General features: G+C 34.5%; 64 protein-coding genes (1 of these 64 cut by a window edge). 34 read left to right on the top strand and 30 right to left on the bottom strand.

Annotated features, from left to right (window positions below):
* The 3 genes in view from fliG to dxs are tightly spaced (at most 9 nt apart) and all read left to right on the top strand, a layout consistent with a single transcriptional unit that may run on beyond the window.
* Nucleotides 1-782: the 3' portion of a flagellar motor switch protein FliG gene (gene fliG / locus OQK60_RS09390; protein WP_297686380.1), read on the top strand. 247 nt of this gene lie to the left of the window's left edge; the window shows 782 of its 1029 coding nt (coding positions 248-1029); its start codon lies beyond the left edge, outside the window; the stop codon is at nucleotides 780-782.
* A 1-nt stretch (nucleotide 783) separates the two neighbouring features.
* Nucleotides 784-1575 carry a flagellar assembly protein FliH gene (gene fliH / locus OQK60_RS09385; RefSeq protein WP_297686378.1) on the top strand — a complete coding sequence of 264 codons (792 nt, stop codon included), beginning with the start codon at nucleotides 784-786 and terminating at the stop codon, nucleotides 1573-1575.
* A 9-nt stretch (nucleotides 1576-1584) separates the two neighbouring features.
* Nucleotides 1585-3420, top strand: a complete 1836-nt coding sequence (gene dxs / locus OQK60_RS09380) for a 1-deoxy-D-xylulose-5-phosphate synthase (RefSeq protein WP_297686376.1) — start codon at nucleotides 1585-1587, stop codon at nucleotides 3418-3420.
* Between the two features lie 20 nt (nucleotides 3421-3440).
* On the opposite strand, the gene OQK60_RS09375 is transcribed toward dxs, so the two are convergent.
* Together OQK60_RS09375 and pgeF are read right to left on the bottom strand one after the other, a co-directional pair.
* Nucleotides 3441-3857, bottom strand: a complete 417-nt coding sequence (locus OQK60_RS09375; protein WP_297686374.1) for a hypothetical protein — start codon at nucleotides 3855-3857, stop codon at nucleotides 3441-3443.
* 50 nt (nucleotides 3858-3907) lie between these two features.
* Complete coding sequence (pgeF, locus tag OQK60_RS09370; RefSeq protein ID WP_297686372.1) at nucleotides 3908-4633, bottom strand: peptidoglycan editing factor PgeF; 726 nt, start codon at nucleotides 4631-4633, stop codon at nucleotides 3908-3910.
* A gap of 33 nt (nucleotides 4634-4666) precedes the next feature.
* On the opposite strand from pgeF, the gene ovoA reads away from it, so the two are divergent.
* Genes ovoA through OQK60_RS09350 form a run of 4 tightly spaced genes read left to right on the top strand, consistent with a single transcriptional unit; the run spans nucleotide 4667 to nucleotide 8635 of the window.
* Entirely contained in the window at nucleotides 4667-6766 is a 2100-nt protein-coding gene (ovoA, locus tag OQK60_RS09365; protein ID WP_297686370.1) for a 5-histidylcysteine sulfoxide synthase, read from the top strand.
* A complete protein-coding gene (locus OQK60_RS09360; RefSeq protein WP_297686368.1) occupies nucleotides 6751-7959 on the top strand; it encodes a pyridoxal phosphate-dependent aminotransferase in 1209 nt (402 codons plus the stop codon). Before ovoA ends, OQK60_RS09360 begins: the two co-directional genes overlap by 16 nt.
* A 30-nt stretch (nucleotides 7960-7989) precedes the next feature.
* Nucleotides 7990-8226, top strand: a complete 237-nt coding sequence (locus OQK60_RS09355) for a hypothetical protein (RefSeq protein ID WP_297686366.1) — start codon at nucleotides 7990-7992, stop codon at nucleotides 8224-8226.
* Complete coding sequence (locus OQK60_RS09350; protein ID WP_297686364.1) at nucleotides 8216-8635, top strand: pyridoxamine 5'-phosphate oxidase family protein; 420 nt, start codon at nucleotides 8216-8218, stop codon at nucleotides 8633-8635. The genes OQK60_RS09355 and OQK60_RS09350 overlap by 11 nt, the downstream gene beginning before the upstream one ends.
* Here the strand turns inward: OQK60_RS09350 and OQK60_RS09345 are convergent.
* Nucleotides 8616-8789, bottom strand: a complete 174-nt coding sequence (locus OQK60_RS09345) for a uracil-DNA glycosylase (protein ID WP_297686362.1) — start codon at nucleotides 8787-8789, stop codon at nucleotides 8616-8618. The genes OQK60_RS09350 and OQK60_RS09345 overlap by 20 nt on opposite strands.
* Nucleotides 8790-8873: 84 nt before the next feature.
* On the opposite strand from OQK60_RS09345, the gene OQK60_RS09340 reads away from it, so the two are divergent.
* Together OQK60_RS09340 and OQK60_RS09335 are read left to right on the top strand one after the other, a co-directional pair.
* Nucleotides 8874-9563, top strand: coding sequence for a dUTP diphosphatase (locus OQK60_RS09340; RefSeq protein WP_297686360.1), 690 nt, complete (start codon nucleotides 8874-8876; stop codon nucleotides 9561-9563).
* A 10-nt stretch (nucleotides 9564-9573) separates the two neighbouring features.
* The gene (locus tag OQK60_RS09335) at nucleotides 9574-10143 is read left to right on the top strand and encodes an ATP-binding cassette domain-containing protein (RefSeq protein WP_297686358.1); all 570 of its coding nucleotides are present in this window, start codon (nucleotides 9574-9576) and stop codon (nucleotides 10141-10143) included.
* Between the two features lie 4 nt (nucleotides 10144-10147).
* Here the strand turns inward: OQK60_RS09335 and crcB are convergent, their stop codons facing one another.
* The 13 genes from crcB to OQK60_RS09270 all read right to left on the bottom strand — a co-directional run bounded on the left by crcB (nucleotide 10148) and on the right by OQK60_RS09270 (nucleotide 18791).
* Entirely contained in the window at nucleotides 10148-10534 is a 387-nt protein-coding gene (crcB, locus tag OQK60_RS09330; RefSeq protein WP_297686355.1) for a fluoride efflux transporter CrcB, read from the bottom strand.
* Nucleotides 10503-11201, bottom strand: coding sequence for a lysophospholipid acyltransferase family protein (locus tag OQK60_RS09325; RefSeq protein WP_297686353.1), 699 nt, complete (start codon nucleotides 11199-11201; stop codon nucleotides 10503-10505). Before OQK60_RS09325 ends, crcB begins: the two co-directional genes overlap by 32 nt.
* Nucleotides 11179-12285: a hypothetical protein gene (locus OQK60_RS09320; protein ID WP_297686351.1), complete on the bottom strand. Its 1107-nt coding sequence runs from the start codon at nucleotides 12283-12285 to the stop codon at nucleotides 11179-11181. The genes OQK60_RS09325 and OQK60_RS09320 overlap by 23 nt, the downstream gene beginning before the upstream one ends.
* Complete coding sequence (gene purQ / locus OQK60_RS09315; RefSeq protein WP_297686349.1) at nucleotides 12285-12959, bottom strand: phosphoribosylformylglycinamidine synthase I; 675 nt, start codon at nucleotides 12957-12959, stop codon at nucleotides 12285-12287. Before purQ ends, OQK60_RS09320 begins: the two co-directional genes overlap by 1 nt.
* A complete protein-coding gene (purS, locus tag OQK60_RS09310; RefSeq protein ID WP_297686347.1) occupies nucleotides 12959-13198 on the bottom strand; it encodes a phosphoribosylformylglycinamidine synthase subunit PurS in 240 nt (79 codons plus the stop codon). The genes purQ and purS overlap by 1 nt, the downstream gene beginning before the upstream one ends.
* Before the next feature lie 3 nt (nucleotides 13199-13201).
* On the bottom strand, nucleotides 13202-13915 hold the full coding sequence (purC, locus tag OQK60_RS09305; protein WP_297686344.1) for a phosphoribosylaminoimidazolesuccinocarboxamide synthase: 714 nt from the start codon (nucleotides 13913-13915) through the stop codon (nucleotides 13202-13204).
* Nucleotides 13916-13922: 7 nt separating this feature from the next.
* Nucleotides 13923-15179: a S41 family peptidase gene (locus tag OQK60_RS09300; protein WP_297686400.1), complete on the bottom strand. Its 1257-nt coding sequence runs from the start codon at nucleotides 15177-15179 to the stop codon at nucleotides 13923-13925.
* 177 nt (nucleotides 15180-15356) lie between these two features.
* Nucleotides 15357-15959, bottom strand: a complete 603-nt coding sequence (locus OQK60_RS09295; RefSeq protein WP_297686342.1) for a mobile mystery protein B — start codon at nucleotides 15957-15959, stop codon at nucleotides 15357-15359.
* On the bottom strand, nucleotides 15959-16339 hold the full coding sequence (locus OQK60_RS09290; RefSeq protein WP_297686340.1) for a hypothetical protein: 381 nt from the start codon (nucleotides 16337-16339) through the stop codon (nucleotides 15959-15961). Before OQK60_RS09290 ends, OQK60_RS09295 begins: the two co-directional genes overlap by 1 nt.
* Nucleotides 16340-16457: 118 nt before the next feature.
* Nucleotides 16458-17231, bottom strand: a complete 774-nt coding sequence (locus OQK60_RS09285) for a transposase (protein ID WP_297686338.1) — start codon at nucleotides 17229-17231, stop codon at nucleotides 16458-16460.
* Nucleotides 17232-17351: 120 nt separating this feature from the next.
* Complete coding sequence (locus OQK60_RS09280; RefSeq protein WP_297686336.1) at nucleotides 17352-17477, bottom strand: hypothetical protein; 126 nt, start codon at nucleotides 17475-17477, stop codon at nucleotides 17352-17354.
* 1 nt (nucleotide 17478) lies between these two features.
* Nucleotides 17479-18411 carry a hypothetical protein gene (locus tag OQK60_RS09275; protein ID WP_297686334.1) on the bottom strand — a complete coding sequence of 311 codons (933 nt, stop codon included), beginning with the start codon at nucleotides 18409-18411 and terminating at the stop codon, nucleotides 17479-17481.
* The gene (locus tag OQK60_RS09270; RefSeq protein ID WP_297686332.1) at nucleotides 18411-18791 is read right to left on the bottom strand and encodes a hypothetical protein; all 381 of its coding nucleotides are present in this window, start codon (nucleotides 18789-18791) and stop codon (nucleotides 18411-18413) included. The genes OQK60_RS09275 and OQK60_RS09270 overlap by 1 nt, the downstream gene beginning before the upstream one ends.
* 193 nt (nucleotides 18792-18984) lie before the next feature.
* Between OQK60_RS09270 and OQK60_RS09265 the strand changes: the two genes are divergently transcribed.
* The 8 genes from OQK60_RS09265 to OQK60_RS09230 all read left to right on the top strand — a co-directional run bounded on the left by OQK60_RS09265 (nucleotide 18985) and on the right by OQK60_RS09230 (nucleotide 28139).
* On the top strand, nucleotides 18985-19425 hold the full coding sequence (locus OQK60_RS09265) for a hemerythrin domain-containing protein (protein WP_297686330.1): 441 nt from the start codon (nucleotides 18985-18987) through the stop codon (nucleotides 19423-19425).
* 14 nt (nucleotides 19426-19439) lie between these two features.
* The gene (locus OQK60_RS09260; protein WP_297686328.1) at nucleotides 19440-20744 is read left to right on the top strand and encodes a hypothetical protein; all 1305 of its coding nucleotides are present in this window, start codon (nucleotides 19440-19442) and stop codon (nucleotides 20742-20744) included.
* Complete coding sequence (locus tag OQK60_RS09255; protein WP_297686327.1) at nucleotides 20741-21256, top strand: shikimate kinase; 516 nt, start codon at nucleotides 20741-20743, stop codon at nucleotides 21254-21256. Before OQK60_RS09260 ends, OQK60_RS09255 begins: the two co-directional genes overlap by 4 nt.
* Nucleotides 21249-21668, top strand: a complete 420-nt coding sequence (locus OQK60_RS09250) for a DUF255 domain-containing protein (RefSeq protein ID WP_297686324.1) — start codon at nucleotides 21249-21251, stop codon at nucleotides 21666-21668. Before OQK60_RS09255 ends, OQK60_RS09250 begins: the two co-directional genes overlap by 8 nt.
* The gene (gene hisD, locus OQK60_RS09245; RefSeq protein ID WP_297686322.1) at nucleotides 21668-22960 is read left to right on the top strand and encodes a histidinol dehydrogenase; all 1293 of its coding nucleotides are present in this window, start codon (nucleotides 21668-21670) and stop codon (nucleotides 22958-22960) included. Before OQK60_RS09250 ends, hisD begins: the two co-directional genes overlap by 1 nt.
* A gap of 208 nt (nucleotides 22961-23168) precedes the next feature.
* Nucleotides 23169-23807 carry a 4Fe-4S dicluster domain-containing protein gene (locus tag OQK60_RS09240; protein WP_297686320.1) on the top strand — a complete coding sequence of 213 codons (639 nt, stop codon included), beginning with the start codon at nucleotides 23169-23171 and terminating at the stop codon, nucleotides 23805-23807.
* Nucleotides 23807-24709 (top strand): NrfD/PsrC family molybdoenzyme membrane anchor subunit, encoded by a 903-nt coding sequence (nrfD, locus tag OQK60_RS09235; protein ID WP_297686319.1) that lies wholly within the window; start codon nucleotides 23807-23809, stop codon nucleotides 24707-24709. Before OQK60_RS09240 ends, nrfD begins: the two co-directional genes overlap by 1 nt.
* Before the next feature lie 13 nt (nucleotides 24710-24722).
* Nucleotides 24723-28139, top strand: coding sequence for a molybdopterin-dependent oxidoreductase (locus OQK60_RS09230; protein WP_297686317.1), 3417 nt, complete (start codon nucleotides 24723-24725; stop codon nucleotides 28137-28139).
* Between the two features lie 130 nt (nucleotides 28140-28269).
* Here OQK60_RS09230 and OQK60_RS09225 read toward each other — a convergent pair whose 3' ends face one another.
* Nucleotides 28270-28740: a protein disulfide oxidoreductase gene (locus OQK60_RS09225; protein ID WP_297686315.1), complete on the bottom strand. Its 471-nt coding sequence runs from the start codon at nucleotides 28738-28740 to the stop codon at nucleotides 28270-28272.
* Between the two features lie 77 nt (nucleotides 28741-28817).
* Here OQK60_RS09225 and OQK60_RS09220 point away from each other — a divergent pair, with 77 nt between their 5' ends.
* On the top strand, nucleotides 28818-29297 hold the full coding sequence (locus OQK60_RS09220; protein WP_297686313.1) for a nitrous oxide reductase accessory protein NosL: 480 nt from the start codon (nucleotides 28818-28820) through the stop codon (nucleotides 29295-29297).
* A gap of 35 nt (nucleotides 29298-29332) precedes the next feature.
* Here OQK60_RS09220 and OQK60_RS09215 read toward each other — a convergent pair whose 3' ends face one another.
* The 7 genes from OQK60_RS09215 to OQK60_RS09185 form a co-directional block, all read right to left on the bottom strand.
* Entirely contained in the window at nucleotides 29333-30979 is a 1647-nt protein-coding gene (locus tag OQK60_RS09215; protein ID WP_297686311.1) for an inorganic phosphate transporter, read from the bottom strand.
* A gap of 43 nt (nucleotides 30980-31022) precedes the next feature.
* The gene (locus OQK60_RS09210) at nucleotides 31023-31565 is read right to left on the bottom strand and encodes a peptidylprolyl isomerase (protein WP_297686309.1); all 543 of its coding nucleotides are present in this window, start codon (nucleotides 31563-31565) and stop codon (nucleotides 31023-31025) included.
* Between the two features lie 164 nt (nucleotides 31566-31729).
* Nucleotides 31730-32014: an HU family DNA-binding protein gene (locus tag OQK60_RS09205; protein WP_297686307.1), complete on the bottom strand. Its 285-nt coding sequence runs from the start codon at nucleotides 32012-32014 to the stop codon at nucleotides 31730-31732.
* 98 nt (nucleotides 32015-32112) lie between these two features.
* Complete coding sequence (locus OQK60_RS09200) at nucleotides 32113-32400, bottom strand: hypothetical protein (protein ID WP_297686305.1); 288 nt, start codon at nucleotides 32398-32400, stop codon at nucleotides 32113-32115.
* Entirely contained in the window at nucleotides 32351-32590 is a 240-nt protein-coding gene (locus OQK60_RS09195; RefSeq protein ID WP_297686303.1) for an XRE family transcriptional regulator, read from the bottom strand. Before OQK60_RS09195 ends, OQK60_RS09200 begins: the two co-directional genes overlap by 50 nt.
* Before the next feature lie 230 nt (nucleotides 32591-32820).
* Nucleotides 32821-34497 carry a flagellar assembly protein A gene (locus tag OQK60_RS09190; RefSeq protein ID WP_297686301.1) on the bottom strand — a complete coding sequence of 559 codons (1677 nt, stop codon included), beginning with the start codon at nucleotides 34495-34497 and terminating at the stop codon, nucleotides 32821-32823.
* Nucleotides 34481-35146 carry a hypothetical protein gene (locus tag OQK60_RS09185; protein ID WP_297686299.1) on the bottom strand — a complete coding sequence of 222 codons (666 nt, stop codon included), beginning with the start codon at nucleotides 35144-35146 and terminating at the stop codon, nucleotides 34481-34483. Before OQK60_RS09185 ends, OQK60_RS09190 begins: the two co-directional genes overlap by 17 nt.
* A 118-nt stretch (nucleotides 35147-35264) precedes the next feature.
* Here OQK60_RS09185 and fbaA point away from each other — a divergent pair, with 118 nt between their 5' ends.
* Nucleotides 35265-36338, top strand: a complete 1074-nt coding sequence (gene fbaA / locus OQK60_RS09180) for a class II fructose-bisphosphate aldolase (RefSeq protein WP_297686298.1) — start codon at nucleotides 35265-35267, stop codon at nucleotides 36336-36338.
* Between the two features lies 1 nt (nucleotide 36339).
* Here the strand turns inward: fbaA and OQK60_RS09175 are convergent, their stop codons facing one another.
* Nucleotides 36340-36684: a hypothetical protein gene (locus OQK60_RS09175; protein ID WP_297686296.1), complete on the bottom strand. Its 345-nt coding sequence runs from the start codon at nucleotides 36682-36684 to the stop codon at nucleotides 36340-36342.
* 54 nt (nucleotides 36685-36738) lie between these two features.
* On the opposite strand from OQK60_RS09175, the gene cmoA reads away from it, so the two are divergent.
* Nucleotides 36739-37446 carry a carboxy-S-adenosyl-L-methionine synthase CmoA gene (cmoA, locus tag OQK60_RS09170; RefSeq protein WP_297686294.1) on the top strand — a complete coding sequence of 236 codons (708 nt, stop codon included), beginning with the start codon at nucleotides 36739-36741 and terminating at the stop codon, nucleotides 37444-37446.
* Between the two features lie 126 nt (nucleotides 37447-37572).
* Here the strand turns inward: cmoA and OQK60_RS09165 are convergent, their stop codons facing one another.
* A complete protein-coding gene (locus tag OQK60_RS09165; protein ID WP_297686293.1) occupies nucleotides 37573-37791 on the bottom strand; it encodes a hypothetical protein in 219 nt (72 codons plus the stop codon).
* Between the two features lie 36 nt (nucleotides 37792-37827).
* On the bottom strand, nucleotides 37828-38469 hold the full coding sequence (gene nth, locus OQK60_RS09160; protein ID WP_297686290.1) for an endonuclease III: 642 nt from the start codon (nucleotides 38467-38469) through the stop codon (nucleotides 37828-37830).
* An 86-nt stretch (nucleotides 38470-38555) separates the two neighbouring features.
* On the opposite strand from nth, the gene OQK60_RS09155 reads away from it, so the two are divergent.
* Together OQK60_RS09155 and OQK60_RS09150 are read left to right on the top strand one after the other, a co-directional pair.
* Nucleotides 38556-39377, top strand: coding sequence for a peptidyl-prolyl cis-trans isomerase (locus OQK60_RS09155; protein ID WP_297686288.1), 822 nt, complete (start codon nucleotides 38556-38558; stop codon nucleotides 39375-39377).
* A gap of 5 nt (nucleotides 39378-39382) precedes the next feature.
* Nucleotides 39383-40243, top strand: a complete 861-nt coding sequence (locus OQK60_RS09150; protein WP_297686286.1) for a 1-aminocyclopropane-1-carboxylate deaminase — start codon at nucleotides 39383-39385, stop codon at nucleotides 40241-40243.
* Nucleotides 40244-40255: 12 nt separating this feature from the next.
* Here the strand turns inward: OQK60_RS09150 and OQK60_RS09145 are convergent, their stop codons facing one another.
* Nucleotides 40256-40933, bottom strand: coding sequence for a nitroreductase (locus tag OQK60_RS09145; protein WP_297686284.1), 678 nt, complete (start codon nucleotides 40931-40933; stop codon nucleotides 40256-40258).
* Between the two features lie 206 nt (nucleotides 40934-41139).
* Between OQK60_RS09145 and OQK60_RS09140 the strand changes: the two genes are divergently transcribed.
* The 9 genes from OQK60_RS09140 (at nucleotide 41140) to ruvX (ending at nucleotide 49336) form a co-directional block, all read left to right on the top strand.
* Nucleotides 41140-43719: an AAA family ATPase gene (locus OQK60_RS09140; protein WP_297686282.1), complete on the top strand. Its 2580-nt coding sequence runs from the start codon at nucleotides 41140-41142 to the stop codon at nucleotides 43717-43719.
* A gap of 25 nt (nucleotides 43720-43744) precedes the next feature.
* Nucleotides 43745-44098: a hypothetical protein gene (locus tag OQK60_RS09135; RefSeq protein WP_297686280.1), complete on the top strand. Its 354-nt coding sequence runs from the start codon at nucleotides 43745-43747 to the stop codon at nucleotides 44096-44098.
* 72 nt (nucleotides 44099-44170) lie between these two features.
* Nucleotides 44171-44305, top strand: coding sequence for a 50S ribosomal protein L34 (rpmH, locus tag OQK60_RS09130; RefSeq protein ID WP_297686279.1), 135 nt, complete (start codon nucleotides 44171-44173; stop codon nucleotides 44303-44305).
* Nucleotides 44293-44637, top strand: coding sequence for a ribonuclease P protein component (gene rnpA / locus OQK60_RS09125; RefSeq protein WP_366854954.1), 345 nt, complete (start codon nucleotides 44293-44295; stop codon nucleotides 44635-44637). The genes rpmH and rnpA overlap by 13 nt, the downstream gene beginning before the upstream one ends.
* Nucleotides 44638-44964 carry a membrane protein insertion efficiency factor YidD gene (gene yidD / locus OQK60_RS09120; RefSeq protein ID WP_297686277.1) on the top strand — a complete coding sequence of 109 codons (327 nt, stop codon included), beginning with the start codon at nucleotides 44638-44640 and terminating at the stop codon, nucleotides 44962-44964.
* Nucleotides 44965-44966: 2 nt separating this feature from the next.
* A complete protein-coding gene (gene yidC / locus OQK60_RS09115; RefSeq protein ID WP_297686275.1) occupies nucleotides 44967-46661 on the top strand; it encodes a membrane protein insertase YidC in 1695 nt (564 codons plus the stop codon).
* A complete protein-coding gene (locus OQK60_RS09110) occupies nucleotides 46654-47592 on the top strand; it encodes a Jag N-terminal domain-containing protein (RefSeq protein WP_297686272.1) in 939 nt (312 codons plus the stop codon). The genes yidC and OQK60_RS09110 overlap by 8 nt, the downstream gene beginning before the upstream one ends.
* A gap of 3 nt (nucleotides 47593-47595) precedes the next feature.
* Nucleotides 47596-48933, top strand: coding sequence for a tRNA uridine-5-carboxymethylaminomethyl(34) synthesis GTPase MnmE (gene mnmE, locus OQK60_RS09105; RefSeq protein ID WP_297686270.1), 1338 nt, complete (start codon nucleotides 47596-47598; stop codon nucleotides 48931-48933).
* Nucleotide 48934: 1 nt separating this feature from the next.
* Nucleotides 48935-49336, top strand: coding sequence for a Holliday junction resolvase RuvX (gene ruvX / locus OQK60_RS09100; RefSeq protein WP_297686396.1), 402 nt, complete (start codon nucleotides 48935-48937; stop codon nucleotides 49334-49336).
* Here the strand turns inward: ruvX and OQK60_RS09095 are convergent.
* Entirely contained in the window at nucleotides 49333-49833 is a 501-nt protein-coding gene (locus OQK60_RS09095) for a MarR family transcriptional regulator (RefSeq protein WP_297686268.1), read from the bottom strand. The genes ruvX and OQK60_RS09095 overlap by 4 nt on opposite strands.
* A gap of 92 nt (nucleotides 49834-49925) precedes the next feature.
* Here OQK60_RS09095 and OQK60_RS09090 point away from each other — a divergent pair, with 92 nt between their 5' ends.
* From OQK60_RS09090 to OQK60_RS09080, 3 genes are read left to right on the top strand one after another with little or no spacing between them, the layout of a single operon-like run.
* A complete protein-coding gene (locus OQK60_RS09090; RefSeq protein ID WP_297686266.1) occupies nucleotides 49926-51155 on the top strand; it encodes a TolC family protein in 1230 nt (409 codons plus the stop codon).
* Nucleotides 51156-52256, top strand: a complete 1101-nt coding sequence (locus OQK60_RS09085; RefSeq protein WP_297686264.1) for an efflux RND transporter periplasmic adaptor subunit — start codon at nucleotides 51156-51158, stop codon at nucleotides 52254-52256.
* Between the two features lies 1 nt (nucleotide 52257).
* Entirely contained in the window at nucleotides 52258-55356 is a 3099-nt protein-coding gene (locus tag OQK60_RS09080) for a multidrug efflux RND transporter permease subunit (protein ID WP_297686262.1), read from the top strand.
* A 38-nt stretch (nucleotides 55357-55394) separates the two neighbouring features.
* On the opposite strand, the gene OQK60_RS09075 is transcribed toward OQK60_RS09080, so the two are convergent.
* Nucleotides 55395-56015, bottom strand: coding sequence for a hypothetical protein (locus tag OQK60_RS09075; protein WP_297686260.1), 621 nt, complete (start codon nucleotides 56013-56015; stop codon nucleotides 55395-55397).
* Nucleotides 56016-56134 lie beyond the last annotated feature (119 nt).

The raw sequence follows: 56134 nt of genomic DNA, 5'->3' as shown, positions 1-56134 counted from the left end.
GTATGGAGTACGCAAGAGAGCTTCTTTATAGAACGCTTGGTCCAGAAGAGGCAAAAATAGTTTTGGATAAACTTTCAAAAAGTATGCAAGAGACTCAAAATTTTGCGTATCTTTCAAAAATCAAGCCTCAACAGCTTTCAGACTTTATTGTTACAGAACATCCTCAAACAATTGCTCTTATATTGGCACATATGGATGCTACAGAAGCAGCCGATACTATACAGTATTTTCCAGATGACTTGAGAAGCGAAGTGTCTATGAGAATGGCAAAACTTGGAGATATTTCACCATCGGTTATCAAAAGAGTTTCAGCAGTGCTTGAGTCTAAACTTGAATCCCTCGCTTCTTACAAAGTTGAAGTTGGTGGTCCAAGGGCGGTTGCTGATATCTTTAACCGTCTTGGAGCAAAGGCTTCAAAAGATACATTGGCTAAAATTGAAGAGAGAGATGAAGAGATGTCTACTCTAATTAAAGAGATGATGTTTACTTTTGAAGACATAGTAAATTTAGATAAAAATGCAATTACTGAAGTTTTAAAAGCAGTAGAAAAACCTGATCTAATGCTTGCAATGAAAAGTGCACCTGAAGAGCTAAAAGAAAAATTCTATTCAGCAATGAGTGAGAGAGCAAGAGAAGCATTTGAAGAAGAGATGCAGTTCATGGGAGCTGTTAAAATGAAAGATGTTGAAGGTGCTCAAAGAAGAATTGTCGAAGTTGTTAACGGTCTTGCTGAGGCTGGAACTATTGTCTTAGGTTCTTCAACTGAAGAGATGGTAGAGTAGAATGTCTAATATAATATATAGATCTGACAAAGAAGAGAGAAATGTAAATAAATATGTTTTCAAATCTCTCACTAATGACTCCGAAGATTCTAATAATAAGATTTTCGAGTCTGTTTTAGTTGATAATACAAAGGATGAACAATCTTCAGATGAAGAGCTAAATATTGATGCAAGCGAAATGAGTCAAAGTTCAAAAGATGCTTTAATTGAGTCATTGTTGAAAAAAACTGATGAAATGACATCAAATTTTATAAAACTTCAGATGAAGTTAGAGACAATGAGTGAAGAGCATACTAAAGAATTAGCCGAAGTCAAAGAGGTCTCTTTTGCAGAGGGCGTTGAAGCTGGCAAAGCAAAAGCTCTAAAAGAGCATGAAGCAAATTTAGCAGATGGTTTAAATCAATTTTCTACTTCCGTAACGACCTTGGAAAATAGTGCCAAAGAGTTTAGTAGTGCTTTAGAAGGTATAAAAAAAGAGTTAATAACGGCAGCTTTAGATATTGCAAAAGAGGTTGTTAATGTTGAACTTAATGAAAATTCTACCGAAATAGCAACCCTGCTATCAAGTGAGTTAATCAAAGAGTTACAAAATGCCTCAAAAGTAACTTTGAAAGTAAATCCAAAAGATCACGGTGTAGTATCTGAAAAAGTTGGATCTTTAGAACATGTAGAAGTTATTTCAGATAGCGCTGTCAGTAAGGGCGGAGTTATAGCTATTAGTGATGCAGGCAATATTGATGCAGAAATTTCAAAAAGATTTGAGAGAGTTAAAAGAGCCGCTTTAAGTGAGTAAGATAAATTAATGAATTTAAAACAAAAAAATATAAAAGAAATGAACTTGATAGAGTTGAATGCTCTTTGTCAAGATATAAGAGCAGAAATTTTAAGAGTTGTAAGTAAAAATGGTGGACATTTAAGCTCAACACTTGGAGCAACTGAGTTAATAGTCGCAATGCATAAAGTGTTTGATTCAAAAAAAGACCCATTTATTTTTGATGTTTCTCACCAGTCTTATGCTCATAAACTATTAACCGGCAGATGGGAAGAGTTTGATACTCTGCGACAGTTCAATGGTATTTGTGGGTATACAAAGCCAAGTGAGAGCGAAGATGATTATTTTGTTGCAGGACACAGTTCTACATCTATATCACTGGGTGTCGGCGCTGCCAAAGCCATAGCCCTAAAAGGTGAACAAGACTCTAGAGTTCCGATTATTATGATTGGTGATGGTTCGATGACAGCCGGTATGGTTTATGAAGCACTCAATGAGCTAGGGGATAGAAAATACCCAATGGTCATAATACTTAATGACAATGAGATGAGCATAGCCAAGCCAATAGGAGCAGTTAGCAGAATGTTAAGCTCTGCAATGGCCTCTCCATTTTATCAAAAGTTTAAAAAGCAAACAGAAAACTTTGTTGATAATTTTGGTGAGGGAGCTCACTATATGGCTAAAAAAGTCGAAGAGTCTCTTAAGCTTATTACACCGGGTATTATGTTTGAAGAGATGGGAATTGACTATATCGGTCCTATTGACGGGCATGATTTAAATTCATTGGTTGAGATATTGCAAAGAGCCAAGGGTTTAAAAAAACCTGTAATAGTTCATTGCCAAACTGTAAAAGGTAAGGGCTATGATATTGCAGAGGGTCAAGAAGAGAAGTGGCATGGAGTTGGTCCGTTTGATATAGATAGCGGAAATTCATCTAAAAAAAGCTCTGGCAAAAGTGCCACTCAAATATATACAGAAGCACTTCTTCATCTAGCAAAGCAAAATGAAAAAATTGTTGGTGCAACAGCTGCAATGCCTAGCGGAACTGGACTAAATGAATTGATGGAAACTTATCCAAATAGATTTTGGGATGTGGCAATTGCCGAGCAGCATGCTGTAACTTCAATGTCGGCTCTGGCTAAAGAGGGATTTAAACCGTTTTGTACAATTTACTCTACATTTTTGCAACGCGGTTATGATCAAGTTATACATGATACATGTCTAATGGACTTGCCGGTTGTCTTTGCACTTGATAGAGCGGGAATTGTTGGTGAAGACGGAGAGACTCATCAAGGAGTTTTTGATATCAGTTTTCTGCGAGCGATACCAAACATGACTCTTTTTGCTCCAAGAGATGAGAAATCATTTCATCAGGCGATGGCATTTGCTGCTGAGTATCAACATCCGTGTTCTTTGCGTTATCCGAGAGGTTCGTTTACTGAGACAACATTGCCTGAGTCACTTCCTTTTGAGCTCTCTAAGTCACAACTGCTTCGCTCAAACGCATCTGATATACTTTTTATAGGTTACGGAAATGGTGTTGGACGAGCTTATGAAACAGCTCAACTTATGAAAGAAGAAGTTAGTATCTTAGACCTTAGGTTTGTAAAACCGTTAGATGAAGAGATGTTAAAAGATTTATCAACTAAACATAAAAAATGGTTTATATTTTCTGATAGCTCTAAAATGGGTGGAGTCGGTTCTGCAATTTTAGAATTTTTAGCTACTAACAAGATTCTACATGTAGAAGTTGAGAGTTTTGAGTATGAAGACAAGTTTATAACTCACGGAAATACAAAGCTTGTTGAAGAGTCTTTGGGGTTACTTCCCGAGCAGTTGGCTAAGAGAGTTGAAGAGTTAATATAGAAGCCTTTAGGCCTCTATAGTTATAGCTCGCCTAATAAGTCTAATTGCTCTTTAGACAGTATTTCTTGAGTATCATATATGCATTGCAAGTGAGCAGTCGTAGCTTCTATTTTGTACTTTGCTATTTTATTTACGAGAGTTGATAACTCTTTTGGTGTGCTTCCAGATAAAATCTTAAGAGCAACTTCTTGTTCTAGTGGTGCAAGTTTTTTCTTAACTGCAAAAACAACATTTAAAGTGTTTTTACGAACTTCTACAAGTTTTGTTTTTTGTTCTTGAGTCAAGTTTAGTCTAGTATCTTCCCAATTAGCTTTAATTATTCCTGTATAGTGGGGCATCTTACCTGTGATTAGAAACGGTGTTCCCTGGCCGGCAGCGTGTAGAGAACTCATTGTCAGTAAGCTAATCACCATTAGTGCAAATAAATTTTTTAACATTTTTTTCCTTTTAGTTTTAATAAACTAACTTAACATAAAATATTAAACACCTACTTGATTGCAAGTATTCCTGCAAATCTTCCACTCTTTGCATCTGCTCTGTATGAATAGTATTTATCACTATTGCAACATGTGCATTCATTACAAAACTCAATATTTTCTTTTTTAACTCCACATGTCAAAAGTTGAGTCTCTATGATTATAGAGATATCAAGATAAAAACTATTATCTTTTTTTTGCATAGCATATTCTAAAGCTAACTCTTTTGCTTGTTCATAAATCTCAGGCCCGACTTCATAACAGCAACTTCCAATGCTCGCGCCTACACTGACATGTATATTTTGTGCTTTACTATGAAAATCATTTATAAAAGAACCAATTACATTTTTAACTATATTTTTAAATGCACCTTGGCGTCCTGCATGAGCAACTGCTATAACTTTTTGCTTATCATCATAAAAGAGTATCGGTGAGCAGTCTGCAACCATAACCATAAGAGGAGTGTTAGCTTTGTTAGTAATAAGAGCATCGCAAGTAGCAGGATTGTAAAAATTGTCGTTTTTATCAACTACATGTACAATATCAGAGTGAATCTGCTTCATATGAATAAGAGAATTTTTGTCATAAGCCAATTCTTTTGCCAAAAGCTCATGGTTTGACGCTACATGCTTTTTGTCATCATTTACATGAAAAGCTAAGTTGCCACTAACTCTTGTTGTAAAGACAGATGTTATATTTGCAAAATTGTTTAATAGATTACTATGATAAAATTTCATATAATGATTATAACAAAATAAAAAGGTAATTTTTTGAGTAAATTTAGTTTATATCCTGTAACGCTTGACGGAAGTGACATACAAACAAAACGAGAAGAGATTAGAGAGTACTTTCATAATACATATGAACTTTTTGAATCAGTTTTTGATGTTTTAAAGAGTGATGATGTTTTTTATAAACAGTCAGAAATTACTAGACATCCAATGATATTTTATTTTGGACACACGGCTACTTTTTTTATAAATAAACTAATAAATATGAAAATTATCAAAGATAGAATAAATCCAGAGTATGAGTCGATATTTGCTGTTGGCGTAGATGAGATGGCATGGGATGATTTGAATGATACACATTATAAATGGCCAAAAGTGCAGGATGTACGAGAGTATAGAAAAAAAGTACAAGACTTAGTCGATGATTTAATAACAACTCTGCCTATGACTCTGCCAATTACTGATGATTCTGACATGTGGATTATACTTATGGGCATAGAGCATGAGAGAATTCATATAGAAACATCATTGGTTTTACATCGTCAAATGCCACTAGAGTATGTAAAGGAAGTGGATTTATTTTGTCCCTGTCAACACTGGGGAGATGCACCTAAAAATGAGATGCTTAGTATTGAAGCAGAGCATATAGAACTTGGCAAAACAAAAGAGCATAATCTTTATGGCTGGGACAATGAGTACGGAAAATATGAAGAGAGTGTGAATGAGTTCAAAGTCTCTAAGTTTTTAGTCAGCAATGGTGAGTTTATGGAGTTTGTAAAAGATGGGGGCTATGAGAAGCAAGAGTATTGGGATGAAGAGGGGCTTAAATTTTTAGAGATAAGCGGTGCCAAACATCCAAGCTTTTGGGTTTTACAAGATGGCATATATAAATACAGAACTTTGAGTAAACTAATAGAAATGCCGCAAGATTGGCCCGTTGATGTAAATGCACTTGAGGCTGAAGCTTTTTGTAGGTTTAAGGGTCAAAAAGACGGCAAAACCTATATGCTCCCTAGCGAAGCTGAATACAGAGCTATCTATAACTACTCAGGGCTCGAAGATGTGCCGGCATTTCATGAGAGCAGGGCAAACCTTAACTTTTATCATTTTGCTAGTTCATGTCCTGTAAATGAGTTTAGCTTCAACGGTATCTATGATGTAGTCGGTAATGTTTGGCAGTGGAGCAGAACGCCTATCTTTGGTTTTAAAGGTTTTGAAGTTCATCCTGCCTATGATGACTTCTCCACACCGACTTTTGATGATAAGCATGCGCTTATTTTGGGCTCATCATGGGCAAGCAGCGGAAACTTGATTATGAAACATTCACGGTATGCTTTTAGAAAACATTTTTTCCAAAATGCAGGCTTTCGTTATGTGATTTCAGATTCACATGTAGAAAAAAACCTAGACATATATGAGAGCGATGAACTTGTTTCTCAGTACTGTGAGTTTCAGTATGGGGATGAAAACTTTGGAGTTGAAAATTTTGCAATAGCTTGTGCAAAAATAGCGGCTAAATTCACGCAAAACACAAAAAAAGCACTTGACTTAGGCTGTGCAACGGGACGAGCTACATTTGAGTTGGCAAAAACTTTTGATGAGGTTGAAGGAATTGATTTTTCAGTTAGATTTGTTCAAGTTGGCTCGAAGTTAAAAAACGAGGGATATGTAGCTTTTCATACCTATGAGGAGGGTGAACTCTTCACAAATAAAAAAGTGACTATAGAAAAACTTGGATATGAAAACCAAAAAGATAAAGTCTCTTTTTGGCAGGGAGATGCCTGTAATTTGAAGCCGAATTTTAACTCTTATGACTTGGTTATAGCAACCAATCTTATCGATAGACTATATAATCCTAGACTATTTTTAGATACTGTTGATGAGAGGCTGAATGAGGATGGAGTGCTTATTTTAACTTCACCGTATACATGGCAGGAAAGTTCTACTAAAAAAGAGTTATGGCTAGGCGGATACATAGATGAAAACGGCAAAGAAGTTAAAACATTGGATACTTTGAAAAATATTCTAAGCAATAAGTTTGAGTTGTTACATGTACAAGATTTGGAGTTTGTTATTAAAGAGACAAAGAGAAAATACCAACATACTATATCTGAGGTTAGCGTGTGGAAGAAAAAATGATTTACGATTTTTCAGAATCGGCATGCAGAAAAGATACCAATGCAGAAAAGTACACACTAAGAGAGGAGTTGTTTGGTACTAATGATGTGCTTCCGGTGTGGGTAGCAGATATGGATATAGATACTCCCGATTTTGTCCTAGATGCTGTAAAAGAGAGGTTGAATCACCCTATAGTTGGTTATGAAGAGGTGCCCAAAAGTGCATTTTTGGCTCAAATAGAGTGGATGAAAAAAGAGCATAATGTAGAGTTTGCACTTGAAGATATGCTTTACTCTCACTCTGTTGTTGCAAGTATGAATACCGTCATAGATGCGTTTAGTGAAGTAGGAGACAAGGTTATAGTGCAAACACCGGTTTACCCGCCATTTTTTCATAGTGTCTTAGAGCATGACAGAGAACTTTTAAAGAATCCTCTAAAACAAAATGCGGATAAAAAATATGTTTTTGACATAGAAGATTTAAAATCAAAAATCGATGAAAAAACAAAACTGCTTCTTTTGTGCTCTCCTCATAATCCTGTTGGAAGAGTTTGGAGCAAAGAAGAGTTAGAAGAGATTTTACAAATCTGCTTAGAGCACAATATAGTAGTGTTTAGTGATGAGATTCATTCTGATTTGGTTTATAAACCAAATGTACATGTTCCTTTTGCATCTTTGAGCCAAGAGGCTAGAAATATTACTATAACAGCCATAGGAGTCGGTAAAACATTCAATATGGCGGGATTTGCTATGAGTAGTGTAGCAATACCAAATAAAAAGTTAAGAGAGAAGTTTTTAAAGACTTATAATCGCATTCATTTTGCACAGGGAAATGTTCTTTCACATGTAGCTTTTGAAGCGGCATATAAAAATGCAAAAGTGTGGGTAGATGAGCTTAAGACTCATCTCTTAAAGAACTTTCATATGCTAGAAGAGGTTTGTGCAAAATATCCCGAAATTATTAAAGTTACTCCTATTGAAGCTACATATTTGGCCTGGCTGGACTGCAGAGGTATGGGACTTGGCGATAAAAAGCTACGAGAATTTTTTGTACAAGAAGCAAAGCTTGGTTTAAATGCCGGACTTAGTTTTGGTAGAGAGGGAAGCGGTTTTATGAGGTTGAATTTTGCAGTTTCAACTGCTAAAATGTTGGAAGTAATTAAGAGATTAAACAAAGCACTTTTGCTAAAATATCAAGATAAATTAAAAGATTAAAAAAAGCATTAACAAATACAGGAAAGAGCAGTGATTGATATAAATTGGGATGAATTTAAAATCTTTAAACAATACAGTAATAAAAAAGATGACAACTTTGAAGTACTTTTAGATTTTTTGAAAAGTTACTACAATATGACAAATCCTACAGAGATGTATGAGACAATGGCCAATGATGACATAGCAAAAATGATGCTTGAAAAAAGAGATTTCAAAGATGCAATCAGTTTAGAAAACCACCTGTTTAAAAACTTTTATGAAGAGTGATTTAGACAAAATAGAAACTTTTTTAAACAAGCACCATGTGCTTAGTTTAGCTACATCAACAGCTGATGAACTTAGTTCATGTAGTCTTTTTTATGCTTTTGATAAATCAAAAATATCTTTTGTTGTCGCAAGCAGCGATGATACTACACATATACAACATATTCTAAAAAATTCATCTGTTGCAGGTACTGTAATTTTAGAGACAAAAACGGTCGGTAAGATTCAGGGTGTTCAGTTTAGAGGAGAAGTTTCAGTTTTAGATGAAAAGAACTTGGAGAGCTTGTACTTTAAAAAATTTCCGCAAGCTTTGTTGATGAGTCCAAAATTGTGGCTTATAAAAGTTGATTATTTTAAGATGACAGACAACACTTTGGGCTTTGGAAAAAAGATTATTTGGCAGCGCTCTTAGGTTTAAACATCGTGCAGTCACTACCGCTGCTTTGAAAAACTAATAATGATGGTATTTGTGGCGATTTAAATCCATATGCTTTACATCCATGCGGTCTAGTTTTTTCCCATGTCACGAAATAATACTCACATATTCTACAATTAATTCTTTTCATAATACTCGTATGTTTTTTTTGTTTTAAGTAGGGTATTTTATCATATTTGGTACAATAGACAAACTAATTTTAAAAGAGAATGTCATGGATAAAATATTATTAATGCTACAGCTTCAAAATGCTCTTAATGACGCTACTAACGGTGAGGAGTGGACAAAGGGTGTTACAAAAAACGGTAAAACTATTAACTGGAAACGATGTATATATATGGAATGTGCAGAGATGATTGACAGTTTTACTTGGAAACATTGGAAAAATATAGAACAAGATGCAGATTGGGAAAATCTTCAGATAGAAGTTATTGATGTTTGGCATTTTGTTATGAGTTTGGCTATAGAAAATTATTCACAAACATTAAGAGGCGGTATAGAAGATTTAGCTATTGATATCTCTCAAATGCAAAGTTTTAACAAAATAAATAAAAAGAGCGAAATATTTGCAAACCAAGATGCTGTAATTGTAAAAGTTGAAGAGATTATGCTTGACACCCTCTCTAAAGAAACATTAAATATTGAGAAACTGATAAGTGATTTCTTTGAATTGGTTCTTATGAGTGGATTGGATTTAGAGAGTTTGTATAAATTATATGTTGGAAAAAATATTTTAAATCAGTTTCGCCAGGACAATGGATACAAAGACGGCTCATACATTAAAGTTTGGGATGGCACTGAAGATAATGTAGTTATGAAAAGAATTTGGGAAGAAAATGCTGATATAAAACCTGATAATCTTTATAAAGAACTCTCTAAACTATACTTAGCGTTAAATAAATAAGAGTCAGCACTTGAGTAATATTTTAGAAGTAAAAAACCTATCTTTTGGATATAAAAAAGATTTTTTACTTTTTGATGACTTCTCAATCACTCTAAAAAAAGGTGAGATAAAAGCTATAGTAGGAGCAAGCGGAGCCGGCAAAAGTACACTTTTTGAACTTATACTTAGCAACTTGAAACCATTTTTGGGCTCAATAAAAATTGCTTCTTGTTCTGAAGTATTTCAAGACCCGTACAGCTCTTTTCATCCAAGTTATAGCTTGCTAAATCAAATATCTGATGTAGCACCACTTGATGAGATGAATTTGTATTTAAAGAGTTTGGATTTAGATTACGAGCTACTTAAAAAACTTCCGCATGAACTCTCAGGCGGACAACTTCAACGAGCATCAATACTTAGAGCAATGCTGATGAAGCCAGAGCTGTTACTGTTAGATGAGCCTACATCTGCCCTTGACAATGTAATTCAATTAGAGGTTATGAGTATGTTGATGAAGCATCTTGACAGTATGGGGATGTTGCTTATAACACACGATTTAGACTTAGCAAAATGGTGTGCCGATGAGATTATAATAATCTGATTACTTACTTTAAAAAGAACTTAGTGGCATAAAAACCGCTGCCAGCCATAATAATCGTGCCAAAAGCATTTAACGAGATATTTGCAAAAGCCAAAAGTATACTCCCGCTTTCTAAAAGCAAAAAACTCTCAATCGCAAAAGCAGAGTAGGTTGTTAATGCACCCAATATCCCTGTAGACAAAAAAAATTTCATTTGAAGTGAAAAGAGTGTCGTATACATGAAGTAGGCTATTAAAATACCCATTAAAAAACTGCCTATTAGATTTACACCCAATGTTCCATAGGGCAAATCATGCGGAAATTTATGTGAAATTAAACCATTAAGATAAGCTCTTAGGACTGCACCGATAAAACCGCCGCTACCTATGGCGAGGATTGTTTGCCAACTCATCATCATATACCTTTTGCATTTTAATTCGTAAGTCATTGAGCCACTCATCGTTACTTTTGTCAGCTACAAAAGAATCTAAGTATATTGCTTTGATTCTACCGGGTTTATAGTAGAAATTTTTAACATTATAGTATTTAGCGGTTTGCATCAATACAACCGGTTGAACACGGAGTTTATATTTATCTGCAACCATTTTAGCTCCGGCTTTAAAAGGCAGCATCTTACCTTTTGTAGAACGAGTACCTTCTGGAAACATAGTTATAACTCTTTTTTTATCAATAACTTTTTTAGCGTCTTTTAAAAGTTTTACAAGTGAAGTTTTATTTTCTCTCTCAACAGCTATGTCTTGGGGCAGTTTAAGAGCAAGTCCAAAAAACGGTATGTCAAATAGTTCTTTTTTAGCAACCCAGGCAAGGTCTTTGCTTGTTATAGTTTCCATAACAGCTATATCTAAATCGCTTTGATGGTTTAGTAAAAACATTTGAGTTTGCGGATCTTCTTCTCCCTCGATGTCAACACTAAGAAATATACTAAGTCTGATAATCCAAGCAGACATTTTTCTGCTGTATGGTCTTGGCATAAGCTTGAATGTTAAAATCATAAGTACAAGAGAAGCAAATATGATTATTGTAGCAAATAGCCAACTAATTTGAGCAAATATCTTCATTTTTAACCCAGCCTACCTTTTTATTTTGTAGTTGTATTTTTGTCCAACCCTTTGTGCTTCCTTCTTTTTGTAAATGGTATTTAGTTGGAGTTGTTTCAAAAATTGTTCCGTTTGCTACGGGAAGTAAGTGTATATTTGAATTTTGTTTAATGCATATCTCTTTTGATGGAGCCCAAATATAAATAATATACCCAATCGGGATAAGAATAAAAATTAGATATATGTATTTTCTTCGCAATAAAATTATAAAAAATGAGATAGTAGCAATAGCACCTGCAATTTGCATTTTAAGCTGTTCTCTAGATTGATTTTTTGGTTCCAAATCACTCTGTGTTGTTACGCTGTCGTCGTCTACATGTATTGGAATGTTGACAAGTAAAAATCTATTTTTTTTTAGATTAAAGTAAGAAAAAGAAAAGTTTTCTATTTTTTTATCTATTACCGCATAGTAAGTTATTTTGGAGTCAAAATATGATTCTGAAACAGATTCCATGCCTTGCTTATGTACATTTTTTAGCTCAAAAGATGCAATATCACAGTTTTGTGCCTCAGCTACAAATACAACGATATTATGCGTAGAGTCATAGCTTGTAGTCTTATAATCAACAATATTAAAAGAGTCTGCCACTATGTTTGAAAAATCTTTTTTTGGGTTCAGCGCAACTACATTTAGTTTTTTGCCCTCTAGAGTAGTTGTTCTGTATTGGTTGTTATTGTAGTCTAAAAGTCTGGCTGTAAAATCCGGTAGTCTAGCACTGTCTGAAGTAGTTAAAAAATAAAAAGTTTCATAATAATATTTAGGGTCAATATCGCGTGAAGGAAAGTCACTAAGAAGTTTTAAGCCATAAGAGTTATTTAAGTCATATACTATATCTGTAAAATATTTTGCAGTTGTGAGAGCTTTGATGGTTACTTTAAATATTTCACCCTTTAAAACTCTTGATGGTGTCTCTTCATAGTTTAAATAGATAACTTTTGGCAGCTTGAGTAATTCTTCTTTGCTAAGTTCGTTTTCTACTGAAGCAGTCTCATTCGCAATAAGAGCCGCTGAAAATAATAACCAAACAAAGAGTAATCCTCTCATTATGCTGTTAAAAAACCTTGTAGCATTTTAATACCGTCATCACTTCCTAAAATACTTTCCATTGCTCGCTCAGGGTGTGGCATCAGACCAAAAATATTTTTTTCTTTATTACAGATTCCGGCAATAGAATCGACACTGCCGTTAGGATTTTTATCTTCACCCTTTTCATCTGTATATTTTAGAAGAACTTGATTGTTTGCATATAAATCTTTTAGTCCGTCTTGGTCAATAAAGTAATTACCATCGTGATGAGCAATAGGGATATTTACAACATCGTTGTTGTTTAGTTTTTCTAAAAAGATATTATCGTTGTTCACAACTTTTAGATGATGATGTTTTGAGATAAAGTGAAGGCCATCATTACGCATTAATGCGCCAGGAAGTAGCCCAGCCTCAGTTAAAACTTGAAAACCGTTACATATACCTAAAACTTTTCCACCCTTGTTAGCATACTCAGTTACGGCTTTCATAACAGGAGAAAATTTAGCAATAGCACCACTTCTAAGATAATCTCCATAAGAGAAACCTCCAGCAACTACTAACAAGTTAGTGTCACTCGGAATTGATTCTGATTTATGCCATACAATTTCAGTTTGTGCCCCTAGTTTTTCAAAAGCATGTTGAGTATCATACTCACAGTTAGTACCGGGAAACTGTAAAATAGTGATTTTCATTATACTAGCTCAATCTCATAATCTTCAATCACTGTATTTGCAAGAAGATCTTCACACATTTTTGTTACTTCAGCCATTGCTTTTGTTTTATCCGTCTCGTCTAATTTTAAAATTATTTGTTTGCCAACACGAACATCGCTTACACCTTTGAAGTGTAAAGAATCTAATGCATGGTGAACTGCTTTCCCTTGAGAATCTAATACACCTGCTTTTAGAGATACATTTACTATTGCTTTCATTAATTATTTTCCTAAAATTCTATTTAAAACTTCTTCATATGCTACTTTTAAGCCACCTAAACCTTGACGAAATCTGTCTTTGTCCATCTTCTCGCCACTTTCCATATCCCAAAAACGGCAGTTGTCAGGACTAATCTCATCAACTAAGATGATATTTCCATTTGAGTCTTTTCCAAACTCGAGTTTAAAATCAACTAGGTTAAGACCTTTGTCTGCAAAGTAAGGCTTTAAGACATCATTTACCTGTCTAGCCATTCTGCGAAGTTTATCTAACTCATCTTGATAATCAACAAGTCCTAAGATAAGGGCATGCTGGTCATTTAGTTTAGGGTCACCTAAGTCATCGTCTTTGTAGTCAAATTCAACTAAAGTAAAAGGAAGAACTTTTCCATCTTCAATACCAAGGTTACGAGAAAGAGAGCCAGTTGCAATATTACGAACTATAACTTCTATCAAAATCACATCAACTTTTTTGTGAAGCATATGGTTATCATCTAGCATCTTTACAAAGTGAGTCTGGATTCCATTTGCTTCTAAAAGCTTAAAAAGCTCAGTTGAGATTTTATTATTTAGTGCGCCTTTGCCAGCTTCACTAGATTTTTTCTCACCATTAAACGCAGTTAAATCATCTTTAAATTCTGATATAACTAAGTTTTCATCATCTGTTAAGAATAGTTTTTTAGCTTTACCTTCGTAAAGTAGTTCTCTTTTTTCCATATTTTTATTATCCTTTTGTAATAATTAGTGCCTTGATAACATCAACGCCAATTTTAAGTTGAATATCTTTGTTCATCATCTCTTGAGTTATAATAAACTTAGAGTCTTTTTTAGTCTCTTTTTCTTCCTCTTCTGGTACTCCGTCAACTTTTTCTAACTCTTCTTCTAAGTGTTTTTTTAGATCAGCCTCTTTTATAGCAAACTCATTTGTTTTAGTCGGAACAACACCAGGCAGTACTTCTATGTCCGGCTTAACACCTACTGCTTGAATAGTTCTTCCACTTGGAAGATAGTATCTAGCGATTGTAAGTTTGATAGCTTCATCTTCTTGTATAGGGAGCACTACTTGAACACTACCTTTACCAAATGTATTTTGACCAACGATAATACCGCGTTTATGGTCTTGAAGTGCACCGCTTACAATTTCGCTCGCACTTGCACTGCCTCCGTTTACTAACACAACTAAAGGCACTTTAGTTACTGTAGAGCTGCTTTTTGCAGAGTATATTTCATCATCAGCTTTTTTTCTGCCCTTTTGAGAAACTATATCTCCCTCATCAACAAACAAATCAACAAGTCCAACAGCCTGGTCAAGTAATCCTCCAGGGTTGTTTCTCAAATCAAGAACAATCCCTTTAGTAGTTTTTTTGCGTTTTTTGATGGCTTTACTTACATCATCAAGAACTTTTTTGTCAAAACTTGTAACTCTGATGTACTGGATATCATTACCAATTGATTTAGCATATACCGATTCTATAGTGATTATGCCTCTGACTATTTTTATTTTAAGTGGCTTTGCTTCACCTTCTCTAACTATAGTAATATCAATAGGGTCTCCAACTTTACCACGCATAATCGACACAGCTTCGTCAATAGTCATGTTGAGAGTGGATTTTTCATTTATTTTAAGAATGATATCACCTGCTTGCAGGCCAGCTTTATCCGCAGGAGTTCCTTCAATAGGAGAAATTACAGTAAGAGCACCGTCTTTGATGCCGACAGTGATTCCTAAACCGCCAAACTCGCCGTCTGTCTGTACTTTTAAACTTTTAAAATCTTTTTTCTTGAGGTAGTTAGAGTGAGCGTCAAGATTGCCCATCATGCCCTCTAGTGCTTTGTCCATCAACTCTTCGATACTCACTTCATCCACATTGTACTGCTCAACTATACTGATAACTTTTGTAAATTTTGCAAGTGCTTCTAGTCTTGAAGCTTCTTCTTTATCAGACTCTTTCGCATTTGCTGATGCACTCGTTGAAAACATCAAAATCAATGTAATTGCGGTAGATATAAAACCAAGAGTAATAAACTTTTTATTTGTCATTAATTATCCTATATTTATTCGTTTGTATTTAAAAAAGATATTATAGTAAAAAGCTGTTTAAATAACAATGAGAGGAAATAATTGACATGTTGGCTAAATTATATCTATTTCGTTTCGTTAATAGGTAATAGTATGCATCTGTATTAAATCTGCATAGTCGCCATTATCAGCTTTTTTCAGAGCTTTAATATAATCATCTCTTTTAGAGTTCTCTTTTGCCAGTAAATCCTCTTGCCATCGAACAGGCATTAAGCCATTTTGTCTGAGATAAATATTTGCCAGCATTCTAGACCATCTTCCATTGCCATTTTGAAAAGGATGGATTTGTACTGCTCTATGATGGATTCTAGTAGCTGTTTCATATGTGTCAAATGTTTTATTTTTATTCCAATACGCTATATCATCAGATAGTTTTTTTAACTCAACAGGGATTAGATAGGCTTTTATGCCAATAGAGAGTTCAATATGTCTTAATTTACCTGCCCATTCCCATACATCACTAAACATTTCATGATGAAGAGTTGTCAGCCATTCGTAACTGAAGGGCGCATCTTTTTTAGTTGGTTTAGCAGACAAGTATTTCAAAGTTGCATTTGCAATGTTTTGGGCTTCTTTTATGTATATTTCTTCTAATGAGTAGGATTTTAAAGAGGATAGTTTTAATCCTGAAGTATCATCTAGTGGTGTTGCATCATCTATAGGTTTCGTGCTGTCAATCATCATGCAATCCAAAGTCTATCTTTATATGAACCGGTTAGAAACTCTTTTTCAAATTTGTGAATCATCTTTTCTAAACTATTTTTTTCTAATCCTTGCATCTCAAGAGCCGAAGTACTTTGAACTAACGAAGCCATAAAAATTGCTTTTTCTTTTGCTCTGTTTTGTCGTAGTTTTTTTAGAGGTACTGTCTCATTACCGGCAAAATCAACACCCAATAAATTTGTTATATATTCTATGGTGCTTAGTTTTACATCTTCTCCGGCAAAGAATCTGTTTACAGTTCTGATACCGAGGTTACTCAATTTTGCAATATTTTCAATAGTAATGTTTAACTTTTCTTTTCTTTGTATGATTTTATTTATGAGTTCTGATCTTAGCATAATAAATCCTTTACTGTATTATGCCATAAATGGCAGGTAATAGTCAAACTAAGTATGTCATAAGTGGCATAACAATTTCTACATGTAATCTCTAAAAGTGAAGATTCAACCCCTGAGATTAAGATTGAATATCCATTTTTATTACTTTTGATATTAATGATTTTGATACATTTAAGTATATGGCAATATTTGACTGAGTGTATCCATCAAGATAAGCGTTTAATATGCCTAAGTTTCTTTCTAGCTTTGTTTCAGTGCAGTAAAAGTGCTCTTCAAGTAGTTTACAACAGCTAATTTTTAGAGTATTCTCTACTTTCTCGATTTTTTCTTTTTGCCTTTCTTTGAGGTACTTTATTTCATCTTCCATAATTGATTTATCTAAAAATTGACTCAATGTTTTTATGTCAAACTCTTTTAATAGTATGGATTCATTAAATGAGGGGTAGATTTTTTTTGAGTTGAATATATAAGAAGCAAAAGTATATGGATAATCTCCTATATTCACACAAAGTCCTGCTTCAATGGGATTGTTTTCTATGTATCTTAAAAGTGTATATAAATAATCTTCAGAAGTAATATATTTAGACTTGTATCGATCTTGCCATAAATGTCCACTTCTTTGATATCTTTTATTAAAATATTGAGCATAATTTGCATTTATAATGCGCATAAAAGTTGAAAGATTTTCTTTTTGTGTCTCTATAAGAAGGTGGTAGTGATTATCCATGAGAACAAAATCGTGTAAAATGACTTTATGTATTGTAGCTGTTTTATTTATTATTTTTAGAAATGTATCTTTGTCACCATTATTATTAAAAATATTACAACGATTCACTCCTCTATTGATTGTGTGATGATATCCGGCAAAGTCTACTCGTGGTTTTGTTGGCATTATCAATCTCTTTGCAACTTGGGTATTTAAAGTGTAATTTTATTATTGGAGTTAAGTTTAGTGTATTTTGTAGAAGATGTATAAAAATATGACAAAATGAAATGTTAAAAAAGTGGAGATTCAACCCCTGGGGTCTATTTCTACCTTACTTCCATTTTGATTAACTTCATCTTGAAAGTAGTAACTTTCATATACCTTGTCTGAAATAATCCCCATTACTACTAATGTATCTGCATTTGCTTCCATTTTACTTTTCTCCTTTTATGTATTTTTTGTATAATTTTTCATTTAACCAAATTTTATGGTTACGCGTCCTATATAATCCACCCATTTGCATTACATTTCTTTCAAAATATAAACCATCACCACACATAGATTCTTGATCATAATAAGTACTCATTGCAGGAATAATGTTGTAATGTAGTTTCATAACCCTTTGATTTTGAGCTATTACTTCATTTGCGCTGTTGTCCGTTATTTTTGTTACATCTGAATAGAGAAAGTTTCTTGAAAAAAAGTTTAGTTTCACTTCATTAAAAGTTACTGTGTAGTTAAGTTTTGGCATTGTTTGTTTGGTAAAGACTTTCTCTTTTACAGAGCAACTATCTATAAGTGAGTTTTGTTGTTTTTCTATCTCATCAACTATTTTTCTAGCTTCATTAAATTTATCTCTTAGCTCTAGCCATAAAGCTTCATTCTCTTTAAGTAGCTCTTTAGTAAATTGCTTGTTTATTTGGTTATATTTTTTTGTTTCGAGCAGCAGTTTTGTATTTATCTCATTATACTTTTGAACTGGTACATCTCTGACATAAACATATACCTTTTCATCATCTCCATTTAGTGCCATTGTTTTTAGATGCACTCCATCAAGATAGTTTTTTATCATCAGCTTTCTATCTTCTTCGTTAAATCCTGGATAAACATTATCTTCCCAATAGATACTTTCTGGATACTCTACTTTTTTACTTATATAGGTCGATGGTGTAGTTAGGCAATAATATCCTCCTAAAATATTTGTAATGATGATGTCATAAGTAGGAAGCAGTATAAAAAAAGCCAGTACAAGTTTTGAGATAGATTTTTTATGCGGAAAATATTTTATAGCTAGCTTATATAGATAAATCGCTAATCCTATATAGATTATAACTACAGCTATAAATATGTATGATAATAAAAACATCACGCCACCTCTTTCATATCTACATGTAGATAATTATTTGCTATAACTTCATCTCCAAATACATCAAGTGTGATTGTCTGGTATTGGTTAGTTGAGTTTAGGGTTATGGTGTCTTGGCTTAAAAATCCATAATCAGAACCATCAGTTGAGATATCATTTATGTTAAGGTTTAGTGTTACGGACTCTGTGTCTTTTAACTCTCTTGAAGCTCCAATGATAAATGTCAGTTGATTATTATCATCCAAGTCACCCTCTACTGTATTGACACTTGTTATATTGACATGTAGAACTGTTTCATCATCGTTATCATCTATAGTTCCCTCACCTGCATTTACTAAAAAACACACCCCAGGGGTTGAATCTCCACTTTTTTCTTCCATAATGTCACCCCTTCTCATATCTACAAATCAATCCACTCTAATAAAATATACTTATATTTAACAAATAGTTTACTTTCTTATTCTTTAAACTGTTGTTAATAATTAGAATGAGAGAAAAATAATTGACATGTAATAATCCAAGATTTATATTATTCATATATAATTGCAACAATTATTAATAAGGGTATAAATTATGAGTACAATAAAAGAATATTTAAGTGAAGACCACAGTCGTTGTGATGAACTGTTTGCAAACATGGAAGATGCAGTAGCAAATGACATCAATACTGCAAAAGAAGCCTATGAGTTGTTTGCCGGTGAGACTGAAAGACATTTTCAAATGGAAGAACGCGTAATGTTTTTAGAATTTGAGACAAAAACAGGGATGACTCAGGGTCCAACTGCCATGATGAGACAAGAGCATACTCAGATGAGAGCTCTTATTAAAGAGATGGGCGAGGCAATTGACGCTAAAGATAAAGACAAATTTTTTGGAAACAGTGAAACACTTATGATTTTAATGCAGCAGCACAACATGAAAGAGGAGCAGATGCTTTACACTATGGCTCAACAACACCTAAGTGCAGAGTCTGACCGTATAGTAGATATGATGAAATCAATGATAGTTGAGTAGAGCAGGGCTTCAACTTGGATTTAAATGGTTTATCGGCTGATCAGGCACCGCCAATATCAGCACCAATCAGGTTTTTTTTAACAGCACCTATTTTTGGAGTAATTGCAGGACTGTTGATTCTTTTATGTGACCCGCAGATGTTGATTAGCAGGTACTCAATAGAATCTATTGTAATCACGCATGCCATAACTATAGGTTTTTTGGGTTTTGTAATGCTCGGGGCATTGACTCAAATGTTGCCAGTATTAGCCGGAGTAAAAATATCTAAGATAGACACAGTAGCCAAAGTAGCACATATATTTTTAGTTTTTGGCACTCTTTTTATGATTTTTGGCTTACTTGAGGATCACTCTAAGCTTATTTTAGCCTCATCTGTATTTCTGGGTATTGGCTTTTTAGCTCTGATTGTTCCTATGCTTTTGGCTCTAAGTAAAGTCGTACATGTAACGGCTAGTGTAAGAGCGATGATAACAAGTCTGGTTTTTGCGTTTCTTATAGTTTTGATGGGGATGCATCTGTTGGCGTCATACGGAACTGACAAGTTCTCATCTTTACATGTACTCTTAGCAAATGTTCACAGTGTTTGGGCTATCTTTGGTTTTGCGGGAGTGTTGATTATCGGTGTATCATTTCATGTTCTGCCGATGTTTTATGTAGCACCGAGATTTAAACCGTTTTGTAAACAAAAAGTTGTCTGGCTTATCTCTTTTGGCTTGCTTTTATGGTTGGTTTTAAATATATTTTTAGAGTCATATTCTACGGTGGCAAAAATATGGGTGGCACTGTTCTTTTGGGCTTTTGCTACAACAGTATTTTTAAAACTCTATAGACGCCGCCGTCCCATAAGTGATGTAACAGTTTGGTACTGGAGAACAGCAGCTATATTTATGACACTTGGAACATTCGCATGGGCTATTAATGATTATTATGATTCTAGATATATAGTAATAGTCTCTATTTTAATAGGCGGCGGATTTATCTTCTCTATCATGTCTGGAATGCTTTATAAGATAGTGCCGTTTTTAGTGTGGTTTCACCTCAATGCAAAAGGCTACATGTCAATTCCAACAATGAACGATATGATAGATAAAAGATTGGCAAAAACTCAGTTTATACTCTTTCTAATCTCTTTAGTTGGTTTTGTAGTTTCATTTTTTATACCGAGTATATTGCCGATTTTTGCGATTACTTTTATTGTGAGTATGCTGATTTTAGAGTACAATGTCATAGCACCGGTATTGATATATAGAAAAATTATCAAAACTAAACCAGAGTTTGACATGAGTGCTTTTAATATTTCAGTAGAAGGTATAGAGTGAAGAATATTATTTTGATTGGCTTCATGGGTGTGGGTAAGGGCAGTGTTGCTCGTGAAGTTATCAAACACTCAGATTGTGTGGCAGTTGATACAGATGACCTTATAGAGAGTATGGAAAACAGGACCATTAAAAAAATATTTGCCGAGGATGGTGAAGAGTATTTTAGGGACTTAGAAAAAAAACTCTCAAAGTGGTTAGGAAGCAGTGTTAAAAATACTCTTATCTCAACCGGTGGCGGTTTTTACAAGCAAAAAAACTTAAAAGAGATAGGTACGGTAGTTCTTCTTAATTCACCATTTGATAAAATACTAAAACGAATCAATTCTCACCCTAATGCAGTGAAAAAACTCAAAAAAAGACCACTTCTTAGTGATTTGAAAAAAGCAAAAGAGTTATATGACGAGCGATTACCGGAGTATTTGGCTTTAGCTGATATAGTGATAGAAGTAACTGATAAGAGTGCACTTGAGTGTGCTAAAGAATTATTAAAAAAGGTAAAAAAACATGATTAAATTTTTAACATCTATATTATTGATATTAGCGGTAAATGTATCTGCTTCAAGTATAAAGTGGGCAAAAGATTATAACAATGGCTTAGAAGATGCGAAAAAAGTTAACAAACCGGTTCTTTTTGTTTCATCAAGACATACATGTAGATATTGTGTTCAACTCGAAGAGACTACATTTAAAGACAAAAGAGTCATTGAAGAGTTAAACAACGACTTTGTTTCAATAATCTCTTATAGTGATGACAATGATTATATGCCAAAAGAGATGTGGAGACCAGGAACCCCTGCAATATGGTTTTTATTACCAAGTGGAGAACCTATGTATCAGCCGCTTATGGGTGCAATGGATGCCCAAAATTTTCTAAAAGCACTATCTATAGTTAAAGAAGATTTTATTAAAGGACAAAATAAATAATGATTTTTACAAATTCAAAAAGCACTAACTTTAAAGCTGAGTTTGATGAGCTTCTTCAAAGAGGCAAAATGGATATCGCATCAGTAAGTGCTATTGTTGGAAATATTATAAGTGAAATAAGAACCGATAAAAATGTAGCACTAAAGCAACATATATCTAAATTTGACAACTGGACACCAAAAGCGGATGAAGACTTATTGATATCTACTGACTCTATGCAAAAAGCATATAATAATATTGACAAAAAACTATTAGATGCACTACACCTCTCTTATAATAGAATCAAAGCATATCATGAAAAACAAAAACCGAAATCTTGGTTTGATACAGAAGACAACGGAACGATTTTAGGTCAAAAAGTAACTGCTGTTGACAGTGCAGGGCTTTATATACCTGGAGGAAAAGCAGCTTACCCATCTTCACTTCTTATGAATGTCATACCTGCTCAGGTTGCAGGAGTTGAGAACATCGTAGTCTGTACTCCAACACCAGACAATGAGCCAAATGAACTTCTGCTTGCTGCATGTCATCTGTGTGGAGTAGAGCAAGTTTACAAAGTTGGCGGTGCATCTGCGATAGCAGCGATGGCTTATGGAACCCAGACTATTCCTAAAGTTGATGTTATAACAGGACCGGGAAATATTTTTGTAGCAACTGCGAAAAAGATGGTTTTTGGTGATGTAAATATAGATATGATAGCAGGTCCTAGTGAGATAGGCATCTTGGCTGATGATAGTGCAAATGCTTCTCACTTAGCTATTGACTTGCTCTCTCAAGCAGAACATGATGAGATGGCAAGCTCAATTCTTATCACTCCATCACAAAAGTTGGCAGATGAGGTTAAAATAGAACTAGAAAACTGGTTATTAAAACTTCCCCGTCAAGAGATTGCGAGAAAATCAATAGAAGAGCGCGGAGCCATAATTGTTACTGAAGATATGGATGAAGCTATAAAGCTGATGAATGAAATAGCTCCAGAGCACTTAGAAGTTGCTACAAATAATCCTTTTGAGTTACTTCCGTTTATTAAACATGCAGGAGCAATTTTTCTAGGTCACAATACACCTGAAGCAATTGGTGATTATGTGGCTGGACCAAACCATACACTACCAACTGGCGGAACGGCTAAATTTTACTCTCCACTTGGAGTAGAGAATTTTATGAAAAAGACATCTATTATCTCTTTTAGCTCCAAAGCTATAAACGAGATAGGACAAGAGTGCGCCCTCATAGCAAATACTGAGGGGTTAACTGCGCATGAAGAGTCAGTTAGGGTAAGGCTTAAGAGCTAAAGTATTATCTGACTTTCTGTTTTTCAAATATTCACAGTTGTAAAAAATATTATAAAATTATCACATTTTTATAACTCCTTTAAGGTTTATAAAGGTAATATTCATGTAGTAAGAAATCCTATATTTTTAAAATATAGATTTTTTTTTGAAGATTAACTATAGTAATAAATCTTAATAATTGCCAATAATAAGGCCACAAGGAGAATATATGCAATTAGGCTTCCTAGTTGATTTGCATCTGTGTATGGGATGTAAAGGGTGCGAAATCGCATGTAAAGTGGAAAATGAAGTTCCACTTAGTACATGGAGACTTCGTGTTAAATATGTAGATGTGGGAACATTCCCAGAAACAAAAAGAACATTTACTCCACTTAGATGTAATCATTGTGAAAATGCACCATGTGAGAGAATCTGCCCGGTAAGCGCACTTCACTATTTAGATAACGGTATTGTAAATATTGATAAAGAGCGTTGTATTGGTTGTGCCGGTTGTGTTATGGCTTGTCCATATGGAGCTATATATATTGATCCTCAAACACAAACTGCCGATAAATGTACATATTGTGCGCACAGAGTTGCTTCATCTATGATGCCGGCTTGTGTTGTTGCATGTCCTGTTCAAGCAAATATTTTTGGCGACTTAGATGATCCGACTTCAAATATTTCTAAATATATTCAAAATAGTCAAGGCGGAGTTCAAGTTCGTAAGCCTGAAAAAGGTACTAATCCTCACCATTACTATGTTGGTGGCGGTAATGTTTCTCTTAACCCACTTGCATCGTTCCGTCCTGAAGGTCATGATCTATTTGGTAAGATGACATCTAAAATGCCTGTAGGAGGTCACTAATGGCTGTTCATGAAGTATTAGCAGCGACAAATGCTGTGGTTACATTAGATGTAGGAATCCCAGGCATAGTTTGGCCTTGGTTAGTTACAGTAAATATGTGGGCAAAAAGTATCGGTACCGGTGTTATTTTTATGCTCTTTATTCTTCTTAGAATGCACCCTGAGTCAGCAAAGAATTTAAGATTGCCAACTGCTATAGTTGCATTTATTTTTATTAATATTTTCTTACTATTTACACTTGCAGACTTACATCAGCCGTTTAGAATGTGGCATATTTTTGTTTATCCTAGCTGGTCATCAGCAATTGCATGGGGTTCATTTATGGCTTCGGCATTCTTAGGTCTGCTAGTTCTTCTTGCTTTTCTTGCGTACAAGAAAAACAATGAAACTTTTGACAAAGTATTACTATGGACTACAATCCTTGCGATACCGGTAACACTTTATACAGCAGCACTTATGTCTCAGTGTACAGCTCGTGAATTATGGCAAATGCCGGCAGAGGCAGCTCAAATGATTTTAGCTGCTTTACTTGCTGGTTCAGCAACAATGATTTTAGTTGGCGGAAACAAGCTTTCTGATGAAGCTAAAAAAACTTTAGGCGTAGTTCTTGGTTTAAGTGCATTAATGGCATTTATCATCTACATGTCAGAGTATGTATTTGGCCCGATGAAAGCAGAAGAAATTGCAGTAATACTAGAGTACATCAAAGGTGACGGACCATATACTGTTATGTTCTGGTTAGGTCAATGGATAGCTTATATTTTACCAATGATACTTATTTTATTAAGTAGAAGTAGTAAAAGTGAAAGTATTTTAAAACTAGCAGCTATTATGGCGTTAGTAGGACTAGCTATAGTTAAACATGTATGGCTAATGATTCCACAATTATTACCAATGAGTTAGGGAGAATATATTAATGTATTTACAAAGTAGAAGAACATTTTTAAAAGGCGCTGCATTTACTGTTGCAGGTGCTACTATTGCAAAAGGCGTGTTTACAACAGATGCACTTGCAGAATCTGTAAGTGATAGTAAGTTTACCAACACTCCAGACTCATTATCATTCTATCCTCCGATGGATCAGTGGGATGATTTTAAAGAGTTAGATGGAGATGATTGGAAAAGAGGCGGTATCGATCGTAAAGGTGTCAGAAATGAATCTAATCCAGACGGTATCGAAGTAAATGATTATGCTATCGTTGCTACTGCATGTTCAAACTGTGAGGCTTCTTGTGGTTTAACTGCTTGGATTGACAAGAAAACTTTCACAGTTAAAAAGTACATGGGTAACCCACTTCATCCGGGTTCTCGTGGTCGTAACTGTGCTAAAGGTTACGCAACACAATCTCAAATGTATGATCCAGATCGTATAGCATTCCCACTTAAAAGAGCTCCAGGTTCTGCTCGTGGTGAAGGTAAATGGATTCGTACGACTTGGGATGAGGCAATGACTACAATCGGTAACAAGATGCATGACGCAATGAAGGGTGACGATGAGTTATCTAAAAAATCATGTATGTTCCATGTTGGCCGTCCAAATGAGAATGGCTTTACTGGTAAAGTATGGCACACTCTAGGTCAAGACTGTTTTAACTCACATACAAATATCTGTTCATCTGGTGGTCGTACTCCAACTATCCAGTGGGCAAATGATGATAGAAGTTCTCCGGATTGGGCTAACGCTAAGTTAATCTTCCTTAACTCATCTCATGCTGCTGATGCCGGTCACTATTTCCAACAAGCTGCCGGACATATTGCTGATGCAAGACAAAAAGGTGCAAAATTAGTAGTTATGGACCCTCGTATGTCTAACTCAGCTGGTATGGCAGACTTGTGGATTGCTGCATGGCCTGGTACAGAAGCTGCAATCTATCTTTATCTAGTACAGCGTATGCTTACAGAAAACAAGGTAAATAAAGCATTTGTTAAAAAATGGTTTAACTGGGAAGTTATGATGGATAACAGAGATTATCTAAACTTCATGGTACAAAAAGGTTATATCTCTAAAGTACCAACCGGTAATGATTTTGAATCATACCTAGATATGCTAAAAGAGCTTTACTCTCCATATACACTTGATTATGCCGTTAAAGAAACTCATGTTCCTGCTTACAAATTAGAGCAATTATATGATATGGTTATTTGGGCTGACACTGCTGTTTCTACATACTTCTGGCGTGCAGCTGCAGCTGGTAACCGTGGTGGCTGGACATCAGGTCGTACAGGCTTTTTGATGTTAGGTATGCGTGGAGCTATCGGACCTGAGGGTGGTACATTCTTCCATCACTGGCATGTTATTTCTGTTGGTGGTAAAGGTGGAAGTTCAACTGTCGGTCAAGGTAAAAGAGGTTCAAACATTCCTAAAATCGATGTTTACAATGAGCTTTCATGGCCGCCGGAATGGCCTCTGTCAACTTATGAGATGTCATATCTATTACCACACCTTCTTAGTGATAAAAAATGGCAGAAGAAATGGCAGGACAAGGGTCTAAAAGTAGCTGAAAAAGTTGCTGTTTGGATTCCTCGTATGTATAATCCGGTTTGGATCAATCCAGATGGTTTCAGATGGATTGAGACTATTAAAGATGAGTCAAAAATGGAACTTACATTTAACTTGTCTCCAGTATGGTCTGAGACAAACTGGTATGTTGATTATATTTTACCTGTTGGTTTAGCCGGTGAAAGACACGATCAGCACTCTGAAGCTACAATGCCAGCAAGATGGACATCGTTCCGTCAACCGGTTATGCGTGTTGCTTTAGAAAAAGCTGGATGGAAACCTAACAACCCTAACCGCGCTACACTTGAAGCTCATATTAAATCTGGTCTTGGTGAAGTTTGGGAAGAAAATGAGTTCTGGTTTGACATGTGTGTTAACTATATCGATCCAAAGGGTGATATATTCTTAGACGCTGCTAAAACTAAGACTATTAAGTCTATGTGGGAATCTAAGAAAAATCCTGGTAAACCTGTTACAATTGAAGAGTGGTATGACGCGGCGTTTGGAGACAACTTGCCAAACTTGAAGAAAACTGCTACATCTGATAATAGATATAGAAATTCTGAGTTCCCGGTATACGAGTATATGAGAGATCATGGTGCTTGGATGGAAGAGAATCATATCTATTCGTCTCAAGAAAAAGAGATTAAAGATGATGGTGTAAATTATATTTCTCACGGTCATAAATATGATAAACAACATGTAACTATCAATAAGCGTACAGGTGTTATGACTGCAGAGTCTCATGGTAAGAAAAAACCTATCGGTATTGAAATTGATGGTGTTAAGATGGAAGGTTTCGCAACTTTAGACAAGAAACTTGACTTCTTCTGTGAATGGCTAGCGGATGATTGGAAATGGCCGGAATATGCTATTCCAATCTATCCAAGAAGCGAAGAAGAGAAAAAAGAGATGGTACATATTACATCGCATGTAAATCACTCTTTTATGACAGAGAAAAACTCGTATGCACTAAATACGGTTTTTCGTCTGCCGTATAATATCCATACTCGTTCTGCAAATTCTAAGCATCTTATGGAGATTTCACAAAATCACGACCCTATCTGGATTTCAACTGGGGATGCTAAGCGTCAAGGATTTAAGCGCGGTGACGCAATCCGTGTGAGAATTACAGATAGTGTTACTGGTTTAGAGTCTGGTTACTTTGTAGCTATGGCAATACCGACTGAGGGTGTCCTTCCAGGTACTCTTGCTTGTTCACACCATGGTGGTAGATGGAAACTTGTAAATTCTGTAACAATTCCTAATGGTGTTACAGATGGAAAAGTTGATTCTCAGCCAGTTGCTAGAAATATGAACGATCCTAAATTTATGGCTCACACACCAGAAAATGCTGGTCGTGAGGGTGCACAAATTAAGATTGAAGATTATGAGGGAACAAGCGGTCTGAATAGTTTTGGTGTTCCGACTGCTGAACTTCAAATGGATGGTAAAGAAGGTAAAATGAAGTATGTAGAGGGTATCAAACCGTTTAATACTAAAAGATTTGCTGATTATAACAAAGATAGTCAAAATATCTGGTGGGATGGACTGAGTGGTTCATGGCAAAATGCCGTAGCTGCAGCTCATCCGGATCCTATTTCTGGTATGCATTGTTGGCACCAAAAAGTTATTTTAGAGCCTGCACAAGCTGGTGATAAAATAGGTGATATCTATGTTAATTATGACAATAACTTTAAAATCTACGAAGGATGGAGAGATGAGCTTACTCGTGGTCTAGATGAAAATTCTACACTTCGTCGTCCGCAGCATATCAAGCGTCCTTGGGTGCCTTTATCGGATAAGGCTTACGCAGTTAAAATTAACAAGTAAGGATTTTGATAGTAACGCATTTTCTGCGTTGCTACGCTCGTCGCGCACTAGATGTGCGCTTCCTTGCTAAGCGTCTTGAAACTACATTACTCTCTAAATCTTAGTTACTGAATCAAAATAAAATACATATTTACATTCCAGCCCAAAGCATTCTTAACCACAATCCCCATGTACTTGTATAACCAACATCGCTAAAGACTACATTTCTATCTTTATCGTAGATTATAGTTGTTGGATAAACGCTTATGCCAAATTTTTGAGCTATTGAACCGTCGTAATCGTTTATAAATTCAAAATCTAGGTTATTTTCTTTTAAATACTTATTTATCTCATCATTATCTGAGGATTTTACAGCAATTGTTATCACTTGAAAATTTTCAGATATTGTTTGGATGTTTGGGGCTTCTACTTTACATACAGGGCACCATGTAGCCCAAAAATGAACAAGAACAGGTTTATCTTTAATGACATTGAATTCAGCAGGAAGAGCTTCTTTGTTTAAATCTAAGCTTCTATATAAGCTTAAAGCATTTGCGAAGATTGTCATAACAACAATAAAAAGAACAAACTCTTTTAAATATTTTTTTATCTTGTTTTTCATGGTTATCCAAGTTTTTATTTATTTTAACACTTAACTAATAATTTATTGGTAATATTATGAAAAACAAAGGGTTTAAAATGTTAAAAGTACTAAGTGTGTTGTTTATAATGCTATTGTCGGTTGCTAATGCTTCTCAAATAAAATCTACTATGTTTCAATCTGTTAGCAAAGACAACGCCATTCTTTTACAAGATGGCAAAGAGAAAAAATTTTGTCCTAGATGTGGAATGGATTTAGTTAAGTTTTATAAAACTTCTCATAGTGCATCTATCGATAATAAAACATATCAATATTGCTCTTTTCACTGTTTAGTCGATCACTTAAGAGAGGGCGCAAGTATAGACGATCCTCAAGTGGTTGATGCCAAGAATCTTAACTTTATAGATATTAGAGAAGCGTATTATGTGGTTGGAAGTAAAATCAACGGTACTATGACACGGGTAAGCAAGTACGCTTTTTCTTCTGAAAATGATGCAAAAGAGTTTAAAAATGAAAATGGAGGGGAAATAATGAATTTTTTTGAAGCTATGGAAATAGTAAAAAAAGATTTTGAGTAGCTCTTAGTCATCTCAGATTTGAGATGACTAGGTTATTAAACCATAATGCCTTTTATCGTAAAGAAAAGTACTGCAGCCAAAATTGCGGTTGCAGGGACTGTGATTACCCAAGCAGCCGCAATTTTCTTAATAGCATCTCTTTTTACATATTCAACTTTTTGAGCTCTTTTGATGTCTTTTTTTGTAGATTTGATGATTTTTTTCTCATTGGCAATAAGTTTATAAAGCTCAACAATCCTAGAGTAATCTTCAGGATTTTTTTCATCTTTTTCTTCTAGTGTTTTAAGCTCTGCAGTGTAAGCATTTTTGTTTTCTCTCTCATCTTTTATGATAATTCTGTCTTCTTCGATAGTATTTTTATCTTCTTGGATGTGCAACCACTCTCTTAAAAAACCAACGCCAAATACACCACCGATTGCTATATGAGTTGAACTGACCGGAAGCCCTAGTTGAGAAGCTATAATAACAGTGATTGAAGCTGCCATTGCAATAGAGAAGGCTCTTATTTGGTCAAGCTCAGTTATCTCACTACCAACTGTTTTGATAAGCTTAGGACCATATAGAGCAAGACCAAGGGCAATACCTAAGGCACCTACACTCATAACCCATAATGGGATAGAAGCCTTAGACGATATCCCGCCATTAACTATAGCATCATTGATAGCAGCTAATGGACCAACGGCATTTGCTACATCATTTGCACCATGAGCAAAACTTAGAAGTGCTGCTGAAAATATAAGAGGTATAGTAAACATTTTATTTATAGATACTCTATTGTTTTCAAGAGTAGTTGTATTTGACGCTACTCTTTTTTTTACTAATATATAAACAAAAATTGCTACACTCAATCCAAGTGTTAAAGCAGTTGAAAGAGAAGGTTTTTCTGTGATTTGCATAGAAATTAGAGGTAACATATTTAGTGTCTCTACAACTTGTGGCCATATTTTTGAAAGGCCTTTTAGAGTTAAGTAAGTAACAAATGCTAAAGACATTATTGCTACAAAAATAGGCACATAAGTTTTAGCAGCTTGAACTTTGTCTTCTTTAAATATGATAGTTTTTTTAATTGCAAAGAGAAAAGCAGCAGCAATAATACCACCTAAAACAGGCGATATGACCCATGAAGCAGCAATCTTGCTCATTGTGGTCCAATTTACAATACTAAATCCTGCAGCAGCAATACCAGCACCCATAACACCACCAACTATTGAGTGCGTGGTAGAAACAGGAGCCCTCATCATAGTTGCAAAGTTAAGCCATAAAGCAGCAGCTAGCAAAGCGGCCATCATCGCCCATATAAATGGATCAACATTGCCGCCAAAAGCAGAAATGTCTATAATGCCTTTTTTTATTGTTTTAACAACTTCACCACCGCCAATAATAGCACCGGCAGCCTCAAATATGGCTGCAATAATAATGGCTGTTGTCATAGTCAATGATTTAGAACCAACGGCAGGACCAACATTATTTGCTACATCATTTGCACCAATATTCATCGCCATATATGCACCAATCAGTGCAGCAACGGCTAAAAACATGTTGTTAGAAATCCCACCATTACTCATTAAGCTAAATGTCATAACACCTATCATGAAAAATAGTGCAAATCCTAGTCTTGCAAAGTCAGTACCGCTTTTTTTAAGTGCCTGCTTTTCAAGTTTCCTAATTGTTTCAATTTCCATAAATCAACCCTCTTGATATCTTCAGAATTATAGCCTTATAAACTTATTTTTTTATATATGCTTTTATAATCTTTTGAGTTTCCAATGGTCTATCTCCACCTCTTCTTCCTGAAGTAGCAACACGGTCAAGCTTGTTAACACTATCCATCGATGATGGTACAACTTTTCCGAAAATAGTGTGCTTTCCATTTAACCAAGGTGTTGGAGCAGTAGTTATGAAAAATTGACTTCCATTAGTAGCCGGACCTCTGTTTGCCATTGCAAGTATTCCGGCTTGGTTAAATACTTTGTCTTTGTACTCATCTTTAAAATCTTTACCCCAGATACTCTCTCCACCTCTACCGGTGCCAGTAGGGTCTCCGCCTTGAATCATAAAACCTTGAATTATTCTATGAAATATAATTCCATCATAGTAACCATTTTTGATGTGAGTAGTAAAGTTCTCAACGGCAAGAGGTGCTATATCTGGAAATAGTTCTATCTCTATATTGCCTTGAGTAGTTTCAAGAACTACATGTGGATTGTTGTCTTGTGCCCAAAGATTTACTGAAATCAATAGTAGCAGTGATAGTAGGATTTTGTTCATTTTGTCTCCAAATTAAAATTTATAACAGTATTGTATCTATTTTTATTCAAATTAAAAGAGTTTTTGATGTTTTTTTTGTTGTATTTTATTGCTTAAGCTGTATAGAGAAGTTTATATTATATGTAGAGAGTATTTGTCGCAAAAAATGCGACAAATTGAAGGTCTTATTTACCAGCAGCAACGCGGTCTTTAAGACCTTTACCAGCTTTAAATTTAGGAACCATCTTATCTTGAGTAGTATAAGTCTTGTTAGTACCAGGAACTTTACCACTTTTACCTTTTTGAAGTGTAGCAGAAAAACCACCGAATCCAACTAAAGACACATCTTCTTTTTTTACTAGAGCTGATGTAACAGCCTCTGTAAATGCTTTGATAGCTGCTTCAGCTTCAACCTTAGTTTTGTAATTACCACTTGCTTGCACTAGTTCAACGAATTGAGCTTTATTCATAAATCTACCCTTGAATTTATAAAGATTTTCCGAAACTATTGAGATTGTAAAACAAAAAGTCATATAATCAAATAGTTCAGCTAAAGACACTTTATAGTTTATTTGCTTAAAGATTTCTTCTTTTTATCAATAAACCTAAAAAAATGTGATGATTTTGTCTTTTTGAGTCCGAATTTTGCACGCTTTAGTAGTTTTGAGAGAACACTACTAATCCTGTTAGCTATAATTAAAGATGATAAATCCTTAATTTTTTTGTATTTATCATTACTCGAATGTATAGATAAAAACACATCCTCTAAACCATCTCGTTCTTGTTTTGTTAATGTACTCATCAACTCAATCCTCAAGTCTATTGATTTTTCTAACAGCTCTAATGATCTCATCATCATCCAATCTTCCTAACATTTTCATGACAGTAGAAGCGGCTTGTGGTTTAGCTCGTCCTAGTTTCCAGTCTTGATATGTGCGCATAGATATCCCAAGTGAAACAGCCATATCTTTTAAAGATATTTTTTTTCCATTATTTTGAGACTCTAATGAGTTATGAAGAATATTAAACAGATCATTAATTTGCATTCGAGTATTGTACGGATTATATACTTAAATATACATTATAATTATAAATAGATACTAATTATATGTATTAATATGCAATTAATTTTGCATTAACATATATATAATTGATAATAGAATACTAATAAGATATTAAATACACGGTTTTCCGTATATGATTTATGTAAAAATTAAAAATTTATTGCTGTTTGTTAAAAAAAATAAAATTATTGAAGTTCTAGCGTGGGTGGAAGTTATTCTTCTTCTTTAGCTATTTTTTTATTTGTTGGATGCAGGGTAATGTAGTTATCTGTTTCTACTAAGTAAAATGGTTTATATATATGAGCTTCAGTTTTGAAAGTAAGCTCATTTTCATCATCAATAGTAAAGGTGATGGTATTTAGCCCTCTTAGAGGTTCTTCAATCGTGATTTTTGCACTTTTAACGGTATTTACTATCTCGTTTTGTTGAACCTTTAATTTAGTTATTTGCTCTTTTAGTATTGGCACTTGAGTAGGAGTATGTTTCATAGCTCCTTCTAGAGTATATTTTAAATCTTCAATCTCTTTGTTTATAAAATTATACCTACTGTTTAAAATAGGTATGTCTTTGTAGTTAATTTTGAAAAGATTATCTTCGCCATGAACATGTCTGATGGTTATTGAGTTTGAGGCATAAACCTTAAGATTACTTTTGACAAGTCCAACAGTTACATTTTCAGCATATACGCTTCCGCCAAGGGAAGCTTCAATATCAACATTAGTTGCGTGAACTTCACCGCCTTCTAATAGTTTTATTTTTGCATTATGACATCTTAGTTTGCCTTTATGCCTATTTATTTCTGCAAACTTTGCTTCTTGAATAGAGTCCTTATGAGTCGCTCCATCTATATTTAGTGTAACAGCTTTAATAGTACTTTTAGCACCAACATGCCCATTTATATGAATGGTCTCAGATGTAAGTTCAACTCCTTCACCTAAACTGTCAACAGAAGTGTCGTGTTGAGAAATTGTGACTTCAATATTGTTTGTTTCATCTTTGGCTACCGAAGTTTGAACACGAGAAAGATGCTGCATCTTTATTTTATTGTCAATATAAAAATCATTTTCATCTATGTGAATAAAACCTTTTGTTTTACTTTTATAAATCTTTGAATGTTGGTTTTCAATTATTTCAATTGTCTTGCTGTCTACATTACATTGTAAATCATCTTTGTTTATTAAGATATCATTTTTGATAAGTTTGCCAAAAGCATTTAAACCATTTTTTCCAAAAACAGGTTTTATATATTTTACTAATGTTTCGCCTGAATCAACTTCTATGACTTGACTTGTTGTGTTTTTTTGTAGGTAATATCTCACAAGCTTAGAGTTTTTTGTTACGGTTGGTTCTATGCCGCTAAATAGCGGAAGTTTTACCTTTTTTACAAATTTATCTTTATACAAATGTTTAGTGAAAATTTTGAGCTTTTCTTTCATTTTGTCATCAAAGATTTTCACTAAAATTTTGTTTTTTGCTTTTATTTTATTTAGCTCTTTTAACAGGAGTAAGTATATTTCTTTTGGAGTATATTCTTTATATGGAATTTGAGATTCAGGATGAATAATAATAGCTGGATGGGCATTACTTTGCGATAATTTTATATCGTACTTTAATTTTATGATATCTTCAGACGCGTCTTTGATAGTTATATGATACATTTGCTTTAGTTCTACATGTTCATTAACCATTTTTTCATGATTAGTGAAATAATTATGTATATCAGAAGTATAGATTTCAAAATCATCATCTGCAATTGTTTTAATGTAAGTAACAACGCTATCTAAGTCAAATGAAAGATCAGATATGTCAAGTCTGTTCTCTTGTGCAAATCTTGCAATCGCAGTATCAATCTTCCAGGTTTTAATCTTTTCTTTAAGCAAGTAAATCACTATAATCGTATTTTGAAAAATCTAAATAAAGTTTTCCATTTTGCTTGATAATCCTTACATCGCTATCATACACATCTAAAAAACGCTTTTTTATGGCTTTTCTTTGAGAAGAACTTATGCCTAATGATTTGAGGTACTCTTTTAACTCCACTATTCTTGTGTCGTATTTTATCTCTGCTTCATCGCTATGTTGAAAACTCTCTACTTGATGCACGGTAGACTCTTCTCTTTCAAGTCTCATTTTATTATTTATAAGTTCTAAGATATTTTTTAATTGCTCATCTTTTGTAGTGTAAAGATTTTCAATTTTATCTCTTTCATCACGAAGCATCTGCTCTTTGTCATCAATCAGCTTATCTATCTTAGCTTCTAGTTGAACTATTTTATTTTTAAGAAAGCTATTTTCTTTTTGATACAGTGCTATAACTGTTGCAACAGTTGTTCTAGGTTTAAGCGCTTGGCTTGGCTCTTGAGGTACAGATTTTTTTTCTTGAGGACCTTCATATTTGTTCAGGGAGCTTTTTGCAACTATCATATATGTGATGCCGTTTTCAATAATATAGTTTAATTTTTTTGATTTAATTTTTGAGTTAACCATCTCTTTTGACATCTTAAAATATTTGCAATACTCGTCTATAGTTAGTCTCATAATGTCTCCGAAAGATTTTTGTTGATATTTTATCATAATAAAGTAATGTATGAAAGTTAGTTTAAATGAACCCTATAATATAATAGGGCAAATAAATTTTATAATAAAGAGTTTGAATATGGGTATTTTAGATATTGTTAAGCCGGGTGTACTATTTGGTGAGGATGTACAAAAAGTTTATGATTACGCAAAAGAGAGAGGATTTGCCATTCCCGCTATTAATGTTGTAGGGACTGACTCTATAAATGCTATTTTAGAAGCTGCTGCAAAAGTAAACTCTCCTGTAATAATCCAGTTTAGTAATGGTGGGGCTTCATACTATGCAGGCAAAGGCTTAAGCAACGAAAATGAAAAATCAGCAATAGTCGGCGCAATTTCCGGCGCCAAACATGTTCATATGATGGCAGAAGCTTATGGTGTAGCCGTGATTTTGCATACTGACCATGCTGCAAAAAAACTTCTTCCTTGGATTGATGCACTTTTAGATGCCGGTGAAAAACACTTTGCACACACAGGAAAAGCACTATACTCTTCACATATGCTTGATCTCTCAGAAGAACCTTTAGAAGAAAATATTGCTACATGTAAAGCTTATTTGAAACGCTTTAGTAAGATAGGCATGAGTATCGAGATAGAGCTTGGTTGTACGGGCGGAGAAGAAGATGGTGTGGATAATACAAACATAGATAATTCACTTTTATATACTCAGCCAGAAGATGTAGCTTTTGCATACAAAGAGTTAAATGAAGTCTCACCACATTTTACAATTGCAGCATCATTTGGAAATGTTCACGGTGTTTATAAACCGGGAAATGTATCTCTGACTCCTAAAATTTTAGACAACTCTCAAAAATATATTCAAGAAAAATTCAACACTAAAGAAAAACCGGTAAATTTTGTATTTCACGGTGGTTCAGGTTCCCAGCCGAGCGAGATAAAAGAAGCTATAAGCTATGGTGTTATCAAAATGAATATAGATACCGACACTCAGTGGGCAACTTGGATTGGTGTAAGAGATTACTATGAGAAGCACAAAGATTATCTTCAAGGACAAATCGGTAATCCAGAAGGCGAGGATAAACCAAATAAAAAATATTACGACCCTAGAAAATGGCTGAGAAGCGGACAAGAAACTCTCATAGCTAGAGTAGAAGAAGCTTACTCTGACTTAAATGCAAAAGATAAAAACTAAATTATTTTAAATCTTGATAAATATCCGAAATGCTTTTAGCATTCGGGTTTTTTATGTAATAGCTGTTTAAGAGTTGGTTTAATTTATTTAGATTAAATCTCCAAAAGCGCTCACTGTTAAAATCTTCATCTGTCTCCATTTTTACTAGCAGTTCATTTACATCTACTGCGCCGTGATTTTCTTTTATAACTTTTAACATTAAGTTCATAAGTTCGTCTTGTGATTCTTGTGTTGTGTCATCATCTGCAAGTGGTTTGTTTGGCAAAAATGCATAAATCTTCCATATACTCACAATAAGAAGAAGAATAAAAAATATCATCATTATCGTCGATGTGTTAAATTGCATGTTGTTCAACCTTTATTCATAATTGTATCATAAGAATTTAGCTAAAATAAGATTATGAACGATAAAATATTTACAAAACCGATAAAAAAACAGTTTGAATTTGATGAAGAAGTCGCCGCAGTTTTTGATGACATGTTGTCTAGAAGTGTACCGTTTTACAAAGAATCTCAAAAAATCACGGAATTTTTTGCCATGAAGCATTTAGAAGATGGTTCAATCATGTACGACTTAGGCTCATCAACAGCCTCTTTGCTTATAAATATTAGTAAAAAACTAAAATGTAAAGCGACATTGGTGGGACTTGATAATTCAGAGGCAATGTTGGAACAGGCAAGAAGAAAATGTCATGCACTTGGAGCTGATGTAGAGCTTGAAAATGCTGATATTTTAGAGTATGACTATAAAAAAGCTGATGTTTTTGTAAGTAATTATACTTTGCAGTTTATTCGCCCTCTTGTTCGCGAAGAGTTGGTAAAAAAAATAGCATTATCTCTTAATAAAGATGGTATTTTTATATTTAGTGAGAAGGTTATAAGCCACCACTCCAAACTAAATAAAGACTTGATTGAGTGTTATTATGATTTTAAAAAAGAGCAGGGATACTCAGAGTTTGAGATAAGTCAAAAAAGAGAAGCTCTTGAGAATGTTTTAGTTCCATACAGTGAAGAGGAAAACATAGCAATGGCTAAAAATTGTGGATTTTCTCACTGTGAAGTAGTTTTTCGCTGGGCAAATTTTGCAACTTTTATAGCTATAAAATAAACTTACTTCATATTTTGTCGTTAATTTACTTCAATGTACAGATGTACATTTTCATTAAATTGCCTAAAATTATTTTGTAATTTTAATTTATATTGATTGTACTTTTATATTTGGAAATAGTTGTCACTACCAGACATTACCCTCTGGTTCTGCCTCTTTGCCTTCAAATAGTTTGCCTATTTGCTTATAAGTAACAATATCGTCCTCGCCACAATCTTTGTGGTAGTAGCCCTGCATGTCGTAGTACTCTTTACAGTCGCTGTAGTATTTTGCAGATATTCCATGTTTATTTACACATCCAGAGAATAAAAGCAGTGTTGAGATAAGTAGTAAATATTTAATCATAATAGTTATTAAGCAAATAGTAATCCAGTTTTATAGCTAGACTTTAAAACTCTCTTTTGTTTTGCAATACTCTGTCAAAAAACACTCTTCACATTTAGGATTTTTTGCCTTACAGATATAGCGGCCAAAAAGAACCATTCCTTGATGGAGTGCATGAAGGTTGTTTTTAAATTTTTTAACAAGTGTTGCTTCTGTTTTAAGGGCTGTCTTGTCATCACTAAGACCAAGTCTATGTGAAACACGAAATACATGTGTATCAACTGCCATTAGATTTGCACCGGTGTACTCTATCATAACAACATTAGCAGTTTTTTGTCCAACACCGGCAAGAGTGACTAGTTCTTTTTCATTCATTGGTATTTCGCCATCATAAAACTCTACAACTCTTTTGGCCATTTCGACTATATTTTTTGCTTTGTTGTTAAAAAATGAACAGCTGTTTATGAGTGCTTTTACATCATCCAACTCTGCACTAGCCAAAGATTGCGGGTCAGGGTATTTCTCAAAAAGCGAAGGTGTCAAGATGTTTACTCTTTTGTCTGTGCATTGAGCTGAGAGTGCAACTGCTACAACCAATTCATAAGGATTTTTGTACTCTAACTCAGTCACTGCGTCACTGTATCTATCGATAAAAAGTTGATGAATTTCTTGAATTTCTTTTTTTGTTGCTTTTTTCATGAGGCGAATTATATACGAAAATATACTCTGTTTAATAATCATTAGTATAAAATCACTAAAATTTTTCAATTAAATAAGGAATTATAATGAACACAGTAACAAAACTAGTAACATCGTTAGCTCTATTATCTACTCTTTCAGCAGCACAAACTCTTGTAACGGTCAATGGTACTTCTATTACTCAAGAAGATGTTGACAGAGAACTTATGCAGGCAACTCAAGGTAGATTTAATCAAGTTCCGGTTGAAAAACAAGCAGAATTTAGAAAGCAGGTGTTGGAGCAGTTAGTTGCAAAAGAGTTAGTATATGATAATGCTAAAAAAACAGGTGTGCTTGATTCAAAAGATTTTAAAGATAGATATGACGAAGTTTCTCAAAGAATCAAACAAGAGATAGCAATACAAGTATGGCAAAAAAGAGAAGTAGACAAGATTGTTATTTCAAATGAAGAGATGAAAAAATACTACGACAACAATAAAGAAGAGTTCAATGATAAAAGTGCAGATGCTCGCCATATTTTAGTTGCAACTGAAGATGAAGCTAAAGAATTAGCTAAGCAGTTAAAAGGTTTAAAGGGCGATGCTTTAGTAAATAAATTTGCTGAATTAGCTAAGGCTAAATCTACCGGACCTAGTGGAATGGACGGCGGAAAACTGCCTACTTTTTCTCCAAGAGAAATGGTTCCTGAATTTAGTCAAGAAGCTTTTAGCATGAAAGTTGGAACTGTGTCAGCTCCTGTTCAGACACAATTTGGTTATCACCTTATTTATCTTGAAGCTAGAAAAAACAACCAAGTTTCATTTGCAGATGCAAAAGAGACTATAAACAAAAGATTAAAACTTGAAAAAGCAAAAACAGTAATGATTGCTAAGATGAAAGAACTAGAAAAAGAAGCAACAATCAAATAATTTTTATGCAAATAAACTCTCCAATCTCTAAAATAACTTTGGAGGGGAGAGATTTTTATGTAAAAAGAGATGATCTGATAGATCCATATCTCGCCGGAAACAAATACCGAAAACTTTACACTCTTTTACAAACACCCGCAAATAAATTCAGTAAAATAATCTCTTACGGTGGAACTCAGTCAAATGCCATGTTAGCAATTGCTGCAATGTGCAAAGCAAAAAAATGGAAATTTACCTACTATACAAAGCCAATAAGTCAAAACCAAAAAGATGAAAATATAGGAAATTATTTTCACTCTATAAAGCTCGGAATGCAACATGTAGAAATTGAGCATGAATTTTATAGAGATTTTATAGCTTCTTTGAGATTAAATCTGGACGAAAAGACTTTTGTTATTGACCAAGGCGGAGCAGTTCAACAGGCAAAAGAGGGCTTGAGAGTCTTGGCAGATGAGATAAGAGCTTTAAACTTACATGTCAAATCTTTAGCCACACCCTCAGGGACAGGCACAACGGCACTGTTTTTGGCTTTGACCCTTCCTGAGTACAAAGTATATACAACTCCATGCGTTGGAGATGTGGCTTATCTAAAGGAGCAGATGAGTATGCTTCATGATATTCCAAATAATTTAATTATTTTGAAGCCTGAAAAAAAGTATCATTTTGCAAAGCCGTACCTTGAGTTTTTAGAAATTCAAAAAAAACTTTTAGAATGTGAAATTGAATTTGATCTGCTTTATGCACCGGGTCTTTGGAAGTGTTTACTTGAACAAACTGATGAAGAGATTATTTATATTCACAGCGGCGGGGTAACGGGAAACGAGAGTATGCTTAAAAGATATGAGCAAAAAGGCTTAAAGCCTTAGCTTCACTAATAATTAGATAAAAGTAACCGTTTCGCTCAGCGGTACGCGCTCAGGCTTATATGAGTTTATCTTAGCATCTTTATCTTCATATCCTAAAACTACACTATACAAAAGCGCTAGATTCTCAGGTGTATTTAAAACATCTGCTACAACTTTTCCAAATTCTGTAGTTGAACCTTGTGGGCAACTATCTACTCCAAACTCCTGTGCGGCAAGCATGATTGTCTGCATATATGCACCGCAGTCTATTAAAGCACCTTGTGCACCATCAATATTTGCCTTGTCTGTAAAAATAAAAAAGACTGTTTGAGCGCCAAACCATCTAAAATTATTGTGCCACATCTTAGTGCGGGTATCATAGTCCTTTCTATCAACGCCCATAAGTTTATATAAACCGACACCGGTTTCTAAACGGCGTTTTTTATATGGAGCTACCCAGTTTAGAGGATAGTACTGAATAAACTGCTCATGCTCTACGCCACTGTTCATTTTGTCAATTATGGCATCACCGATATTTTTTAAAACATCTGTGTCGCTGATAGCGTAAGTTATCCATGGCTGCATATTTGCTCCACTTGGAGTCATTTGTGCAGCTTTTAAAATTTTCTCTTGAATGTCTCTTGCTACAGGCTTTGCTAAGTATGCTCTTTTTGACGAGCGGTTTGTTATTGTATTTATGATTGTTTGCATATAATAATCCTAAAAAATTAATATGTAATTATATTATAAATAATAAAAAGTTGCATTAGAGACAAGAGACTAAAAAGACTTGACAATGATACACTCAACTAGGTATAATATTACTGTAAATTAAATAAATAAGTTTCTCTGCGAAGCAGTAGCTTTAGTAAGAGGAATACTGTAAGGAATTCACTTCCTTGTAGGAGGAGATAATAATGAGTAATAATATTTTTGAAAAATTAACAAATAACATGACAGAAGCTATAGAGTCTTCTATATCATTGGCACTACACAACAAAAACCAAGAGGTCGAGCCGATACATTTTTTGTGGGCGCTATTAACAAATTCTAATTCTGTTTTAAATCAGATGTTCAATAAAATGAACATTGACAAGATAGCGATAGAGCTGGATGTTAAGAGTTTGAGTGAAAAATTGCCAAAATCTTCAACAGTCTCAAAAGATAGCATAAGACTATCAAAAAACTTTGTTCAGACACTGGAAAACGGTGCAGGGTTGATGACTAAAAACGGAGATAGTTTTTTAGCTGTAGATACATATATATTGGCAAACTTGAAAAATGAACCATACTCTACAGTATTAAAAAAATATATTGACATGTCAGAACTAGCTAAAAATATAGAGAGTTCTCGTGGCGGTGCAAAAATTGATTCTCAAAGTTCAGATGAGACTATGGAGTCTTTAGCTAAATATGGAATTGATTTAACACTACAAGCAGCAGAGGGCAGTCTTTCACCTGTTATTGGACGAGATGAAGAGATTACACGAATGATGCAGATACTTATTCGAAAAACAAAAAACAATCCTATGCTGCTTGGTGAACCGGGAGTTGGTAAAACAGCTCTAGTAGAGGGTCTTGCACAAAGAATAAGTGACAACGCTGTTCCTACTTCACTGCAGAATAAAAAGGTTATAGCTCTTGATATGAGTGCACTTATTGCAGGTGCAAAGTACAGAGGAGAGTTTGAAGACAGACTAAAAGCTGTAATAGATGAAGTAAAGCAGAGTGGAAATATTATACTTTTCATTGATGAGATTCACACTATTGTAGGAGCAGGTGCAAGTGAGGGTAGCATGGATGCGGCAAATATCTTAAAACCTGCATTAGCAAGAGGGGAGCTTCATACTATCGGTGCAACAACACTTAAAGAGTATAGAAAATACTTTGAAAAAGATGCGGCTCTTCAAAGACGGTTTTTACCAATTAACCTTGATGAGCCTACGGTTAATCAATCTCTTCAAATTCTTAGAGGAATCAAAGAGAGACTTGAAACTCATCATAATGTAACTATTACAGACAGCGCCTTAGTTGCAGCAGCAAGATTAAGTGACAGATATATAGCAGATAGATTTCTTCCGGATAAAGCAATTGACCTCATTGATGAAGCAGCAGCTGAACTGAAGATGCAGATAGAATCTGAGCCAAACGCTCTTAGTTCTGCTAAGAGAAAAAGTTCAGAGCTACATGTAGAACAAGAAGCACTGAAAATGGAGGATACTCCGGCAAATACTAAGCGGCTTGAAGAGATAAAAAAAGAGTTAGCAGATGTTGAGGAAGAGGTTAGAGATTTAGAGACTCGTTTTGCCAGCGAAAAAGAAGTTTTTGAAAAAATTTCAAGTATTAAAAATGATATTGAGAGCAAAAGAAGAGAAGCACAAACTGCCAAAACAAAATCAGAGTTTAACCGTGCTGCAGAGATAGAGTATGGTGAGATACCGGCTCTATTGGAAGAAGAGAAAAAAATAAACGAGAATTGGACAAAACTTCAGAGTGCCGGAACACTTTTAAAGAATTCTGTTGATGAAGAGGCAATAGCTTCTATAATATCTAGATGGACAAAAATTCCAGTTAATAAAATGCTTCAAGCAGACAAAGATAAAATCTTAAATGTTGAAGAGGAGTTAAACAAAGATGTAGTTGGTCAGACAAAAGCTACTCATGCGGTATCTCGCGCAATCAAGAGAAACAAAGCCGGACTTTCTGAGACTAATTCACCTATCGGCAGTTTTCTGTTTTTAGGACCGACTGGTGTTGGTAAGACACAGACCGCAAAAACATTGGCTAAATTTCTGTTTGATTCTGAAGATGCGATGATACGAATAGATATGAGTGAGTATATGGAAAAACACGCAGTATCTCGTTTAGTTGGTGCAGCCCCGGGATATGTAGGATACGAAGAGGGTGGACAGCTTACAGAAGCAGTTCGTAGAAAACCTTATAGTGTAATACTTTTTGATGAGGTGGAAAAAGCTCATCCAGATGTTTTTAATATTCTTCTTCAAGTTTTAGATGATGGAAGACTGACCGACAACAAAGGTGTTACGGTAGATTTTACAAATACTATTATTATTTTAACATCAAATATTGCAAGTGATAAGATAATAAATAACCAAGATTCTGAGGGGCTCCAAGATATGGTTATGGGTGAGTTAAAACAAGCCTTTAAACCTGAGTTTTTGAACCGTCTTGATGATATAGTAATCTTTAATGCACTTGGTCGCGAACAGATAGTTGACATTGTTGATATTTTCTTTAGAGATATTGCTAAAAAAGTAGAGCAAAGAGATATAGAGTTAACTTTAAGCGCTGATGCTAAAGCTTATATAGCAGAGGCTGGATTTGATCCGGTTTACGGAGCTAGACCACTTAAGCGTGCTCTGTATGAGATAGTAGAAGACAGACTAGCAGAGTTAATTCTTGATGGGACTGTAATGGAAGGCTCAAAAGTAAATTTTGATGTACAAAATAGTGAAATAAAAGTAACAGTATCGTAAATAAGATAGAGGTTATAATTTCAAAATGAAATATATATTATTTATAACATTTTTTACAATATCAATTTTTGCATGTACGGGTGACTGCTTGTCGTGTCACCCTAAGCTTCTTCCTACAATCAATGATGATTTAAGACATAAGCCTATGCTTACATGTATTAATTGTCACTCAGCAGAACCAAATAAGATGGCTGACTGCGGAAATGATTGTTTTGGATGTCATCCAATGTCAAAAATAAACAAGCCAAATGTAAGAGAACACGATGTGATACAAGAGTGTAGAGATTGTCATGTTGGAGAAATAGAGAAGCTTTTTGATATTTCAAACTCTCTTAATCAGTCCAATCAAGAGACATTAAAAGATTTTCTAAGTAAGTAAAACGAAACTTAACCGCTCTTTAAGTAAATCTTATGTAACATTGCGGACTTAATTTTAAAGAAGGATATGTCTATGAAAAGAACATACCAACCTCATAATACACCGAGAAAAAGAACTCACGGTTTTAGAGCTAGAATGGCAACGAAGAATGGTCGTAACATAATTAATCGTCGTCGTGCTAAAGGTCGTAAAAGATTGACTGTTTAGGCAATTTTTACACGCTGAAACAACATCGGGAGTTTCAGTATATATATAAAAAAGCAAAAGACTCTCACTCTAGCAGTGTAGTACTTTTTTTTCTTCCCACTCACAACATTCACAAGGTGGGATTTACAGCAACTAAGAAAATTGGTAATGCTGTAAAAAGAAATAGAGCAAAGCGAAGGCTAAGAGCTCTTTTTCGTGAATTTTCTCCAATGCTTAAAGATGGCACATATATTTTTGTAGCAAAACAATCAATTATTGAAATTACTCATGAAAAACTAAAAAATGATTTTATAAAAGTTTTAAATCGCTCTAACGCACTTAAGAAAACTTAGATGATTAGAAAGTTTTTACTAAAAATCCTATGGATTTATCAGAAGTTTTTTACCCTTATAGGTTTTGGAAGTTGCAGATTTTACCCATCTTGCAGTGAATATGCAAGAATTCATTTCGAAAATAATTCCATTTCAAGTGCTTTTTACCACACTTTAACTAGAATACTTCGTTGTAATCAATTATTTGAGGGTGGCGTAGAGTATCCACTACTTGACAAACTCTCTTTAAAGCCCACAGAAATAGGGGTTGATTCTATAAAATATTGGTTGGTTCCAAATAAAAAAAACCGTTTTTATATTATAAAAAATTTTTCATATAAAGGGTGACCGTGTTAGACAAAATGACACCAAATCAAAGATTAATGGTAGCAGTGCTACTTTCAGTTGTATTTTTCGTAGTTTATACAGCAATTTTTCCACCAGAGCAGCCAGAATTGGCACAGACACAACAAAAAAATACTCAAAATGTAGAGCTTAAACAAAATGTGCAAGCTTCAGTTACTCCTCAAGCTTCAAGTGTTGATAGTGTAGTAGGCCATGAAATCTCAACAGATGAGAAAATGGCAGCAAATGATTTAAGTACATTAGTGACTGTTACTAATAAAGATTTTATACTTAAGATGGATACACTCGGTCGTATATCTTCAAAAGAGTTACTTCAAGCCAAGTACAATGACAAAGAAGACCAGCATGCTCAGTTGATTCCTGCAACAGGTACAAAACCGCTGTTTATTAGATTTTTAGATACAAATCTAAATGATGAAGCAACAAAAGTAGCTTACACGGCAAATGTTTCAGAAATTTCTCTTGATGATAGTCCTAAAAAAGTTACTTTAACTCAGAAATTATCGAATCTTACTGTTACAAAAGATATAACTTTTTATACTGATGGTCATTATGATGTTAAAGTCTCGCTATCTGATGATAAAAGATATTTTATCTATTTAGGTCAAAGACCACAAATTACAGAGCAGATGATGACAGTCTCAGGAGCTATGGTTTATACTGATGATGAACTTGTAACTATCATTGAAGATGGCGATGCTGAAGGTAGAAAAGCTTTTAGCGGTGTTGAACTTATCTCTGCATTTGATCAGTACTCTGCATCAATTATGTATGGATTTTCTAAAGACACAAATATTATAGTTGAAAGAGACAGAGACAATAATCCGGTAATATATTTTGAAGCACTACAAAATATGGACTTCAACGGTTACCTCGGTCAAAAAAACTATAAGACTCTAAAGAGTATTAACCCTGTTTTAACCAATGCCATAGAATATGGTTGGTTTACTTTTGCTTCTAAACCTCTGTTTCAGCTGTTATCATGGCTACATGGAATCTTTGGTAACTGGGGTTGGTCTATTATTGCTCTTACTATTTTGATTAGAGCAGTTCTTTATCCGTTGACATACAAGGGTATGGTCTCTATGCAAAGGCTTAAAGAGATTTCGCCGCAAGTTAAAGCTGTCCAAGCAAAATATAAAGGCGATCCACAGCGTATGAACGCCGCAGTTATGGATTTATACAAGAAAAATGGAGCAAATCCTCTTGGTGGTTGTTTGCCGATGCTTCTTCAAATTCCTGTATTTTTTGCGATTTATCGTGTACTTTTAAATGCAGTTGAACTTCAAGGTGCTGAGTGGGCTTTATGGATAGACGATTTATCAAGAATGGATTCTACTTTTATATTGCCAATTCTAATGGGTGCTTCAATGTACTATCAACAAAAAATTACACCAAGTAACTTTACTGACCCAATGCAGGAAAAAGTGTTTAAATTTTTACCGATTATCTTTACTTTCTTCTTCTTGACATTCCCGTCTGGACTTGTACTTTACTGGTTTATAAATAACATGTTCTCAATAGGACAACAATTTATTGTAAATGCACAGTTTAAAAATGCAAAAGATGCAGAGATAGCTGTTAGTGACCATGCTAAAAAAATGCAACATAAAGAGATAGAACAAGAGAAGTCAGAAAGCAAAAATTCAAAAAAATCTTCTGGAAAAAAAGATGATTAAGATAGTATCGGTATCTCTAGAAGAAGCTTACAAAGATGCTGCTTCTAAACTAGAGTGCTCTGTAACAGAATTGACAATAGAGGTGGTGCAAGCTCCAAGCAGCGGATTTTTAGGACTTTTCAAAAAGAGTGCTATTATAGTTGCTGCAAAAAAACCAACTGTTTCTGATAAAGCAGAAGTAGATTTGGATACCTCTGCAAAGTCTAATAAAGGCACAAAAGCTAGTAGATTAGAAGAGTCTGGCACAGAGTCAACATCAAAGATAAAAGCTAAACCAGAGAAAGAAAAACAAAAAAAGAAACCTAAAGAAGATAAAAAGAAATCAGAGCTAAATGTTTTGAACGATACTATCATGCCAGAGTCATTTGTAAGTACTCAAGATGATGAAGACTATGATATGGCAGATATTAATTTCACAGCAGATTATGACGAAGATGATTCAGCACAAGAGCCAATCCAAGATACGGTGAGAGCATCAGAAGTTGCAAAAACAATAGAAAAAGAGATAAATACTCTTTTTAGTCACACATGTTTTGAAATTGACAAAATTGATGTTAATGCCTATGATGAAAACACACTTTTAGTAGAGTTTAAAGGTGAAGATGCAGCGCTTCTTATAGGTAAAGAGGGTTATAGATATAAAGCTTTGTCTTACATGATATTTAACTGGATAAATACAAAGTATCAATTGCAGCTTCGCTTAGAGATAGCAGAGTTCTTGAAAAATCAAGAGGAGTCTATAGGAAGGTACCTTGTAGGTGTTTGTGAAAATATTGATAGAGACGGAAGAGCACAGACTAAAATACTTGATGGTGTTTTAGTTCAAATAGCACTTAAGGAACTTCGCGCCAAGTATCCAAACAAGTATGTAGCAATCCGCTCTACTCGTGATGGGCTTAAATTTATCATTATAAATGATTATAATAATTAAGCTATGAACCATACAATCAGTGCCATAGCAACAGCTAATGGCATAGGCTCTATCGCAATAATCCGTATAAGCGGAGATAGAGCCTTAGAAATAGCAAAAAAACTCTCTCATAAAAAAGATTTTACTCCAAGATATGCTACTTTAACCAATATATATAATTTTAGCAATGAACTGATTGATGAATCTATAGTTATTTACTTTAATGCACCTTTTTCTTTTACTGCCGAGGATGTTGTAGAGATACAGTGCCATGGTGGTTTTATAGTTGCTCAGAGCATTTTAAAAGCCACACTTGCTCACGGTGCGAGACTTGCAACAGCCGGTGAATTTAGCAAGCGTGCTTTTTTTAATGGCAGAATTGATTTAAGCGAAGCAGAAGCAATTGCACAACTTATCGAAGCAAAAAGTGAAGATGCTGCAAAAATTCTAGCAGCTCAAATGAAAGGCTCACTCAAAGAGTATATAGAGAAAATTAGAGATGAAATAATTCATATACTCGCATATTCAGAAGTCAGTATTGACTATGCTGAAGAGGATTTGCCAGAGGATTTGGTTTTACAAATCCAGACAAAACTAAATGAGCTTAAAAAATCTCTTGATTCAACTCTGTTGGCAAGCAAGGCAAGAGAAGGTCTGATGCAAGGTTTTAAAGTAGCAATTGTCGGAAAACCAAATGTCGGAAAAAGCTCACTACTAAATGCACTACTTAGTTATAACCGTGCTATAGTCAGTGATATTGCAGGAACTACAAGAGATACGATAGAAGAGCAGGTAAAGATTGGAACACATCTAATCCGAATAGTGGATACGGCAGGGATAAGAGAAGCAAGTGATGAGATAGAGCGCATAGGAATAGAGCGAAGTCTTGAAGCCATAGAACAAAGTGATATAGTTATTGCACTTTTTGATTCTTCTCGTGAATGTGATGGTGAAGATGAACAGATAATCTCTTTAATAAAATCGCATGCCAAAAATAAACATGTTTTACATGTAAAAAATAAGATTGATTTAGCCCCTAAATTTGTACATGTAGATATTAATTTTGATATGGAGCTAAACTCTAAAGACAGCGTAGATGAGCTAGTAATAGCGCTAGAAAATATTATGAACAAAACAAATACTTCTGATGAGATGATGCTGATATCTCATAGACAGATATCAGCGGTTGAAAATACACTTAAAAATATACAAGAAGCACTTTTTCCACTACAAGACCAAGAGTTGGAGATATTTTCTTTTCATCTAAATGAGGCTGTAAAAGAAATGGCTTCAATAACAAGACCTTTTGAAAATGATGAGATGCTTGACAAAATGTTTGGCTCTTTTTGTTTAGGAAAATAATATCAAATATATAGCTATTGATTTGGGGCTTAAAAGAATAGGTCTAGCATATTCTGCACACAAAGACATTGTTACTCCACTGCCATCAATAATTCGCAAAAATCGTAATCAAGCCGCTGATGAAGTTAAAAAGGTTATAAAAGAGTGGGAAATTGATGCAGTTGTTATCGGTGTGCCTCTTGGTGGAAGCAGTGAAGATGAAATGAAACGGCGCATAGCACATTTTATGAATCTTGTCTCTTTTGAGGGTGAAGTTTTTTATCAAGACGAAGCCGGAAGTTCTAAAGAAGCAGAGTCTATGATAAAAGGCGAGATGAAACATCTTCGTGACGGCAGAATCGACTCTATCTCTGCAATGATTATTTTGCAGAGGTTTTTAAGAACAAAATCTTCTAAGAGCTAATCAACCCTGTTTATATTTAAAAGTACTTTTTTTAACAAAGAGGCGAAGAGCTTTTTTTCCTCTTCGCTAAAAGCTTCAAAGTATTTACTGCACTCTTTTGAAATCTCATTAAGTGATTTTAAAACAATATCTTCTCCGCTTTGTGTAAGGCAGACAAGCATACATCTCTTGTCATTTTCATCTTTTTTTCTGTAAATAAAACCTTTAGCCTCAAGTTTTTTTAAGACCTTTGTCATACCACCTGAAGAGAATATAGTCAAATCATAAAGTTGAGTTGGAGAGAGTATTTTTCCGTGTGTAAAGAGTGAGGCCAAAACATCAACTTCGGAGTTTAACATGTCAAACTTCTCTTTTAAAAAACTCTCAGCATGAGCAAATACTGTTTTTTGAATGAGAGCTATTGGAAAAGTCATTAAAAAAACTTCTGGAAACTCTCCGTTACTGACTTTGTCGTAAAAATTCGTTATAAGGTCTGTATGTACTCTGTTTTTTTTCATAGCAGAATTATAGCCAAAAATATATCTTTCTGGCAAGATATATTTAAGAGTGAATGTGATATTATTGTTCTAAAATAATTAAGGGAGCTTTTGTGAGATTTTTATTTCCACTGCTGTGTCTGCCTGTTTTTTTATACTCTTACACGCTTGATGAGCTCATAGAGTTGTCTCAAAAAAATAGAGTTGTAGAGTCTGCTGTGCATATCGTAACTGCAAAAGAGAAAGGTTATGAAAGCACTAAGAGTTCATATCTGCCTTCATTAGAGCTTGGTGCGACTTATCAAAATGCATATGAAGAGAGCGTATCACTTGCAGAAAATTCAATAAAAGTTCAAGCGAGTCTAAAATATACTCTTTATGACGGCGGTAAAAAAGGAAGCCTTTATAAGCAGCTCAAATCAGGCATAGACTCAAGTAAAGAGAGTGTTGAAGCAATAAAAAACAGCATCTCTCTTGATGTTTCAAGGCTCTATTTTGAATTTATGGCATTAAATGCAGACAAGCAAGCCACCCAGCAAGAGATTGAACAACTCAAAGCTGAATTTCGTAGGTTAGAGCTTTTTTATGAGTCGGGTTCTGTGACAAAAGATGAGCTCGATAAGATTGATGCGACACTCAAAGGTGCCCTTGTATCGCTTTATGAAATTGACCTTGAGAGAGAAAAAATTCTTCATGCTCTTGAGTACTTTACAACACAAAAAGTTGATACTCTGCAAAGCGGTGCAAAAATAAACCTTGCAGATGAGGGTAGTGTTGGTGTAAGACATGATATAAAATCACTAGAGCATGATGCCGCTGCACTTTTATATGAAGCAAAAGGTAGAGAAAGTGAAAATATGCCCAAAGTCTATTTTGACAGTACGCTAAGTTACAGCGACTACTACTTTGATAATAAACCGGCAACTAATTTTTTAGTAGACACACAAAATATTGCTATGATTTACGCTTCTTGGAATATTTTTGATTTTGGATCAACTACTAAAAGTTATGAGTCCAAATATGAAGAGTATTTAAGTAAAAGAGTAACTATTGAACATGAAAAGCATAAAGCGGATGTTGATTATAGACTTGCAAAAAAATCACTAGAGATTGCCAAGCTAAAAATTGCAGCAACAAAAGCTGCTCTTGATGCTGCAACATCTGCATATGAACTTATCAAATTTAAGTACCAAAACGGAACTATTGATAATGTCGCATATCTTTTAGCGCTTAGTCAAAAATATGATGCCGCAAGAAATCATGAAAGAGCGTTATATAATTTAGAGATTAAAAAAGCAGAGTTAATTTATTACAGTGCAAAAGATATTAAGGAGTTTTTATAGATGAAAAATTTAGCATTATTGTTAGTAGTGATGTCACTACTTTTTATAGGGTGCAGTGATGAAAAAAACGCTGCCTCAACTCAGTCGACAATGCCTAAGATGCCGCCACTGCCGGTAAAAGTTCAAATAATCAAATATGAAAAAGTTGATTTCACAAAAAGTTATTCTGCTGTATTAAAACCCTTCAAAGAAGTGGATATTGTTGCTAGAGTAAGAGGAATTTTACAAATAAAGAATTTTACAGAAGGAGCATTTGTAAAAGAGGGTGAGATTATTTACGAACTTGAAAAAGATGAGTATAAAGCTGCACTTGATGAAGCAAAAGCAGCATTTTTAAAAGCCGAGGCTAACTTCAACAAAGCTGCAAATGATTGGGATAGAGGTAAGTATCTATTTAAAAACAGCGCAATAAGCAAGCAGCAAAGAGATGAGCTTTTATATGCTTTTGATGACGCAAAGGCTGAGGTGCAAAAGGCAAAGGCGATAGCTCAAAAGGCTGAGCTAAATTATAGTTATACAACCATTAAAGCTCCTATAAGCGGCATGATTGGAATGAGTAATAGTGATGTGGGAAGTTATATTGACTTTGATGCGCAAAATGCAAATCTTGCTACTATCACTTCCTTAGAGAGTATATATGCTGAATTTTCCGTACCAAGTGTTGATATATTAAAATATAAGGCGCAAATAAAAACAGGTGCAGAAGTTACCATTAACCTTGGTGCAAAAAAATATATCGGTATAGTTGATTATATAGCTCCAAAACTAGATCTTAAAACAGATACTCTTTTGCTTAGAGCGACTTTTAAAAATCAAAACAAAGAATTGGTTGTAGGCTCTTATGTTGAGCTTAGTATGGATGGGTTTAGCTATGAAAATGTTGTAAAAATCCCGCAAAATGCACTTATAAAAACTCCTGAAGCGTTGATGGTTTATGTTGTTAAAAATGGCGAAATATCTATGCGCGCAGTTGAAGTTTTACAAGTAACAGATGGTTTGGCATTAGTCTCTAAGGGCTTAAATGAGGGAGAAAGCATTGTAGTAAGCAACATAGCAAAACTAAGACCAAAGAGTAAAGTAGCTATTATGGAAGGCAATTGATATGTTTTCTGCTTTTTTTATAAAAAGACCTATTTTTGCATCTGTAATTGCTATTATTATCGTACTTGCAGGTATTATCTCAATGATGTCTCTGCCTATTGGAGAGTATCCAAGAGTAGTACCGCCGCAGATAGTTGTTTCAACTTCTTATCCGGGGGCTAGTGCCGATACTATCTCTAAAACAGTTGCAGCACCTCTTGAACAAGAGATAAACGGAGCAAAAGATATGCTCTATATGAGTTCTCTTTCCGCAGATAACGGAGTTCTTAGTATAAGTATATTTTTTGAAGTTGGAACAAATCCTGATGATGCAAAGATAGATGTAAACAACCGTGTTCAAGCCGCACTCTCAAAACTTCCCGAGCAGGTTCAAAGACAAGGTGTAAGAGTTGCTGAGAAATCGCCGGATATGCTTCAAGTGGTTATCTTATACTCTCCCAAACAGACAAAGGATGTGACTTATCTCTCTAACTATGCTCTTATGAATATTGTTGATGATTTAAAAAGAGTCAAAGGGGTGGGTGATGTAACAATTTTCGGTGCAAAAGATTACTCGATGAGAGTCTGGATTGACCCGTTAAAACTCAAGAAGTATTCGCTTACTGTAAATGATTTGGTTTTGGCAATAAGAGAGCAAAACGAACAATACGCAGCAGGAAAACTATCTGCTGAACCGGTATCCGCAAATGAGATGTTTACCTATACACTTGAGACGCAAGAGAGGTTTAGCGACCCTTCGGAGTTTTCAGAGATTATTGTAAGAGCAAATGAAGACGGAAGTTCTCTTAAACTTAAAGATGTCGCTACGATAGAGCTTGGTTCTCAAAGCTACGCAATGAAAAACAAACTAAACAACTCACCTGCCGTTCCGGTGGCAATATTTTTGCAAAGCGGTGCAAATGCAATTGAGACTGCAAAAAATATAAGAGAAACTGTTGCTTCAATAAGCGAGAACTTTGTTGAAGATGTTGAATATGAGATACCTTATGATATTACGGAATTTGTGGAACTCTCAATAAACGAGGTTATTAAGACTTTTATAGAAGCAATTATTCTGGTTGTACTTATTATATATCTATTTTTACAAAATTGGAGAGCTACCCTTATACCTATCTTGGCTGTTCCTGTTTCAATTATCGGTGCTTTTGTAGGGATGTATATATTAGGTTTTAGTATTAACCTGCTTACTCTTTTTGGGCTTGTGTTGGCAATTGGGATAGTTGTTGATGATGCGATTATTGTTATAGAAAATGTTGAGAGACATATAAAAGAAGGACTCTCGCCAATGGAAGCTTCATTTGTGGCCATGAAAGAGGTCTCAGGTGCGCTTGTTGCAATTGTGCTTGTTCTCTCGGCGGTATTTATTCCCGTTGCGTTTTTAGGCGGGCTTAGTGGTGAGATGTACAGGCAGTTTGCCGTGACCATAGTTATATCTTTGGCAATATCGGGGCTTGTGGCGCTTACTCTTACTCCTGCACTTTGTGCACTGATGTTAAAACCGACACATAAAGAGCCAAAGTACTTTTTCAAATGGTTTAACAATTTTTTTGAATTTGCTACAAGAGGATACTCAAAAGCTTTAAAACTGACTATAAGATATGCATTTTTAAGTATGCTTCTTTTTGGCGGACTTATATATATAACTTATGACATGTTCAATTCTTTAAAGACAGGTCTTGTTCCTACTGAAGACAAAGGTACGGTCTTTGTATTTAGTTACAATCCTCCAGGTTCATCTCTTAGCAGAACAGATGCTTTGACTTCTGAGATTTATGATATTACTTCAAAAGACAAAGAGAGTATAAAAAATATAGTTCAGTTTGCCGGGATAGATTTTGTAACTTTTTCACTTAGAACAAATTCGGCAGCTACAATTTTAAAATTACAGCCATGGGATGAGAGAAAAGAACCGCATCAGCATGCATCATATATAGCTTCGCAAATGGGTAAAAAACTCTCTGCTACAAGTGATGGTTTCTCTTTTGGTGTTGTACCCCCTCCCATTAGGGGCATGGGTATAGCAGGCGGATTTGATCTATATGTTCAAGATAGAACGGGCGGTGATATTAAAGAACTTCAAAAATATGTAAATGAAATTATCAAAAAAGGTAATGAGAGAGAGGAATTAGCAGGAGTAAGAAGTACTTTAAATACTAATGTACCAAAATACAAGGTTATTGTAGATAGTGCAAAAGTTAAGTCTAAAGGGGTTGATTTAGACCATGTTTATCAGACTCTAAATGCAACACTTGGAAGTTATTATATAAACGATTTTAATCTTATGGGCAGAACATATATGGTAAATATGCAAGCTGAGGAGTCGTTTAGAAAAAGTCCTGATGATTTAAATAAAATATATGTCAGAGATAACAAAGGCGAGATGCTTCCTATTAGCTCTTTTGTAGAGCTAAAACAGATAGTAAGTGCTGATTTGGTTGAGAGGTTTAACCTCTTTAGTGCGGCTAAAGTCTCAGGTCAACCTGCTCTTGGTTACAGCTCTGGAGATGCACTAAAGGCCATAGAAGAAGTCACAAATGAGGTTCTGCCTCAAGGATATACTATTAGCTGGATTGGAACGGCATATCAGGAGAAGCAGATTTCTAGTGCAGGAAGTATGGCTTTTATATTTGGCATAATCTTTTTGTATCTAATTTTAGCTGCTCAGTATGAGAGATGGCTTATGCCAATATCTGTTATATTGGCAGTACCGTTTGGAGTTTTTGGTGCGGTTGTAGCTAATCACATAAGAGGACTTGAAAATGATATATATTTTCAGATAGGTATCCTTGTTTTAGCAGGACTCTCGGCTAAAAATGCAATCTTAATTGTAGAGTTTGCAATGCAAAAACAAGAGCAGGGAATGAAGATATATGATGCGGTTATCGAGGCTGCAAAAATTCGTCTGCGCCCGATTATTATGACTTCACTTGCTTTCACACTAGGAGTTATTCCACTTGCTTTGAGTAGTGGAGCAGGAGCGGCAAGTAGGCATTCTATAGGAACTGGAGTTGTGGGTGGAATGTTAGCAGCTACTTTCTTGGCTATAGTGTTTATTCCACTTTTTTATGTTCTTGTCTCAAAGTTTAGAAAAAATAGCTAAAATGACATGTAGAGTGTTATTTTAGCTTGAAATTTTAGTTATAGAGCTTTAAAAAAAATAGCAGCTTCTTCTTCATCATCTTCAAGATTAGATTTCTCAAAATCATCATCATTGGCAAGTTTGTCTTTAACTATTTCTTGACAGTATTTAAATAAAATATCTTTTGCCTGTTCGTTGTTGCTTAAAAAACCAAAGCCACTAAATTGGTAAGGTTCTTCTTGCTCTATACAAAGAATAATTCCGTCTGCCTTTTCTTCTAAGACTTCAACTAACTCTCTGTAAGTCACATTGAATTCAGTTATATTCCAGCCAATCTCTTCTAAATCTTTGTTTGAAAATTCTGCAACACCATCAGCTGTTGTATCATCATAACTAGCAAGAGGAGTGTTGATGGCAATAAGTTCTTGCCAATTAGAAAATGCTTTGATTAAAACTCTATCATCTGAAACGACAATTTGATATTTTGGACCAAAAGCTTTTTCAATCTCTACATCTTTATCTGGAATTCCACTGTAGATTAAAATATCACCTTCACTATATGGTTCTGTTAGAATTTCACCGTAAATATTGATAGCAAAAGTCTTTTGAGAATCTATTGCTTTTTTAAGTTCATCTGTATTTGCGGTAATAATTTCTTTAAATAAATTGAATTTTTTCATAATAATCCTTGATTTCTTTATGACATTATAAAAGTTTTTGCTTTATTCTAGTATAATGCCGAAAATTATTTAAGTACTTAAGCTTAAAATTATCAAGGGAAAACAATGGCATTAAATGT

Source organism: Sulfurimonas sp. (assembly GCF_026196735.1).
Lineage (GTDB): Bacteria > Campylobacterota > Campylobacteria > Campylobacterales > Sulfurimonadaceae > Sulfurimonas.
Note: the sequence above shows the minus strand (reverse complement) of the source record. Positions and strands in the feature narration are given on the sequence as shown.

What these genes read in the sequence shown, in the direction of transcription:
- fbaA (WP_297686298.1), top strand. Translation starts at nt 35,265, where the DNA reads ATGGGTATTTTAGATATTGTTAAGCCGGGTGTACTATTTGGTGAGGAT.
- OQK60_RS09205 (WP_297686307.1), bottom strand. Translation starts at nt 32,014, where the DNA reads ATGAATAAAGCTCAATTCGTTGAACTAGTGCAAGCAAGTGGTAATTAC.
- OQK60_RS09185 (WP_297686299.1), bottom strand. Translation starts at nt 35,146, where the DNA reads ATGAGACTAACTATAGACGAGTATTGCAAATATTTTAAGATGTCAAAA.
- OQK60_RS09145 (WP_297686284.1), bottom strand. Translation starts at nt 40,933, where the DNA reads ATGCAAACAATCATAAATACAATAACAAACCGCTCGTCAAAAAGAGCA.
- OQK60_RS09295 (WP_297686342.1), bottom strand. Translation starts at nt 15,959, where the DNA reads ATGATTGACAGCACGAAACCTATAGATGATGCAACACCACTAGATGAT.
- OQK60_RS09175 (WP_297686296.1), bottom strand. Translation starts at nt 36,684, where the DNA reads ATGCAATTTAACACATCGACGATAATGATGATATTTTTTATTCTTCTT.
- OQK60_RS09225 (WP_297686315.1), bottom strand. Translation starts at nt 28,740, where the DNA reads ATGAAAAACAAGATAAAAAAATATTTAAAAGAGTTTGTTCTTTTTATT.
- OQK60_RS09200 (WP_297686305.1), bottom strand. Translation starts at nt 32,400, where the DNA reads ATGATGAGATCATTAGAGCTGTTAGAAAAATCAATAGACTTGAGGATT.
- OQK60_RS09345 (WP_297686362.1), bottom strand. Translation starts at nt 8,789, where the DNA reads ATGAAAAGAATTAATTGTAGAATATGTGAGTATTATTTCGTGACATGG.
- purS (WP_297686347.1), bottom strand. Translation starts at nt 13,198, where the DNA reads ATGAAAGCAATAGTAAATGTATCTCTAAAAGCAGGTGTATTAGATTCT.
- OQK60_RS09340 (WP_297686360.1), top strand. Translation starts at nt 8,874, where the DNA reads ATGGATAAAATATTATTAATGCTACAGCTTCAAAATGCTCTTAATGAC.
- nth (WP_297686290.1), bottom strand. Translation starts at nt 38,469, where the DNA reads ATGAAAAAAGCAACAAAAAAAGAAATTCAAGAAATTCATCAACTTTTT.
- nrfD (WP_297686319.1), top strand. Translation starts at nt 23,807, where the DNA reads ATGGCTGTTCATGAAGTATTAGCAGCGACAAATGCTGTGGTTACATTA.
- OQK60_RS09240 (WP_297686320.1), top strand. Translation starts at nt 23,169, where the DNA reads ATGCAATTAGGCTTCCTAGTTGATTTGCATCTGTGTATGGGATGTAAA.
- OQK60_RS09080 (WP_297686262.1), top strand. Translation starts at nt 52,258, where the DNA reads ATGTTTTCTGCTTTTTTTATAAAAAGACCTATTTTTGCATCTGTAATT.
- OQK60_RS09220 (WP_297686313.1), top strand. Translation starts at nt 28,818, where the DNA reads ATGTTAAAAGTACTAAGTGTGTTGTTTATAATGCTATTGTCGGTTGCT.
- OQK60_RS09075 (WP_297686260.1), bottom strand. Translation starts at nt 56,015, where the DNA reads ATGAAAAAATTCAATTTATTTAAAGAAATTATTACCGCAAATACAGAT.
- OQK60_RS09155 (WP_297686288.1), top strand. Translation starts at nt 38,556, where the DNA reads ATGAACACAGTAACAAAACTAGTAACATCGTTAGCTCTATTATCTACT.
- OQK60_RS09270 (WP_297686332.1), bottom strand. Translation starts at nt 18,791, where the DNA reads ATGGAAGAAAAAAGTGGAGATTCAACCCCTGGGGTGTGTTTTTTAGTA.
- OQK60_RS09275 (WP_297686334.1), bottom strand. Translation starts at nt 18,411, where the DNA reads ATGTTTTTATTATCATACATATTTATAGCTGTAGTTATAATCTATATA.
- OQK60_RS09350 (WP_297686364.1), top strand. Translation starts at nt 8,216, where the DNA reads ATGAAGAGTGATTTAGACAAAATAGAAACTTTTTTAAACAAGCACCAT.
- OQK60_RS09280 (WP_297686336.1), bottom strand. Translation starts at nt 17,477, where the DNA reads ATGGAAGCAAATGCAGATACATTAGTAGTAATGGGGATTATTTCAGAC.
- OQK60_RS09300 (WP_297686400.1), bottom strand. Translation starts at nt 15,179, where the DNA reads ATGTTTTCAACGAGTGCATCAGCAAATGCGAAAGAGTCTGATAAAGAA.
- OQK60_RS09285 (WP_297686338.1), bottom strand. Translation starts at nt 17,231, where the DNA reads ATGCCAACAAAACCACGAGTAGACTTTGCCGGATATCATCACACAATC.
- purC (WP_297686344.1), bottom strand. Translation starts at nt 13,915, where the DNA reads ATGGAAAAAAGAGAACTACTTTACGAAGGTAAAGCTAAAAAACTATTC.
- OQK60_RS09215 (WP_297686311.1), bottom strand. Translation starts at nt 30,979, where the DNA reads ATGGAAATTGAAACAATTAGGAAACTTGAAAAGCAGGCACTTAAAAAA.
- OQK60_RS09140 (WP_297686282.1), top strand. Translation starts at nt 41,140, where the DNA reads ATGAGTAATAATATTTTTGAAAAATTAACAAATAACATGACAGAAGCT.
- OQK60_RS09320 (WP_297686351.1), bottom strand. Translation starts at nt 12,285, where the DNA reads ATGAGAGGATTACTCTTTGTTTGGTTATTATTTTCAGCGGCTCTTATT.
- OQK60_RS09110 (WP_297686272.1), top strand. Translation starts at nt 46,654, where the DNA reads ATGATTAAGATAGTATCGGTATCTCTAGAAGAAGCTTACAAAGATGCT.
- cmoA (WP_297686294.1), top strand. Translation starts at nt 36,739, where the DNA reads ATGAACGATAAAATATTTACAAAACCGATAAAAAAACAGTTTGAATTT.
- dxs (WP_297686376.1), top strand. Translation starts at nt 1,585, where the DNA reads ATGAATTTAAAACAAAAAAATATAAAAGAAATGAACTTGATAGAGTTG.
- OQK60_RS09085 (WP_297686264.1), top strand. Translation starts at nt 51,156, where the DNA reads ATGAAAAATTTAGCATTATTGTTAGTAGTGATGTCACTACTTTTTATA.
- OQK60_RS09165 (WP_297686293.1), bottom strand. Translation starts at nt 37,791, where the DNA reads ATGATTAAATATTTACTACTTATCTCAACACTGCTTTTATTCTCTGGA.
- OQK60_RS09265 (WP_297686330.1), top strand. Translation starts at nt 18,985, where the DNA reads ATGAGTACAATAAAAGAATATTTAAGTGAAGACCACAGTCGTTGTGAT.
- OQK60_RS09325 (WP_297686353.1), bottom strand. Translation starts at nt 11,201, where the DNA reads ATGAAGATATTTGCTCAAATTAGTTGGCTATTTGCTACAATAATCATA.
- purQ (WP_297686349.1), bottom strand. Translation starts at nt 12,959, where the DNA reads ATGAAAATCACTATTTTACAGTTTCCCGGTACTAACTGTGAGTATGAT.
- yidD (WP_297686277.1), top strand. Translation starts at nt 44,638, where the DNA reads ATGATTAGAAAGTTTTTACTAAAAATCCTATGGATTTATCAGAAGTTT.
- OQK60_RS09150 (WP_297686286.1), top strand. Translation starts at nt 39,383, where the DNA reads ATGCAAATAAACTCTCCAATCTCTAAAATAACTTTGGAGGGGAGAGAT.
- rpmH (WP_297686279.1), top strand. Translation starts at nt 44,171, where the DNA reads ATGAAAAGAACATACCAACCTCATAATACACCGAGAAAAAGAACTCAC.
- OQK60_RS09250 (WP_297686324.1), top strand. Translation starts at nt 21,249, where the DNA reads ATGATTAAATTTTTAACATCTATATTATTGATATTAGCGGTAAATGTA.
- pgeF (WP_297686372.1), bottom strand. Translation starts at nt 4,633, where the DNA reads ATGAAATTTTATCATAGTAATCTATTAAACAATTTTGCAAATATAACA.
- OQK60_RS09135 (WP_297686280.1), top strand. Translation starts at nt 43,745, where the DNA reads ATGAAATATATATTATTTATAACATTTTTTACAATATCAATTTTTGCA.
- mnmE (WP_297686270.1), top strand. Translation starts at nt 47,596, where the DNA reads ATGAACCATACAATCAGTGCCATAGCAACAGCTAATGGCATAGGCTCT.
- hisD (WP_297686322.1), top strand. Translation starts at nt 21,668, where the DNA reads ATGATTTTTACAAATTCAAAAAGCACTAACTTTAAAGCTGAGTTTGAT.
- fliH (WP_297686378.1), top strand. Translation starts at nt 784, where the DNA reads ATGTCTAATATAATATATAGATCTGACAAAGAAGAGAGAAATGTAAAT.
- crcB (WP_297686355.1), bottom strand. Translation starts at nt 10,534, where the DNA reads ATGAGTTGGCAAACAATCCTCGCCATAGGTAGCGGCGGTTTTATCGGT.
- OQK60_RS09290 (WP_297686340.1), bottom strand. Translation starts at nt 16,339, where the DNA reads ATGCTAAGATCAGAACTCATAAATAAAATCATACAAAGAAAAGAAAAG.
- OQK60_RS09095 (WP_297686268.1), bottom strand. Translation starts at nt 49,833, where the DNA reads ATGAAAAAAAACAGAGTACATACAGACCTTATAACGAATTTTTACGAC.
- OQK60_RS09195 (WP_297686303.1), bottom strand. Translation starts at nt 32,590, where the DNA reads ATGCAAATTAATGATCTGTTTAATATTCTTCATAACTCATTAGAGTCT.
- OQK60_RS09210 (WP_297686309.1), bottom strand. Translation starts at nt 31,565, where the DNA reads ATGAACAAAATCCTACTATCACTGCTACTATTGATTTCAGTAAATCTT.
- OQK60_RS09375 (WP_297686374.1), bottom strand. Translation starts at nt 3,857, where the DNA reads ATGTTAAAAAATTTATTTGCACTAATGGTGATTAGCTTACTGACAATG.
- OQK60_RS09230 (WP_297686317.1), top strand. Translation starts at nt 24,723, where the DNA reads ATGTATTTACAAAGTAGAAGAACATTTTTAAAAGGCGCTGCATTTACT.